This is a genomic window from Loktanella sp. IMCC34160 (assembly GCF_004145845.1).
GTDB lineage: Bacteria > Pseudomonadota > Alphaproteobacteria > Rhodobacterales > Rhodobacteraceae > SELP01.
The window spans coordinates 57,672-115,342 of the sequence record NZ_SELP01000006.1 but is presented as its reverse complement, the minus strand read 5'-3'; the positions used below and the strand labels follow the sequence as shown (position 1 = coordinate 115,342).

At 58.5% G+C, this 57,671-nt stretch carries 54 protein-coding genes and 4 pseudogenes (2 of these 58 cut by a window edge); 28 read left to right on the top strand and 30 right to left on the bottom strand.

The genetic code is table 11. The features are described 5' to 3' along the window. On the bottom strand, positions 1-64 hold the beginning of the coding sequence (locus EU803_RS15330; protein WP_129684415.1) for a helix-turn-helix domain-containing protein. It extends 353 nt beyond the left edge of the window; only the first 64 of its 417 coding nucleotides appear in the window; its start codon is at positions 62-64; its stop codon lies off the left edge, out of view. 72 nt (positions 65-136) lie between these two features. On the opposite strand from EU803_RS15330, the gene EU803_RS15325 reads away from it, so the two are divergent. The 5 genes from EU803_RS15325 (at position 137) to EU803_RS15305 (ending at position 6,641) form a co-directional block, all read left to right on the top strand. Further along, positions 137-772 (top strand): cation diffusion facilitator family transporter, encoded by a 636-nt coding sequence (locus tag EU803_RS15325; RefSeq protein WP_129684413.1) that lies wholly within the window; start codon positions 137-139, stop codon positions 770-772. A 113-nt stretch (positions 773-885) separates the two neighbouring features. After that, positions 886-1,320 carry a PEMT/PEM2 methyltransferase family protein gene (locus EU803_RS15320; protein WP_165352865.1) on the top strand — a complete coding sequence of 145 codons (435 nt, stop codon included), beginning with the start codon at positions 886-888 and terminating at the stop codon, positions 1,318-1,320. Positions 1,321-1,829: 509 nt separating this feature from the next. Next, entirely contained in the window at positions 1,830-3,515 is a 1,686-nt protein-coding gene (locus EU803_RS15315) for an SIR2 family protein (RefSeq protein WP_129684409.1), read from the top strand. Positions 3,516-3,618: 103 nt separating this feature from the next. Beyond that, the gene (locus EU803_RS15310; protein ID WP_129684407.1) at positions 3,619-4,200 is read left to right on the top strand and encodes a hypothetical protein; all 582 of its coding nucleotides are present in this window, start codon (positions 3,619-3,621) and stop codon (positions 4,198-4,200) included. 2 nt (positions 4,201-4,202) lie between these two features. Further along, entirely contained in the window at positions 4,203-6,641 is a 2,439-nt protein-coding gene (locus tag EU803_RS15305) for an AAA family ATPase (protein WP_129684405.1), read from the top strand. Positions 6,642-7,100: 459 nt separating this feature from the next. On the opposite strand, the gene EU803_RS18640 is transcribed toward EU803_RS15305, so the two are convergent. From EU803_RS18640 to EU803_RS15255, 13 genes and pseudogenes are all read right to left on the bottom strand, one after another. Beyond that, positions 7,101-7,247, bottom strand: coding sequence for a hypothetical protein (locus EU803_RS18640; RefSeq protein WP_165352864.1), 147 nt, complete (start codon positions 7,245-7,247; stop codon positions 7,101-7,103). A gap of 18 nt (positions 7,248-7,265) precedes the next feature. Then, positions 7,266-7,526, bottom strand: a complete 261-nt coding sequence (locus EU803_RS15300; protein ID WP_129684403.1) for a DUF429 domain-containing protein — start codon at positions 7,524-7,526, stop codon at positions 7,266-7,268. Positions 7,527-7,977: 451 nt separating this feature from the next. Then, positions 7,978-8,121, bottom strand: a pseudogene (locus EU803_RS18740) (ATP-binding protein); the annotation flags it as partial. 252 nt (positions 8,122-8,373) lie between these two features. Further along, positions 8,374-8,547 (bottom strand): annotated as a pseudogene (locus tag EU803_RS18820) (DUF6522 family protein); the annotation flags it as partial. Then, positions 8,534-8,776 (bottom strand): hexameric tyrosine-coordinated heme protein, encoded by a 243-nt coding sequence (locus EU803_RS15290; protein ID WP_129684401.1) that lies wholly within the window; start codon positions 8,774-8,776, stop codon positions 8,534-8,536. The pseudogene EU803_RS18820 and the gene EU803_RS15290, both read right to left, overlap by 14 nt. Further along, positions 8,769-8,939, bottom strand: coding sequence for a cbb3-type cytochrome oxidase assembly protein CcoS (gene ccoS / locus EU803_RS15285; protein WP_129684399.1), 171 nt, complete (start codon positions 8,937-8,939; stop codon positions 8,769-8,771). Before ccoS ends, EU803_RS15290 begins: the two co-directional genes overlap by 8 nt. Beyond that, positions 8,936-9,682, bottom strand: a complete 747-nt coding sequence (locus EU803_RS15280; protein WP_129684397.1) for a DUF2189 domain-containing protein — start codon at positions 9,680-9,682, stop codon at positions 8,936-8,938. Before EU803_RS15280 ends, ccoS begins: the two co-directional genes overlap by 4 nt. 62 nt (positions 9,683-9,744) lie before the next feature. Continuing rightward, positions 9,745-9,906: a hypothetical protein gene (locus tag EU803_RS18635; protein ID WP_165352863.1), complete on the bottom strand. Its 162-nt coding sequence runs from the start codon at positions 9,904-9,906 to the stop codon at positions 9,745-9,747. Then, positions 9,903-10,811, bottom strand: coding sequence for a cytochrome-c oxidase, cbb3-type subunit III (ccoP, locus tag EU803_RS15275; RefSeq protein ID WP_129684395.1), 909 nt, complete (start codon positions 10,809-10,811; stop codon positions 9,903-9,905). Before ccoP ends, EU803_RS18635 begins: the two co-directional genes overlap by 4 nt. Continuing rightward, entirely contained in the window at positions 10,808-10,975 is a 168-nt protein-coding gene (locus EU803_RS15270; protein WP_129684393.1) for a CcoQ/FixQ family Cbb3-type cytochrome c oxidase assembly chaperone, read from the bottom strand. The genes ccoP and EU803_RS15270 overlap by 4 nt, the downstream gene beginning before the upstream one ends. Further along, entirely contained in the window at positions 10,972-11,700 is a 729-nt protein-coding gene (gene ccoO / locus EU803_RS15265; protein ID WP_129684391.1) for a cytochrome-c oxidase, cbb3-type subunit II, read from the bottom strand. The genes EU803_RS15270 and ccoO overlap by 4 nt, the downstream gene beginning before the upstream one ends. A 4-nt stretch (positions 11,701-11,704) precedes the next feature. Continuing rightward, a complete protein-coding gene (gene ccoN / locus EU803_RS15260; protein ID WP_242494389.1) occupies positions 11,705-13,198 on the bottom strand; it encodes a cytochrome-c oxidase, cbb3-type subunit I in 1,494 nt (497 codons plus the stop codon). 133 nt (positions 13,199-13,331) lie between these two features. After that, complete coding sequence (locus EU803_RS15255; protein WP_129684387.1) at positions 13,332-13,778, bottom strand: Rrf2 family transcriptional regulator; 447 nt, start codon at positions 13,776-13,778, stop codon at positions 13,332-13,334. 88 nt (positions 13,779-13,866) lie between these two features. On the opposite strand from EU803_RS15255, the gene EU803_RS15250 reads away from it, so the two are divergent. Together EU803_RS15250 and EU803_RS18885 are read left to right on the top strand one after the other, a co-directional pair. Then, positions 13,867-14,322, top strand: coding sequence for a group III truncated hemoglobin (locus EU803_RS15250; protein ID WP_165352862.1), 456 nt, complete (start codon positions 13,867-13,869; stop codon positions 14,320-14,322). A gap of 15 nt (positions 14,323-14,337) precedes the next feature. Further along, entirely contained in the window at positions 14,338-14,469 is a 132-nt protein-coding gene (locus tag EU803_RS18885) for a hypothetical protein (protein WP_277985711.1), read from the top strand. A gap of 118 nt (positions 14,470-14,587) precedes the next feature. On the opposite strand, the gene EU803_RS15245 is transcribed toward EU803_RS18885, so the two are convergent. Beyond that, positions 14,588-15,160 (bottom strand): ATP-binding protein, encoded by a 573-nt coding sequence (locus EU803_RS15245; RefSeq protein WP_207209225.1) that lies wholly within the window; start codon positions 15,158-15,160, stop codon positions 14,588-14,590. 156 nt (positions 15,161-15,316) lie between these two features. After that, entirely contained in the window at positions 15,317-15,475 is a 159-nt protein-coding gene (locus EU803_RS18630) for a hypothetical protein (protein ID WP_165352861.1), read from the bottom strand. Between EU803_RS18630 and EU803_RS18625 the strand changes: the two genes are divergently transcribed. The 4 genes from EU803_RS18625 to EU803_RS15225 all read left to right on the top strand — a co-directional run bounded on the left by EU803_RS18625 (position 15,464) and on the right by EU803_RS15225 (position 23,619). Further along, on the top strand, positions 15,464-15,793 hold the full coding sequence (locus tag EU803_RS18625) for a hypothetical protein (RefSeq protein WP_165352860.1): 330 nt from the start codon (positions 15,464-15,466) through the stop codon (positions 15,791-15,793). The genes EU803_RS18630 and EU803_RS18625 overlap by 12 nt on opposite strands. A 1,355-nt stretch (positions 15,794-17,148) precedes the next feature. Then, complete coding sequence (locus EU803_RS15235; protein ID WP_165352859.1) at positions 17,149-18,966, top strand: alpha/beta hydrolase; 1,818 nt, start codon at positions 17,149-17,151, stop codon at positions 18,964-18,966. Positions 18,967-19,586: 620 nt separating this feature from the next. Next, positions 19,587-22,709: a Hint domain-containing protein gene (locus EU803_RS15230; RefSeq protein ID WP_129684379.1), complete on the top strand. Its 3,123-nt coding sequence runs from the start codon at positions 19,587-19,589 to the stop codon at positions 22,707-22,709. Between the two features lie 718 nt (positions 22,710-23,427). After that, entirely contained in the window at positions 23,428-23,619 is a 192-nt protein-coding gene (locus tag EU803_RS15225) for a hypothetical protein (RefSeq protein WP_129684377.1), read from the top strand. Between the two features lie 966 nt (positions 23,620-24,585). Here the strand turns inward: EU803_RS15225 and EU803_RS15220 are convergent. From EU803_RS15220 to EU803_RS15180, 9 genes are all read right to left on the bottom strand, one after another. After that, positions 24,586-26,124, bottom strand: coding sequence for a Hint domain-containing protein (locus EU803_RS15220; protein ID WP_129684375.1), 1,539 nt, complete (start codon positions 26,122-26,124; stop codon positions 24,586-24,588). A 324-nt stretch (positions 26,125-26,448) separates the two neighbouring features. After that, positions 26,449-27,930, bottom strand: coding sequence for an alpha/beta hydrolase (locus EU803_RS15215; protein ID WP_129684373.1), 1,482 nt, complete (start codon positions 27,928-27,930; stop codon positions 26,449-26,451). Between the two features lie 58 nt (positions 27,931-27,988). Next, entirely contained in the window at positions 27,989-28,240 is a 252-nt protein-coding gene (locus EU803_RS15210; RefSeq protein ID WP_129684371.1) for a hypothetical protein, read from the bottom strand. Between the two features lie 125 nt (positions 28,241-28,365). Beyond that, positions 28,366-28,890: an SMC-Scp complex subunit ScpB gene (locus EU803_RS15205; RefSeq protein ID WP_129684630.1), complete on the bottom strand. Its 525-nt coding sequence runs from the start codon at positions 28,888-28,890 to the stop codon at positions 28,366-28,368. A 56-nt stretch (positions 28,891-28,946) separates the two neighbouring features. Then, positions 28,947-29,243, bottom strand: coding sequence for a CcdB family protein (locus tag EU803_RS15200; protein WP_129684369.1), 297 nt, complete (start codon positions 29,241-29,243; stop codon positions 28,947-28,949). Beyond that, a complete protein-coding gene (locus tag EU803_RS15195; RefSeq protein WP_129684368.1) occupies positions 29,243-29,476 on the bottom strand; it encodes a type II toxin-antitoxin system CcdA family antitoxin in 234 nt (77 codons plus the stop codon). Before EU803_RS15195 ends, EU803_RS15200 begins: the two co-directional genes overlap by 1 nt. Positions 29,477-29,544: 68 nt before the next feature. Further along, the gene (locus EU803_RS15190) at positions 29,545-30,429 is read right to left on the bottom strand and encodes a DUF1403 family protein (RefSeq protein ID WP_129684366.1); all 885 of its coding nucleotides are present in this window, start codon (positions 30,427-30,429) and stop codon (positions 29,545-29,547) included. A gap of 254 nt (positions 30,430-30,683) precedes the next feature. Further along, complete coding sequence (locus EU803_RS15185; RefSeq protein ID WP_129684364.1) at positions 30,684-30,977, bottom strand: CcdB family protein; 294 nt, start codon at positions 30,975-30,977, stop codon at positions 30,684-30,686. Positions 30,978-30,989: 12 nt separating this feature from the next. Further along, complete coding sequence (locus EU803_RS15180) at positions 30,990-31,211, bottom strand: type II toxin-antitoxin system CcdA family antitoxin (protein ID WP_129684362.1); 222 nt, start codon at positions 31,209-31,211, stop codon at positions 30,990-30,992. A 22-nt stretch (positions 31,212-31,233) separates the two neighbouring features. Here EU803_RS15180 and EU803_RS15175 point away from each other — a divergent pair, with 22 nt between their 5' ends. After that, positions 31,234-32,292, top strand: coding sequence for a tyrosine-type recombinase/integrase (locus tag EU803_RS15175; protein ID WP_242494388.1), 1,059 nt, complete (start codon positions 31,234-31,236; stop codon positions 32,290-32,292). 73 nt (positions 32,293-32,365) lie between these two features. Here EU803_RS15175 and repC read toward each other — a convergent pair whose 3' ends face one another. The 3 genes from repC to repA all read right to left on the bottom strand — a co-directional run bounded on the left by repC (position 32,366) and on the right by repA (position 35,972). Next, entirely contained in the window at positions 32,366-33,595 is a 1,230-nt protein-coding gene (gene repC, locus EU803_RS15170; RefSeq protein WP_129684358.1) for a plasmid replication protein RepC, read from the bottom strand. A gap of 176 nt (positions 33,596-33,771) precedes the next feature. Further along, entirely contained in the window at positions 33,772-34,788 is a 1,017-nt protein-coding gene (repB, locus tag EU803_RS15165) for a plasmid partitioning protein RepB (protein ID WP_129684356.1), read from the bottom strand. After that, the gene (gene repA / locus EU803_RS15160; RefSeq protein ID WP_129684354.1) at positions 34,785-35,972 is read right to left on the bottom strand and encodes a plasmid partitioning protein RepA; all 1,188 of its coding nucleotides are present in this window, start codon (positions 35,970-35,972) and stop codon (positions 34,785-34,787) included. The genes repB and repA overlap by 4 nt, the downstream gene beginning before the upstream one ends. A 652-nt stretch (positions 35,973-36,624) precedes the next feature. On the opposite strand from repA, the pseudogene EU803_RS15155 reads away from it, so the two are divergent. The 7 genes and pseudogenes from EU803_RS15155 to EU803_RS15125 all read left to right on the top strand — a co-directional run bounded on the left by EU803_RS15155 (position 36,625) and on the right by EU803_RS15125 (position 45,324). Continuing rightward, positions 36,625-37,825: pseudogene (locus tag EU803_RS15155) on the top strand (IS3 family transposase). Between the two features lie 20 nt (positions 37,826-37,845). Next, positions 37,846-38,781 carry an IS5 family transposase gene (locus EU803_RS15150; RefSeq protein WP_129684352.1) on the top strand — a complete coding sequence of 312 codons (936 nt, stop codon included), beginning with the start codon at positions 37,846-37,848 and terminating at the stop codon, positions 38,779-38,781. Positions 38,782-39,017: 236 nt separating this feature from the next. After that, positions 39,018-40,178: an ABC transporter substrate-binding protein gene (locus EU803_RS15145; RefSeq protein WP_129684350.1), complete on the top strand. Its 1,161-nt coding sequence runs from the start codon at positions 39,018-39,020 to the stop codon at positions 40,176-40,178. Positions 40,179-40,254: 76 nt separating this feature from the next. Beyond that, positions 40,255-41,829, top strand: coding sequence for a sugar ABC transporter ATP-binding protein (locus EU803_RS15140; RefSeq protein ID WP_129684349.1), 1,575 nt, complete (start codon positions 40,255-40,257; stop codon positions 41,827-41,829). Next, positions 41,826-42,791: an ABC transporter permease gene (locus EU803_RS15135; protein WP_129684347.1), complete on the top strand. Its 966-nt coding sequence runs from the start codon at positions 41,826-41,828 to the stop codon at positions 42,789-42,791. The genes EU803_RS15140 and EU803_RS15135 overlap by 4 nt, the downstream gene beginning before the upstream one ends. Before the next feature lie 48 nt (positions 42,792-42,839). Continuing rightward, positions 42,840-43,841, top strand: a complete 1,002-nt coding sequence (locus EU803_RS15130; RefSeq protein WP_207209215.1) for an ABC transporter permease — start codon at positions 42,840-42,842, stop codon at positions 43,839-43,841. Positions 43,842-43,866: 25 nt separating this feature from the next. Beyond that, a complete protein-coding gene (locus EU803_RS15125) occupies positions 43,867-45,324 on the top strand; it encodes an aldehyde dehydrogenase family protein (RefSeq protein ID WP_129684343.1) in 1,458 nt (485 codons plus the stop codon). A 165-nt stretch (positions 45,325-45,489) separates the two neighbouring features. On the opposite strand, the gene EU803_RS15120 is transcribed toward EU803_RS15125, so the two are convergent. Continuing rightward, positions 45,490-46,629 (bottom strand): CaiB/BaiF CoA-transferase family protein, encoded by a 1,140-nt coding sequence (locus EU803_RS15120; RefSeq protein ID WP_129684341.1) that lies wholly within the window; start codon positions 46,627-46,629, stop codon positions 45,490-45,492. A gap of 128 nt (positions 46,630-46,757) precedes the next feature. Here EU803_RS15120 and EU803_RS15115 point away from each other — a divergent pair, with 128 nt between their 5' ends. Continuing rightward, on the top strand, positions 46,758-47,690 hold the full coding sequence (locus EU803_RS15115; protein WP_129684339.1) for a LysR family transcriptional regulator: 933 nt from the start codon (positions 46,758-46,760) through the stop codon (positions 47,688-47,690). 222 nt (positions 47,691-47,912) lie between these two features. Continuing rightward, entirely contained in the window at positions 47,913-48,101 is a 189-nt protein-coding gene (locus tag EU803_RS15110; RefSeq protein ID WP_129684337.1) for a hypothetical protein, read from the top strand. 306 nt (positions 48,102-48,407) lie between these two features. On the opposite strand, the gene EU803_RS18815 is transcribed toward EU803_RS15110, so the two are convergent. Next, positions 48,408-48,884: a hypothetical protein gene (locus EU803_RS18815; protein ID WP_242494387.1), complete on the bottom strand. Its 477-nt coding sequence runs from the start codon at positions 48,882-48,884 to the stop codon at positions 48,408-48,410. Positions 48,885-49,107: 223 nt separating this feature from the next. Here EU803_RS18815 and EU803_RS15095 point away from each other — a divergent pair, with 223 nt between their 5' ends. The 7 genes and pseudogenes from EU803_RS15095 to EU803_RS15065 all read left to right on the top strand — a co-directional run. Continuing rightward, positions 49,108-50,559 (top strand): aldehyde dehydrogenase family protein, encoded by a 1,452-nt coding sequence (locus EU803_RS15095; RefSeq protein WP_129684335.1) that lies wholly within the window; start codon positions 49,108-49,110, stop codon positions 50,557-50,559. A gap of 542 nt (positions 50,560-51,101) precedes the next feature. Beyond that, positions 51,102-51,425, top strand: a pseudogene (locus EU803_RS15090) (acyl-CoA dehydrogenase family protein); the annotation flags it as partial. Positions 51,426-52,136: 711 nt separating this feature from the next. After that, positions 52,137-52,886, top strand: coding sequence for an SDR family oxidoreductase (locus tag EU803_RS15085; RefSeq protein WP_129684333.1), 750 nt, complete (start codon positions 52,137-52,139; stop codon positions 52,884-52,886). 193 nt (positions 52,887-53,079) lie between these two features. Beyond that, the gene (locus EU803_RS15080; protein ID WP_129684331.1) at positions 53,080-54,726 is read left to right on the top strand and encodes a GMC family oxidoreductase N-terminal domain-containing protein; all 1,647 of its coding nucleotides are present in this window, start codon (positions 53,080-53,082) and stop codon (positions 54,724-54,726) included. A gap of 63 nt (positions 54,727-54,789) precedes the next feature. Continuing rightward, positions 54,790-55,221, top strand: coding sequence for a cytochrome C (locus EU803_RS15075; RefSeq protein ID WP_129684329.1), 432 nt, complete (start codon positions 54,790-54,792; stop codon positions 55,219-55,221). 66 nt (positions 55,222-55,287) lie between these two features. Continuing rightward, positions 55,288-56,823, top strand: coding sequence for an AMP-binding protein (locus EU803_RS15070; protein ID WP_129684327.1), 1,536 nt, complete (start codon positions 55,288-55,290; stop codon positions 56,821-56,823). Between the two features lie 64 nt (positions 56,824-56,887). Continuing rightward, positions 56,888-57,671 carry the 5' portion of an NAD(P)-dependent alcohol dehydrogenase gene (locus EU803_RS15065; protein WP_207209214.1) on the top strand. The gene runs 320 nt beyond the window's last position, so only the first 784 of its 1,104 coding nucleotides appear in the window; the start codon lies at positions 56,888-56,890; its stop codon lies off the right edge, out of view.

Sequence of the window (57,671 nt, the reverse complement as noted above, 5' to 3'; positions counted from 1 at the left end):
CATAGTACCGGATTGTCGGGACCTTGACCTTTGTACGCTTTGAAAGCTCGCCGATAGAAAGCATGAAGAAACCTCTTGTACCTCTAGTCACTAGAGACATTACACTATGAGCAAGCAAAGATGAAAGAGGATTCCCATGGCTGGTTGCTGCGGACATGATGGCAAGTTTGACGGCGTTTCAGATGATTACCAAAGGCGGCTGTGGATCGTCATTGCGCTCAACGCGACGATGTTCTTTGTCGAGATGACGGCAGGCCATCTGGCCAAGTCCCAAGCGCTGCAAGCCGACTCCCTCGATTTTGCGGGTGATGCGTTGACCTACGGCATTTCGCTTGCAGTTATCGGGGCCTCACTCCGTGCGCGAACGAATGCGGCACTGTTCAAAGGCGTCAGCCTCCTTCTGATGGGCCTTTGGGTGTTCGGGTCAACGGTCTATCGCGTCTTCTTTGCTGGCGTCCCTACGGCTGAGATCATGGGCGTTGTCGGCTTTCTTGCACTGCTCACCAATCTGGCAAGCGTATTGCTGTTGGTTCGTTACAAGGACGGTGATGCCAATGTCCGGTCGGTCTGGATGTGTTCGCGCAATGACGCGATTGGGAACGTGGCCGTGATGTTTGCAGCACTTGGTGTGTGGGGTACGGCGACCGGCTGGCCTGACCTGATCGTGGCAACCATCATGGCGGGATTGTTCCTGTCATCGGCCTTCCAGATCGCGCGCCAAGCCTTGGCGGAGCGGCGGGGAATCACCGACCATGAGCATGTGGGAGTATGATGCAGACGGTCTTGATCATCGTCGGCCTTGTAATCGCGTCAGCTACGTTTGCCGCGATGCTTTGGTCCATCGCATATCCTGAACGCCGCCTTTGGCCGCCAAGGCGCTATACCATGACCACTCCTATCCTGGTTTGGGTTCCGACATTCACCTTCTTTGGGATACGGATCGCCCTCGGATTGATTGAACGGGGAAGCCTGCCAATCCCGACTTGGCTGCGGTTTGGCGTGGGCTTGCCCCTGATTGTTGCCGGGAACGTAGTTGTCTGGTCAGAAGCCGCAAGGTTTGGTTTTGCCCAGACTGGCGGTGCAAAAGGATCGCTTCGCACAAGCGGTATGTACCGCTATTCCCGGAATCCACAGTACGTGGCGGATATCGCAATGATTGTCGGATGGACCGTGCTTTGTGCGTCGCCCGGAGCAGCTCTGATCGGTTTTGCCGGAATAGCCGTTCTAATCGCCGCGCCTTTTGCCGAGGAACCATGGCTCGAAAAACAATACGGTTCCGCATTCGAGGACTACAGTGCAACGGTTCGACGGTTCCTGTAAGCAAACGACCAAGTGCTAAAGCAGACCTTCGCTATGTTGCGGTATCTTGGTAGCTCTGGGCTCAAAATCGCCATCCGATGCATCGCAGCTCAAGGTTCCACGACCGCCCTTGGACTTCGTCTACCCTCTGGCCATCGCCAGCCCAAACAAGACATTAGTTCGCCAACTAAAACGGATGGAACCGCATGCGGGCCGGGCGGGAACCGGAAATTCGCTGCTGGTGCAAGGACACTCCGTCCGCCCTCAAGAAGCAGACGTTCAGTAGGGAAGCCGTCACCTGCCTAGACGGAACAAATAGCGGAAAGCTGTCTGTCCGCGGTCCGCCCCGGATCCTGCAGCACTACCCGGACGCACAAATTCTTGCGCAACTCATCAAAAGCTCTGCTCTCAAGTCGTTGGAGCGCCATTAGCGAGTTGCTTGGTGCAAAGAAAAATCGCGAGCTTCCCAACCTTAGAATACACTTTTAAATTGCAGATCTTCCCATTAGGCATTGCCGTAGGAGGGCGCATTGCCGACAGCTGAATTTATTTCCGTAGACGAGACAATCGAACTGCTCGACGGTCCACTGAGCTGCTTTTCCGAAGGCTTCTCTGCTGGGCTCTACGCGCTATGGTTGGGATCCGGCATTTCGCGAGAGCGCGTAGTTGGCTTGGACGGAGTGCTGGCCAAGCTGCTCGAGAATTTACGCCTCCGCATCACGGGTACTGATTGCGCGCACCATCGCGCCTTCAAGGATATAGTTGGTCTTGCCAACCTATCTGACGAGGAGATGGCCCACATCGACCTCAATCAGCCGGTTTCGTCCTGGCCAATCCACGACGTGCTTATTGACCGGCTCTGGAATAAATACTCGAAGGTTCTGGGCATCGAGGTTCAGGGCCAGTCTTTCGACTACCTTCTCTGGGACGTACTTGATTTCCCTACGACGTTTTCTGTGCAGAAAGCGGATGCCGAGCATCTTGCGATCGCAATGCTGGTTCTCGAAGGAATAGTGTCGGATCTCGCGACTGCTAATTGGGACGGCCTACTGGAGGCGGCAATGGTAGAGCTCGGTCGGCCGAACGAAACATTTCGCGTCGCGGTTACAGGGGGCGACCTGCACGGACCACCAGGGATTGGGACATTGTACAAGTTCCATGGTTGCGCGAAGCGAGCAATCGAGAATGAGGTCGAGTACCGGCCATTGCTCGTGGCGAGGGAGGCAGCTATTACGCATTGGGCGCAGAACCAGCGCTTCACGCAGATGCGGGAACAGCTCAGGGCACTCATTGCTCGTTCACGAACACTTATGATCGGGCTGTCTGGGCAGGACACGAACATCCAGCAGCTATTCGGGGCCAATGGATGGGTGTGGAATTCCGTCCCAGTGCCGCTCGTATTTGCGGCTCAGGATCTCTCCGACGGTCAAAAGTCTATCCTCGAGGGTGCATATCAAGGCGATTATGAGGCAAACCGAGAGAAGATACGGGCGGATGCCACCTTGCCCGCCTTTGGAAAGCAACTGCTACTAGCACTTCTTCTGACCATATTGTTCGGTAAACTTGCCGCGCTCGCGGGCCTCCTGACGTCGCCAGCCGTTGGTGTTGCGGGCAAGCAGAGCCTCGTTGAGGGGCTGAAGTCGCTTCAGCGTGCCGCGGCGCAAGCCGGAAACGCCAACCGATATGAGTGCGCCCAGATTATTGCCGGGTTAATTGGCAGGGTCTCCGAGCAATTTCTTGGAGGCCCGGGCAGCGCTGGCCGCCGCCCCTATATACCGCTGAGTTCGCAGCCAGCGCATTTGATGCAGCAAGATCCGGCGATCGGTTTCTCCGGTCGAGCAGAAGCCGCTGCCGCACTCGGGCTGATCGGACTGGGCCTTGCCGCCAACAGATGGTCCGTCGCGGTCGACGATCCAGAGCAGCCGACGAGCGGGGCGCTTCGACTGGTCGCCTCCGCGGCCGAAGCCCGAGTGTTCCTCGCCGCCGATGACGAAAATATCAACCTGCTCGTGGCCTCTGGGGCATTCGATGAGGAAGATGCCGATGTTGTCGTGATGTGCTCGCGTAAGGTAACGCCCAGGCAGCAACGAAGCCCCTCTGCTTCATGGCGGACAGGCAAGGCGACTGCGCGCTATATTAGTATACGCGAATTGGTCGACGACTCAGCGACATTCGACGAGGTTCAGATTAGGTTTAACAATGAGGTCGGGTTATGACGAAAGCGGAAACACTCGATCTCTATGGTGGTGTGGGCGACCGGCGTGAGGGCTCAGCGCCGTTCGACGAAGTCCAGATTAGGTTCAATTCTAAGGTCAGATTATGACGACAGCCGAAACCGTCTGCAAAATTCTGACGCAGGAGGGTGACTATCGCCCCCTCGAAAAGCCGATCAAGATTGGTTCCCAAGAGTTCGAATTCACTTATGGGCTGGTGGCCGGAGAACGGGCCAACGACCTTGTCATCGTGATCGAACTCACGGGTGCGTCAGACAGTGTACAAATAACGCGCTCGGTCCTAGCCTTTACCCGTGCGCTGGATGTGCTGGGCTCGAGGCGATCGGTAACCGCAGTTCTCACATCGGGTCAGGCGAACACCGACCTTGTTAACTCAATCAGTCGTGTTTGCCGAGTGCTGCCGGTCGGCTCGCCGAGCGGGCCGCTGGCCGAAGAATTGGTGCGGGACTGGCTGGCCGTTTTGCTGCCGCTGAAGAGTCCTCCGCCGGTCGAACATCTGGCGGACTGGAAGACCAGCCTCGAGAAGCGATTTGAGGATACCAATTACATGCACTCTGTAGGCCGTATCATCCAACTCGCCGAGGAGGGCAGGGAGTCGGTTGAAGCGGCACTTGCCGTCGAGATATCGACGCTTGCTGACGAGGCGCTCGAGGACGGGGCTGCATAGTGATGAGCCCGCGCCTAAAGTCGCTCTCGATCCAAAATTTCCGCTCCCTGCGTGGATCGGTGGTCATTCCCCTCGACGCGCAAGTGGTACTCGTTCACGGGACCAACGGAATGGGCAAAACCAGCTTGATGTCGGCCATCGAGCTCGGCCTTACCGGCTCCATCGCCCACCTCGATGACCAATCAAAGTACCATGACTTCCTCACCCATATTGAAACGGCGGGTGGTTCGATTCAGCTGGCCATCGAAGGGATGAATAGGCGTTCGACCGAGTCCGGAGAGGTCAGATTCGGTCCGGGTTCCTTCGACGCGAGGCCGGCACTCAATGCCGCTGACGCTACCTTCTTTTCAGAGCGGTGCTACCTGCCTCAGGCCCTGCTGGGTCGCCTGCTGGACATCTACGATCAAAAGAAAACCACGAATTCGCGGCTGACTGAGTTCGTGAAGGAATTGCTGCGGCTTGAGGCGCTCGACGCTTTAGCGGACGGCCTCGACCATGCGTTCAACGTTACCCGCATCCGTAAGCTTGTCCCGGTCTACAAGCAGCTCGAAGAGGCTGGCGGGCTTCTCAAGAAACAGCTTGAGCGCGAACGGGAAAGCGTAAAGGCCGCCGAGCAGGCGATAACTCAGCGCCTCTCCCGCCTCAACGACTTGCTCGCCGTATTGGACCCTGCCGCTGTACCAGTCGAAATTGATTTCGACGTCGCCGCGCTTCGGGCAACGGTCGGAGACCGGAACACAGACCAGGCCGAACTTATCAGTGTCACTGAGCAACGCTCGGAAGTGAACTCGTTACTTAGCCGTCTGGAAAAGACCTCGGCAGGAAGTCCCGACGCAGAGATAGCGGCGCTGGAGCGCGATGCCGCCGACATTAGATCGCAGTACGAGAAGTGGCTGAACGGTCAGGGAGAGCAGATCACTCAGGCGCTCAATGCCCTCAGAGAGTTCCATTCGGAGTTGTCGCCACTCGATAGCGGCAACATCGAGGATCAGATCCGCGATGCGCTTCGCTGGTGCATCGATGAGACCGATCGCTGCAACCGTTTGCTGGACCAGCACGGCACCGCTAGCCAGCAACTGACTGCAGCGAAAACGGCAATCCAGAGGGCAACGACCCGCATTAGTGAGATCAACCAAGCGCTCGAAGCAGGCGCTAGGGATGCGCGAAACTTGGCCGCTGCACTTGCGGGCATTACGCCGTATGTCGACGGGGATATGTGCCCGGTCTGCAACCGCGACTACGCGGAGGTTGAAAGCGGCTCCCTGACAGCGCAAATCGCGGCCACGATAGCGAAACTCACGTCGGAGGCAGGACGCCTGCAGGCACTCTCGACAGAGCGCGCGTCTGAGAGCGAGCGGTTGACGACGGCCCGGCGGGACGAGGCGACTGCAGAGCGGCTGGTACTGCAGCCCGACGAGCTCGTTGAGCTGCGTCGACGCCAGTCCGCCATAGTGTCGATCAGGTCTAGGCTTGAAACGCTACAGGGAGACGCCGCTTACGGGCAGAGCCTCTTCGTTCGCCTAAACAATGCTCGGCGGAGCTTTGAGGCCACGAGGCGAGCAAGGCTGCAATCGGAGTCCTTGCTTCCGGAAATCAATGCCGCAGTGGAACGGGCAACGGGGCAGCCGACGACGAACTTCTCGGGCCTGCGCGAGGCACTTGAGGCGGCTATCGGAGCGATCTCGGACCGTCTCGGAATCGTCCAAACGGCTCTTTCATCGCGCGTCGCCGTCGAGTCCGAACTCGAACAGTATTCCCGCGAGGCCCAGTTGCTCTCGGACCGCGTGGCTCGAACTACCGAACTCGAAGTGCGCCTTGCGACAATGGAGGGGGCCTTTTCGTCTATTGGTGAGGTCCGGAAGCGGGCGAAGACCATCGCGACCGCGGCATCCCTGATCCGTTCCGAGATCGTACGCGACGTCTTCAGCGGGTCACTGAACAAGGTCTGGCGCGACCTGTTCGTACGGCTGGCTCCGAACGAACAGTTTGTTCCGCAGTTCCGGCTCCCCGATCAGGGGGATGGAAAGGTAGAGGCAGTGCTCGAAACCTTTCATCGGTCGGGGCAGGCCGCTGGTCCACCGGGAGCCATGCTCAGCCAAGGTAACCTGAACACCGCTGCCTTGACCCTGTTCCTCGCGCTGAACCTGTCGGTGCCGTCGCAGTTACCCTGGCTGGTGCTCGATGACCCCGTGCAGTCGATGGATGACGTTCATATCGCCCAGTTCGCCGCCTTGTTGCGGACTTTCTCTAAGGGCCTTGGCAAGCAGGTTGTGGTCGCGGTGCATGAACGTGCGCTGTTTGACTACCTAACGCTTGAACTGAGCCCGGCCTTTCCTGGTGACAGCCTGCTCACCGTGGAGATCAGTCGAAATTTTGCTGGTGACGCGGTGGCGGATCCCCAATTTTATGTGTTCGAGGACGATAAGGTAGTAGCTGCCTGAAACCAAAAGCATCAGGTCATGGCAGCCTTGCCAGAGCGATTGTACATTACGCCGTTACCAGTGTTATTAAGCGGAATTTCATCATTGCGTTACATGCAGTCACGGGGTTGCGCGGCAGCGCCGTATGGTTCGGCGAGCTTGTCCGTAGTGAATCGGAGCTTTTGTCCCAACCTCAGCCCCTAACCGGCGAATTTCTGCGCTAGGATTGAACGACTGCTTCCGGGAACGCTGGGAGGCGGCATCGGCATCCCGAAGAGTGACGGCTTTGGGCCGGACGCGTCAATCTTGTGTCGTGACTACTGATGCAATGGTGGCTTCGTATCAGACCTTCTCAAACCACGGGTAGCGAGCTTCTGGCACCACTAGTTCTAAATCGTCTTCAATGTCCTCGTTGAGATCAACTGCCCATGTTCGATGATGCCCCATGGCCGCGCACCAAGCTGCAACGATCGCGTCCCCCTAATGATCTGCGTCTGTGGTGGTCACCGCGCCTTCGTAGACCTCGCGGATCGCATTCTCGCCGGATACGCGGAGCAACAGCTTGGGGAGGCTTTCGTAGACGGGCATTCCAAGCCGCCTGGCCACAATCGCACCTTTCAGGGTCATGGAGCTGTATAAGGAGTTCTAAGCAGCAACAGAATTGCCGTCATATTTTCGTCGTAGCGCATCATCACAGTCCCGTCCTCCCTTTGGTGCCCAAGCCAAGAAGGTATCTATGCCAAGTGCAACCGCTGTCTTTGCATAGACCTCAAGCCAAGACAGCGCCTCAGCAGCATCGCGAACAGTAGCTTTGGCCACGACCTCAGGTGCGTCAGAAATTTCTCGAATGGCCGCTACGCCGTTCCTTCCCTTTCCACCGGGGTCGTAACCAAGGAACAGCGTCATGCCTTAGCCTTATCATATCTTTTTTTGAAATGTTCCCATCATCCGCCACCTTCCCGCGAGCGAAGTTGCTGCACAAGGGGATCAACGGCAAGTTCCATCCGCTGCGCCGCAGTTTATTTCTTGTCATGGGAAGGCAGCGATGAGTCGCCATAGGAGTTCATGTGAGAGCAGGCCAGACTGCCAAGGCCTAAGCGAGCCCTCCTAAGTCGACAGCGCTTCCTAGCACCCCCCCAAGCACAGATACTGCGTTCTGGTAACACTCAGGATTTTCCTGCGCCGTAGGTAATTTGCAACGTGCGTACTGACATACTTGCGGAATTCTTCTGGATGCGCAGGACAATTTGCAGCAGATTCACGTGCTAAGTTGTCAATGAGCGATTAAGACTGACCCGGTTTGAGCGTTCAAATTTGACCCACCCATTGTGGCGCAAAGCCCCTAGGCGGGCCGCCTTCATATAGCGAGTCTGTCTGGCGGCTTTGCTTGCGGGGCGTTGCGTTTACTTTGGGTGAAGCGGTAGGTCGTGTTGCCTGTTTCGATAATGGCACAATGATGGGTGACGCGATCCAGAAGCGCGGTTGTCATCTTGGCATCGCCGACTTCCAGGGGCTTGTCGACGATGATCACGATCGGAGCCCAGACGAGCTGACGGTCACTGTAGGCGGCGCTCAGGCGTTCGACCATTGGACGGATCTCTCCAATGCACTCCGCGATGCGTCGCGTCCTCTGGCTCGTTTCCATCGGCTCGTCGCAAAACCAGAAGGTGTGTGCCATCATGTCGAAGGGCGGGACATCGGCACGTTTCAACACCTCGCCATGCTCATCAATAATGAACCGGACGGCCCGGTCCTGATAGAGAAACGCCAACCTCCAGCGGCCCTCGCCCACGCGGGTCTCGGACTGGGATGCGATCCTGTTCGCTCGCATGCCCTGCCGAACTGCGGCTTCGCTCAGACCGAAGTTACTCGCCAGCAAGTCGGCAGATACGACGAAGTCGCTTCCGTTCCGTTCAATCGTCGTCACCTGGCGCCTTCCAGTAGTCGTTGGCCGCCGCGACCGTAGCAAAATGCGTGGCCACGACCTGGCTCGATGAGATCAGGGCATTGGCGTCCTCGGCATAGATCGGGCGTAGCTTGTCGCGCACATCGGCATCGGGCTGCGTCATCTTCACTGCGACGCGCGCCATTTTGACCGCAAGGTCATAGCCTTCCTGAGGGGTTGCTGTCTTCAGAGTGGGGAGCCAGTCAGTCATCGCGTTTTCCTTTCTCATCTTCGGTTTCCGTTTGGCCAATGACCCGCCATGCGTTGCCTTCGAGATCGTCGAACTGTTGGTGACGCATGGCCCAGATGAATGCTCCAAGGCCAGTCAATCCCATGCCGATGGAAACGGGTATCAGCACCAGCAGGGCCGTCATGCCGGCCCTCCGCCGATCGCGCGCCAAGCGTGCCACGTTCCATGGCCGAGCACGGGGAAGACGAGGACGAGGGCCAGCAGTCCCGTAGCGGCCGCCAGCGCCATACCTGCAGTGATGATCGCACCCCACGCAAGACAGGGCGCGAGGTTGCGCGTGGTCATCGCGAGACTAAGACCCATGGCCGTCAGGGCATCGCGGCGTTCGATCATCAGCATCGGAACCGAGAACAGGCTGAGCGCAAAGGCGAAGGAAGCGAACAGCCCGCCGACCAAGCTGCCAACGACGAGAAGCCCCCAGCCAGGGGCTGTCGTTAGAACATTTGCGAGCGCCTCGCCGGCGAGCGGACGGGGCGCAAGGCCGAAGTACAACGCGTAGAGCAGAGCTGCCGTGCGCAGCCAGAAAAGGACGAGAAGCCCCAGCAGCAGGCCTGCATAGGCCAGCTGCGCACCGGCCGCCGGGCGCGCCAACAGCGTCTGCAACAGCGTCGCGCGGCCGCCCTCTTCTCGCTGCCGGCTCTGTTCGTAGATGCCGATGGCCAGGAAAGGCCCGACGATCAGGAACCCCGAGGCCGCGGGCAGCGCCAAGTACAGCAGTCCGGTGCTCCAGAGCACTCCCAGCACGCCGTAGGAGATCATGACGAGGAGCGCGCCGTAGACCAACCCCGGCGCCGGTGCTGCGCGCAGGTCTCGCCATCCGGCGGCCAGCCAGTCGAGGGCCGCGCGGGCCGGCAGGCCTCGTGTCATAGTAGAAGCGGGAGGCTGCGGCGGACGGAGTGTTGGAAGCGGTTCGAGCACTGGCGGACCTCCTAGCAGACGCGTTTCGCGGGTGTGGCGGCGCGATCAACCGCGACGCAGGCCGGCTGCGAGCGAAAGGCGACCGATAGCAGTTGGCCGTTGGCGCCGACGACGATCGTCACGGCCAACAGGGCGGCGAGCACGGCAAGCCGTTTTTGCGCGGTCGCGGTCATGGATCGCCTTCCTCCGCGTCGATGCCAAACCCTGACACATAGACTGCCAGAAGGTTGATCTGGGCGTCGGTCAGTCGATCGGACCAGTGTGGCATGACGCCCTGGCGCCCGTTCCGAAGCGTGTCCATCACGCTTGCTTCGCTCTGGCCGTAGATCACCGCATTGTCGGTCAGAGAAGGTGCACCGCTCATCAACCCGCCGCCACCGCCATCTCCATGGCATACGACGCAATTTTCATCGAAAAGGACGGCGGCCGGACTCTCGTGGTCGGCCTGCCCACTTGGGAGCTCCGCGACATACTCGGCCAGCGCGCGGCGATCGGATCGCGCCATCCAGTCGAAGGCTGGCATCTGGGCCCACCTTGTGTCCGGATGGGTGGCATTGATGCCGACCTGAAGCGTCTCGACGGTCGTTTCGGGGTCTCCGCCCCAGAGCCAGTGATCGTCCGCCAAAACCGGAAAGCCGGGACCGCCCAGGCCCGCGGCACCATGGCAGGCCGCGCAATTGTCCTGGAAGAGCCGGTCGGCGGCGGGACGTACGCGCGCCATCAGGACCTCGTCCGCCGTGATCTGGCCGAAGTCCGGATCTTCGAATTGTGCAAGCCACTCGCCTCGGCGGGAATCGATCAGGTCTAGGCGCTCCACCGCCATCTCGCCCTGATCGAGCCCGAGGAGCCCGCGCGTGTAGCCGCGCCCGAGCGGCCAGGCGGGCAGCAGCACCCAGGCGATAACCGAATAGGCGACCGTAATCGCGAGAGCGATCAATGCCACTTTCGGGAAGGGTGTATTCAATTCCCGTATCCCGCTCCAGTCGTGGCCGGTCGTGTCGTAGCCGGTAACCGGATCAACCTCGCGGCTGCCGGTATGCGGATCGACGCCCGGCAAAGCCTTCGGATCTATCGTCATCGCCGCTCCTCCGCGCTATCGAAGGTCAGAATCGACCGAGCGATGCGCTGTTGTTCCGCTCGCCGCCGGGGATTGTAGGCGCGGATGAACACGATCAGGAGGAACCCGCCCATCCAGATCGGCCCGAATATCTTGGCAAAGAGCACCAGGGATTCGTGGATCATTGCGCGTCCTCTGCGAGCAGGTCGGCGACGGCATCGGTCAGCGTGCCGAGCGACTGCAGATAGGCGACGAGCGCATCCATTTCAGTCAGGCGCGAGGGATCCCCGTCGAAGGACCGCACGGCGATGTCCTCGCCGTACCGCTCCTGCAGGCCGCCGACCCCGACTCCGTCTGGCCGGGCCTGCGCCCGTGTATCGGCGAGGGCATTCTCGATCATCGCCTCGTCGTAGGGCACACCGAGGCGGGCCAGTGTCGCGAGATTCCCTTCGAGAAGATCGGTGTCAAGCGGCCGCATCAGCCAGGGATAGGCGGGCATGATCGATACCGGGACCACGCTGCGCGGGTCGATCAGATGCGCGACATGCCAGGCGTCGGAATATTTCTCGCCGAGGCGGGCCAGGTCCGGCCCGGTGCGCTTAGACCCCCAGAGCATCGGGTGTTCGTACGCGCTATCCGCCGCAAGCGAATAGGGGCCGTATCGGTCGATCTCGTCGGCGAGGCTGCGCACCATCTGGCTGTGGCAGGCGTAGCAGCCTTCGCGGATATAGATCTCGCGCCCGGCAAGCTCCAGCGGCGTGTGCGGGCGCAGGTCGTCGGGGATGTCCACCGTCTGTTCGATGGTAAAGAGTGGCACGATCTCAACGATGCCGCCGACTGAAGCTACGGCGATGATCGCGCCGACGAGGCCCAAGGAGATCTTTTCGAGGTTGTAGTGCAGCTTCAGCATGTGATCACTCCGCCGGTTGGGCCAAGAGTGGCCGGTCAGTGGCGTCCACCGTGTTCCCGGCCGCCCGCATGGTGGCCCGGCAATTGAGCGCGCAGAGAATGGCGCCGGCGAGAAACAGTGCCCCGCCTAGAGTGCGCGCGGCGTAATAGGGGAGCATCGCCTCGACGGATTCGATGAAGCTGTAGGACAGCGCACCATTCTCGTCGTAAGCTCGCCACATCAGGCCTTGCGTTATCCCCGCGTTCCAGAGCGCAACGACGTAAACGAGCGTCCCTACGACGGCGAGCCAGAAGTGCCACTCCACCGCGGCGGGCCAAGCCATGTGTTCGCGGTTGGACAGTTTCGGTACCAGCGTATAGATCGCGCCGAAGACGATCATCGCCACCCAGCCCAGTGTGCCGGAATGGACGTGTCCGACCGTCCAGTCCGTGTAGTGCGACAGCGAATTGACCGGCCGGATGGCGAGGAACGAGCCCTCGAACGTGGACAGGCCGTAGAACACGGCGGCCACGAACATGAAACGCAGTGTGGCGTCGTCGCGCACCTTATGCCAGGCGCCGTTCAGCGTGGCGATCGCGTTACCCGCCGAGGCCCAGCTTGGCACCAGCAGCATGACCGAGAAGGTCATCCCCAGCGTCTGCACCCAATGGGGCAGCGCGGTATAGTGCAGGTGGTGCGAGCCCGCCCACATGTAGAAGAACACGATGCCCCAGAAGCTGAGAATGGACAGCCGGTAGGACCAGATCGGCCGCCCCGCGCGTACCGGCAGGAAATAGTAGAGCATTCCGAGGAACCCGGCCGTCAGGAAGAACGCCACGGCGTTGTGGCCATACCACCACTGGATCATCGCGTCCTGCACGCCGGCCCAAACCGGGAAACTCTCGGCCGCGGTCCAGCTGACCGGCAAGGCGAGATTGTTGACGATGTGCAGCATCGCGACAACCAGGATGAAGGCCATGTAGTACCAATTTGCGACGTAGATATGTGGCTCAGCCCGACGCGCGAGGGTCCGATTGTAGAGCAGGAAATACGTCACCCAGACGATCGTCAGCCAAATGTCGGCGTACCATTCGGGCTCGGCATATTCCTTGGATTGCGTGGACCCCATCAGATAGCCGCTCGCGGCCCAGAGACAGAACAGGTTGTATCCGATCAGCACGAACCACGGGCTGACCGCATCAGCGAGACGCGCCCGCGAGGTACGTTGCAGGACCCAGAACGAGGTCGCGATCAGGGCGTTTCCGCCAAAACCAAAGATCACACCGGAAGTGTGCACCGGACGCAGCCGGCCGAAACTTGTCGTGGGCCAGGGCGGCGTCGCATCGGGCCAATACATCAGCGCAGCCAGCCAGACGCCGACGCCCATGCCGATCACAGCCCAGATCAGCGTCATAACGATCCCGAAACGGGTCGGCGCGTCGTAGTATCGGGTCAGCCGCCCCTCTCCCTGTTCGGGGTGATCGTAAAGCGCCCCGCCGATGGCGAAGACGAGCAACAAGCCCAGGATCAGTGCCATGGCGCCATGCACGGCCATTGGACCCGATCTGGCGGCCGCCGCCATCGCCAGGCCGAGCATGGCCAGCGCTACCGACAGGCAGAGCCCGATGCGTCTTTCTCGGAGTGTGAGGGTTTCAATCATGTCTGTCTCTCGTCTCGTAGGTCCAGGCCGCGCGGGCGGGATTCAGGGCGATGGCGGCAAGCGTGGATCCGTCGAGATCCGCGAGAAACGCAGCTTCGGCGGAGCGAAGCCGTGCCTTCAGGCGGCACTGTCCATCAATCGAACAATCGCCTCCGTCGGCCGCGAAGCACTCGACGAGCGGCTGACCCTCCTCCAGCAACCGAACGATTGCTCCGAGGCGGAGCTCGCTCGCCGGCTTTGCGAGCACGGCGCCACCGCCGCCACCGCGCCGCGTCTCGATCAATCCGCCCCGGGACAGCCGCTGCATGATTTTCGCGAGGTGATTGCGCGACAGGCCAAACTCATCGGCCAGTTCGGCGGAGGAATAGGCGCGCTCGGGCTCGCCGGCCATGCGCATCAGCATGCGCAGACCGTAGTCGGTGAAGGAGGTGAGGCGCATCTGCGTTGATCTCCACTTTGAATAGGTATTTACAATACCGATTACCAGACGTAGAATGTTTTGCAAGTGCGAAATACCGGAGCAATCGATGACACCCCAAAACGATCGGCCACAAGTCGCATCGGCCAGACCCGAACTGACCGCGGCGATCACGGCCGAAACAGGCCTCGACGAGCAGGTGCTGCGCTCACTCGTAGAGCGCTTCTACGACAAGGTGCGCCGGGACGCGGACCTCGGCCCGATCTTCGAGGCCCGAATCTCCGACTGGACGCCGCACCTGGACCGCATGGTGGCCTTCTGGTCATCCGTCGCGCTGATGACGGGGCGCTATCACGGTCGGCCAGTGCCGGCTCATGCCCGGCTGCCGGTCGATGCGGCGCATTTCGAGCGCTGGCTTGGTCTGTTTCGCGCGGCGGCGCGGGAAACCTGCACGCCTTCGGGTGCTTCGCACGTGATCGAGCGTGCCGAACGCATCGCCCGCTCGCTGCATATGGCGGTTGAGGATGCGAAAGCCGCCCCGGACGATGTTCCCAACCTGTGCTGAAGGGAGAAGAGTACGATGACCGAAGCAGCCCCCATTCACGACACCGCCGCGCTGACCCGCTACATTGAAGTGCGCTATCACGCCCGACATCGCTCGCACCTGCCAGCCTTGGTCAAATTGGCCGAAATGGTCGAAGACTGTCCATGAGCGATTAAGACTGACCCGGTTTCAGCGTTTGAATTTGACTCACCCTTTGTGGCGCAAAGCCCCCAGGCGGGCCGCCCTCATATAGCGAGTCCGTCTGGAGGCTTTGCTTGCGGGGCGTTTACTTTTTACTGCGCTGTTTACTTTGGGTGAAGCGGTAGGACGTGTTGCCTGAATCGATTATGGCACATTGATGGGTGCCGCGATCCAGAAGAGCGGTTGTCATCTTGGCATCGCCGAAGACCGAGACCCACTCTCCAAACTCCAGATTGGTGGTGATTATGACACTGGTCTTCTCATAGTGTTTGCTGATCAGATGAAGCAGCAATGCGCCGCCGGACTTGGGGAACGGGATGTAGCCCAGTTCGTCGATGGTGACGCAGTCCAGGGCTGAGAGATGCCGGATGTTTTTCCCGGCATTGCCTTCGGCCCGTTCCTTGATCAGGGCGTTGATCAGATCGACGGCATTGAAGAAGTGCGCCTTCTTGCCGGTGTTGATCAGCGTGGTTCCGAGAGCGATGGCGATGTGGGTTTTGCCGGTTCCTGTTCCGCCCACCAGGATGAGATTGTGTGCCTCCTCGGTGAACTGGCACGTGCAGAACGGTTCGATCTGGGTCCGGGTGAAGGTGGCCGCGCCGTAATCGAAGGTGGCAAAGTCCTTGTGGTGGGGGGCACTTCGCGATGCACATTTGATACTGGATGGAGCGCACCCGGCGTTCTACGGTCTCGGCGTCGATCAGTTGCTTTATCTCTGTGGTCAGATTTGGTGGCTTGTGTGTGGACAGCAAATCATGGGCGCAAGCTGCCACTCCATGCAGGCGAAGGGCGGTCAGTTGGTCGATGAGGGAGTTCATTCGGCGGCCTCCTCAGCCGAGCAAAGCGCCTCATAGCGTTTGCAACTGGCTTCGGGCGGCAGGATCAGTTGCGGATAAGCGTAGGTTTCGCTGAGCGGTGTGATGAACGGTTCTACCAACTGATTGATCAGGTTGAAGATGCCATGAAGGCGCATGGAGTTTTGCGCCACGGCCAGCTCGCACGCCGTTTGAACCACCTAGATCCCGTGACCCTAGGCGAGCAGAAGCAGGTCGGCGAACTCCCGGTTTCCACCTTTGCGAGCCATGCAATGTTCTCCGATCCGGTGCATGGCATCGGGCAATTACCAGCCTATGAAGTGCGCTCCGTCACGCAGGGCACCCGACTTGCGGTCCAGCAGGGGAAAGTAGTGCCAGGGTTCAAATTAGCTGATGTTGCGGGTGAAGCGGCGCTTATGCTCGGCGATGACCCCTTTAGCAGATACCAGCACGATCCGACCAGCATAGGCACGTAGCGACACATGTTGCCCCGCAAACCGGCACGTCACACTGCAACGATTGCTGGCATATTGAACCAGGCAAGTGGAGCGGACACGAACGGTCTTCTCCACGTAGCCGTCAAAGGCGCGGCCCAAGATGCGTAGCTCGGCGCGTTCGTCTTCGAACACTTCGGAAATCGTGCGATCTGATTGCTCAGGATGGGAACGCTCTGCCAGATCTTCACAGCGCAGGCGCAACCAATCGTTCAGCGCATCGAGATCATCGACGATAGAGTCTCAAGAATGACATGAGTACGACAGGCGGATTTGACACTGCATCTCAAGGCAGTTCCGGAGATCGGGAGTCTGGGGGCACTTGCTGCGGTCGGTGTAGGCGTGATTCTCCCATATTGGGTGCTGCCATCATTCTACTTGGAAACGAACGGAAGGTCCTTGAGTTGCGCCGCGCCTTTGCTCAACATCTTCGGGTGATTGAACGGGTCCGCGGGTTGACGCGGGACCTCGATAAGTGGCTTACGGGACGGAGGGAAACAGTGCATCCGGCTGGGAAGAAGACGCGTCGAACGAGCCGCGCAAGTGCATCCGAGTGCGCTTTGCAAGCAGTTCGTCAGGACATATTCGAGCTTGGCGCCTGTGGAAATATTGAAACTTAGGGTGCAAAAATGCTCCAAAATGCCAGATTCCGGAGATTCTGATTTATTGGGCAACAGTGACAACAACCCTGCGCCACCGTGATGAACAAAAGTATCAGACTCGGAAACGAACAGCTTGATCAGAGGATCGCCGCACAAAAGCAGGCACTTCCAATTGGGTGGGGTTTGGTGCTGATATTGCAGACATGAAATGGGCGGATCGTTGCAACCAAACGATCCGCCCCAAGGCACAGCCGGTTGGTATGGGGACACGGCTGTTGAGTCTGCCTGTTCCTCTTCTAGAGGCATAAACCGGCGGCAATTATCCTCAAATGTGGGGTATTTGCGAAACTGAGAAGCAATATTTGGCCGGCCAGAGCGGCGGTATCAGCCGATCCTATGCTTTTGTTTCCTTGAAACCCACCGATGAATCAGCAATCGATGGGATCGACCTTTAACCTGCAAGGAAGGTGAACTCTCTTCACAATTTCATAACTTTAACCACTCAAGATAGCAACGCCGCTTTACCCCCGATTGGGGGGTTGCGATCAGATATCCACTTGTTACCTGCTAAGGCATAGGTTGGGGAAATCTTAAATCCGGAAGTGCGCTGCCCTATCGGGGTAGTCAAGTGGTGTATTAGCACTCCGGTAATCCTGTGTTCCCTATCCAGTATCCCAATATCGACGTTCAAATGCTGTCTTTCGGACACGCATCGTCCAACAAATGACTGCTCAAATGCTACAAAAAGAAAAACCAGAACTCGTTAAACAACCCGACGACATTTCCGGCCTGATTTATGGCACATCAGTAAATGCAGATTCGTGGCATCAGTTGATGGAGGCCATCGGTCAGGCGGTCTTGTTGAGCTCAGAGGAAGATCTGGAGTACGCAAGTTCCGAAGAAGCATCGAAGATCGAAAATATCCTGCGCCATTTCAATCAGGCATGTGCTATTGCCGACAAGATGCTTGCATATCAGGAAACGAACCAGTTTCTGGAGCAAAGCTTGGCCCATCTTGCCTTTGGCCTCGCCTTTTTTGACGACGAGGGAGAGCTGATCTGGGCGAATACCGAGATGTTGCGTTTGGCATCCGTAGGGGCCGCGGGCGGGGCAGTGACCGGAATGGAACTGGTATCTCTAACCGAAGTTGAGACCCGTTCGGCCAAGTCTTGGGTGCGTGGATCAAAAAACCTGGAAGTCCCAATTCACTTGAGGCTTGATCGGTCGGACACGCGCTCTGAGCTTCTGTTGCTCCCACGCCAGCAAATCGAAAAATACGGTTTCTCTGTCAGAGCAGCAGCTGCCCTGATCAACGTAGATGTCTCCAGATCTGATGCGGTCGCGCTATTCGCGCAAAAGTACGGCCTCACTCGGCGCGAGAAAGATCTCGTCTCGGAAATGCTGAGCGGCCATGACATGCGCATGGTTGCCTCCAATATGGGGGTTACGTATGAAACCGCACGGAGCTACGCGAAGAAGGTATTCGAAAAAACCGGCTGCACCAGTCAGGCGCAATTGAACTCCCGCATCATCGATGGTCCGGCGTCGATCTTGCGTGCCCGAACAGGCCAGAACAATAATACCGACCTTCGGCGGATGTTTACGATGCCATCCGGGAGGCAAGTTGAATGTTTTGTTCTCGGGCCGAAAAACGGGAGTCCTGTTCTCGTTCTGCAATCGAATTTTGATCTATTTTTTAACGTTCTGGACAATACTGACGAGATTGCAGGGTATCTTGAGACTCAAAACATCAGGGTTTTTCTACCTCAGTGGCCCGGGACCTATCGTTCGGACTATGCCACCGACTCCTTTGCCTGCTGGGACTATTGCCTGGATATAGTGGAAATTGCGTCACAACTCGGGTTTAAGTCCTTTGCGGTCTACGCCAAGGCCTACTCCACCAACTGTGCGCTGTCTTTGGCCTATCGGTTTCCAGAGCGGATCGACAAGTTGGTCTTGGCCTCCGCCTATAACTCCAACATGGGGGCCGAGAACTTAAGGAACACAGAGTTCTTTTTCAGATTGACGAACCTATTGGCAACGAAGTGGCCGGCGATGGGGCGGTCAGTTCTTAAACTTATGTGGCGTCAGGCAGCGCAGGACCCATCCAAACTGGCACGCATTCTGGCGCGATCTGCGACCTGTCAGGCCGACCGGGAAATACTGTTAGATCCAAACGTTGTCAGAACGGAACATTCGCTGATTCAACGTCGTCAGGCCCAAGGGTTCAAGGGCCAAATCCAGCGATCGATGAACCGCTTCACCCTACGGGCTTTTCCTTTGGGTGGCATCAAAACTCCGGTAGAAATCTACAACTGCGATACCGAAATGGTAACCCCTTTGGTCGGAGCGCAGATGCTGGCGGAAGAGTTGCCCAATTGCAATCTGCATGTTCTGCACAATGAAGGGCACTATCACTACTATCGAAACTGGCCTTGGATGCTGGCGCGCGCAGCGGGCAGAGACATGCCCATACGTGGGCTCTTGGCGAAGGGCAGCACTCTCTTGTTGGAGAAAGAATCAACCAAAGGCCGGCGGTCGAACCGTCAGTAGCCTAGAGCGGCGCCGGGACGGGAAGCTCATTTCTTGATGGGTCTGACCCAAGATGGCGCAATCATTGGTTGTTAAAAGTCCGATAACAAACAGGAATACCTGCCTCACCCCCCCCAGTTGTGGGTTTTCGCCAGGATGGCGGCAGCATATTCCAAACGATGTGGGGGCTTCAATTTTCGACAAATTGTCGATGTTTGGAGTCAATGTTTGTTGCAAATTCTGTTTTCGATTGCTGATGGAGCCGCCGCGCTTCGTCGCCGACCATATGGTTCAAGGAGTTCGCTGCGAACTCTAGCTGCCTGTCTGTGGGATCTGTTGTGCCATTTTCCGCCCGAGCCTTTCAAAGGTTTTCGGAAAGCTGGATTTTTGCGCCTTGAACACCGCTTGGGCTACGCCAACGGTTGGTTCTGTCGTCGGAGCATTGCAGCACGCATTTTCTCACCGTTCGAAACTGGGGTGCTGTAAATGTCGTTTATGTCCGAACAGGACGCTTTGGTCGGATTGGGTGCTCCAATCCACGGCGAAGCTCCATGGCCCTTGCGCCGGCGGAAGCTGGCTAAAGTGCCCGACTCTTTCTTCCCTTCCAAACCCATCCAATGTGATCTGAAAGGATTCCAGAAATGACCACTTATACTGGGACAAGCGGCAACGACGTGATCATTGATGGCGCAACCGGAAACCATGTCGCGTATGGCGGCGCTGGCAACGACACAATTCAGTTCTACGGTGGCAATCACTCGATCTTTGGCGGGGACGGAAATGACACCCTTACTGGGGGGAGTGGAAATGACTATATAGTCGGTGGAAACAATATCGACTACATTTATGGTGGCGCCGGCGACGACACCATCTATGGCGGTAGTGGCGACGATATCTATGCCGGTGACGGCAACGACATCATGATCGCCGATGCATATTCGCTCCAGCCGGATACGACGCGGACAACAGGCGTCCGCTTCATTGGTGGCGATACTGGCAACGGTGACTATGACACACTCGATCTGCGTTCATATGTTGCCTATCGGCCCTTCGGATCAGTCACTGCCTCGGTCGATGCGGATGGCAATTCGACATCGAGCGTTATCGAGGTGCTCGACCAGAATGGAAACTGGATCCGGTTGACCTATGTGGAAATCGAAAACCTGCTTCTGCCCCCCCTCTATGTGGCACCTGACGGCACTGTGGAAGGCACCTCGGGTGCGGACCTTATTGATATTAACTATACCGGTGACCCTGAAGGCGATGTCGTCGACGGCGCAGATGGTCTGAACGACCGTATATACGCATATGGCGGCAACGACCGCGTCTATGCAGGGTCAGGCAGCGACTACGTAGATGGTGGCGCAGGTAACGACACGCTGGACGGCGGAATTGGCAGCGACACGATTTATGGCGGGACAGGGAACGATACGATCTATGGCGGGTCCGGCACCTATAGCGATAAATTGTACGGCGGCGCTGGCAACGACCTGATTTATGGCGGCGCCGGTCATGACACGATCACAGGGAGCAACGGCAACGACACCCTGTATGGGGATGCCGGGAATGATCTGATTTATGGCGGGTCCGGCGATGTCATCTATGGCGGCGACGATTCAGACACAATCGATATCAGCGCGAATACCCCTGACGGATTTGGGTCACTCACCAGCACAATCACCGTCGATGGTGGAACCGCTGGCACGACCGACAATGATACCCTGGACCTAACCGCCTTCATTTCGTACAGAAATCTGGTGCAAACCACTGATGCGGACGGGGATTCAACATCCGGCTCTGTCCAAGTCCAGAGCTCGAGTGGCTGGACCACTATCAATTTCACCGAGATCGAAAACCTGCTTTTGCCGCCGCCCTATTCGACCCTGAACGGAACCGTTTCGGGCACGACAGGCAACGACTTTATCAATACGTCCTATACAGGCGACCCCCAGGGCGACAAAGTCGACAACAACGACGCAATTCTTTCCGGGCACAGCGGCAATGACGACTTGATCGACGCAGGCGCAGGGAACGACACGATCAGCGCCGGCGCGGGCAATGATACCGTCTATGGTGGTACTGGCAACGATACGCTGATGGCTTCGGCCGGAAATGACACCTTCTATGGCGGCAATGATTCGGACCGTCTGGTTCTTGTCGACGGCATGTTCAACGGAGAGGTATTCTTTGGCGGTGAGGGCGGCAACGATCTTGACATTATCGACACCCCCTATTCGTCTACCACAGATAAGACCGTGGTCCTGTCTGGCAGCGGTCAGGGCACCATCTCGGATTCGACCGGAACCGCTACTTTTTATCAGGTCGAAGCGATCTACACGAGCTTTGGAAGCGACTACATTGATGCCTCCGCTGACCTGACGGGGATGGACCTGAGTGCTGGCGGCGGAAATGACACCGTCATTGGCGGTTCTGGAAATGACTGGCTCATTGGGGATATGGGCAACGACACCCTTTACGGCGGGGCGGGTGACGACGGGATTGAAGGCGGTGCGGGTAACGATTCTATTTATGCTGGAACGGGGAACGACACTGTCTATGGCGGCGATCTCAACGACCTGATCTATGGCGGCGATGGCGATGACCGCATTTTCGGGGGCGCTGACTCGGACATCATCTACGGTGGCGCTGGGAACGACACGATCTATACCTACACCCTCTCTGGTGCGGATCAATCGGCCGATAGCGTCGATGGTGGTGCAGGCAATGACACCATCATTGGCAATTTCGGGGACGATACCATCGCTGGTGGCGATGGAAACGACGAAATTTTTGGCGGTGATGGCAACGATGACCTCTCGGGCGGTTTAGGCACGGACACAATAAGCGGCGATACCGGCAATGACACCTTGCATTTCGCCCAAGGCGACACTGCTGATGGTGGGGATGGTGACGACCTCTTCACACTCGAAAATCTCGGGGAAACCGGGAATGGCACCATCACGGTAACCGGCGGTAATCTTGGCGAAACCGCAGGTGGCGGCGATACGTTGCAATTGGGGGATCTTGCTGATCTTTCGACTCTTAATATCACCGACACAACCGTGAATGGAAGCGGCAACACCAGCTATACCGGCACAGTTACACTGGATGACGGAACCACACTCAACTTCTCGCAAATCGAGAATATCGTCTGTTTTGCACGTGGTACCTATATTAAGACAATCGAAGGCGAGGTTCGGATCGAGGATCTTCGACCCGGTATGCGGGTCCTGACTGTCGATCGTGGTTTCCAGACCCTGCGTTGGGTCGGCTCATCTACGGTACTGGCTGTCGGAAAACTCGCCCCGATCCGCTTCGAAACCGGTGTTTTGGGCAACGATCGGCCGATCTTCGTTTCACCCCAACATCGCATGTTCATGTGTGGTTGGGCTGCTGAATTGATCGCCGGTGAAGCCGAAGTGTTGGTCCCTGCAGTTCATCTCGTGAACGGCACCACGATCACTAGACAAGAAGGAGGAGAGATCGAATATTTTCACATGTTGTTCGATCAGCACGAGCTGGTCTTCTCCAATGGATGCATTTCGGAAAGCTTCCACCCAGGTGAACAGGGCTGGTCGGCCCTGTGTGAAGCAGCACGTGCAGAAATCCTGACGCTCTTTCCGGATTTGGAGCAAACGGTTTTTGCATCTTATGGCAGCTCGGCACGCTACTCAGTGTGCAAGACCGAGGCATATTGCCTTTCCCAATCACTGGCCGCCGATGAACAGCAAAAGAAAACAAGCGCACCATCTTACGCGGCCTAGTCTGAGGTTCCCTTAGATTTGTAGACGCCTTCCCTCTAATTTTGAAGCAAGGGGGCCGACATGCGGAAAAGCAATTATGGCAACGAGTTCAAGCGAGATGCGGTGCATCAGATCACAGTTCAGGGGTATCCGGTTCGGGAGGCTTCTCGGCGGTTGGGCAAAGGCACGCATTCTCTGTAAAAGTGGAAGAAGCGGTTCGGCGGTCCTGTGCCGAAGTAGCCCGGCATTGACCACGAGGCCAAGAACCGGTGCCTCAAGCTCAAGCTGGTCAGGGTGACGGAGGAGCGCGACATTACTAAGAAACCGTTCCGGGCCGCCGCCCTCCTGTGCGCGGTATAGACAGCCTGTGCTACACTGGCGCGGAAGGGCGGTTGCCGATGGCTTATTAGTGGGCTGGACCCGGCTAAAGAACGTGGCACATGGGCTGATGCGCACTTGAGAGTGGTGACGTCGCAGGTGTGGCGATCCCGGTCGAGGCAAGATGACGAACTTGCATGACCTACGCCCTTCGTTCTGAGTGGAGGAGATATCCTGCCCAAACCCACACCCGGAGAGCTACTCCCAGAAAATCGGACACTGACGTAAGCTACGTTCTGGGCTACACGATGGCTCCTGAAGTAAAGGCGGCCTATCCCTGTTTGAACCCCAACGGCTGCTATCCAGTTTTGGTTGAAGAAGAGCGCATACCGCTTGGGAGACTGATGCCATCATCTGCCGTTTGTCGATGCTCACAGGGTCCGACTCTTGGCGGCACGGCGAGGATCAACCCGAGATGATCGGCTGGATCAGCTGGGCCACCCACCATTTGAACAAGGCCACGGATCCCGCTTACTTCAGCCGGGTCATCATGCCGATGTTCGACGAAAATCGGCGACCCGAGGCCGAGATTGAACATGGTCTGGAAGACTGATCAGAGCATTTGCCGATCGTAGATAGACATTTGGAAAGCCGGGAATAGCTTTTGGGCGATGGGATCAGCTAAGCTGATTTCCGTGTGGCAAAAGCCTTGCCATTTGCCGCGGCGGCCGGGCTTCCGCTGGGCGTTACCCCGAATGTGCGCCGCAGGAATGCGCAGTTGAACGAAATCGATTTCTGGCACAATCCCTTCGACGGGCTCTAATCCAAGATCCCGCGCAAACCATCAGCCAGAATGTGCAAAACTGGCTTTCTGCGGGGGGTTTAGTGCATGGTTTCATGGCCGTCAGCCGGATCGACTGCGCGCCGAGTGCTTAGATCATGCGAAGCCTGCGTCATCCTTGGCCCGGCATTCGAAAACAAGTTCGCAGGTCCGGTATCGTTAGTTTGCTAACAAGAACGCTCCATCGGGCATGCAGACAAATGGGCGGTCGGCTCACCTTCTCAGGGGTTTGCTCCGTTCCTTAGGTGCCCTGTGTCCGGCCGTCTGGTCGAGCCATCACAGTTTGAGGCAAGGTGCGGTATCGGCGATGGAATGGATTTGACCAACCCGGTTCTTCTGCCGGGACCGACTGACCACAAGACACGATTCTGCTGTGGGAAGGGATGGATTGAAGTGGTGCGTCAACCCATCCCTATAGGCACCTCTGCGCCAGAGAGTGGGGGGCGCAAAGGCGGTGTCTGCCTGTGGTCTTCATAAAGGAAAGCGTAATTCGGGATGCTCCCATTTGGGGACATCACCTTAATTTTTCTACTTTTTTGAGATTCCAATAAGACGCCGGATGCGACCGGTTCGGCTTGCGACCCACCCAGACCCGTCGCCTTCCCCGCTCCATATGAGGCCATTGGTTGCCACGTGGTTAAACAGCTCTCCCTGTGCACTCAGGACCAGCAAGCCGTTGTGCAGGAGGGTGGTTTGGGTCGTCATGTCGCGTGATCACCTGGTCCCGGGGTTTTGGCTTCAGGCGACATATGCCCGCGCATCTTCGCCCGATTCCGCCGCCAAGGTGTCAAGATCCTCGGCCAGGCAGTGCGCCTCGTTCCGTTTCACCGAATAGCGGGCCGCGTCGCCGAAGGCGTTGAAGCCAGAGCTGATCGGGTCCGGAAACAGGTCGAAGGTTTCCTGCCGGGCCTCTTCGCAGAGCGCTGACCAGCTCTGTTCTCCGGGGTGAAAGCTTTCCGAGACGCAACCGTTGCTGAACACCAGTTCGTGCTGGTCGAACAGCATGTGGAAATAGTCCACCTCTCCGCCGATCAGCCGGGTGATCGTGCTGTCGTTCACCAGGTGGAGCGCCGGGACCAGAACCTCGGTCTTGCCGGTATAGAGTTCGGCCCGCCAGCCGCTGAGCAGCATCCTGATCTGCGGCGACACGAGGAGGGGTCGGTCATTGCCCAGCACCCCACGGGCGAAACGGATCGGGGCAAACTTTCCAAACGCGGCAACACGGGTCGATCCGATCCAGCGCAGCGGCTGGTAGCCCCGGTCGTAGGTCAGAACCCAGTCCCCCGGCCTCAGGTCCTGAATCAGGCGCTCACCGTCGATGGTCTTGATCAGAGTGCCGCGGGTGAAACAGACAATGCTCTCGATCTCGCTGAAGTTGAGCGTCGTGCCGTCATCCAGCGTGACCGACCCGGAATATGAGGTGTTGCCGCTGGCGTTGGTCGTAGTGCTGGTGATGTTCAGCGTCGACAGATCCGCCAGGTCACCCAACTGCAGCGTGTCGCCCCCGCCCAGGGTCTCTGCATCATTCCCGCCCGTGACGGTGATCGTGCCGTTGGCCGGTTCGCCCAGATTCTCGAGGAGGAAGGTATCGTCGCCCCCATCGCCCAGAACCACGTCACCTTCGGCAAAGGTGATCGTGTCGTTGCCCAGGCCGCCATAGACGATATCGTTTCCGGTGCCGACCCAGACGCTGTCATTGCCCGCGTCGCCGAAAACCGTGTTGGTGCCGCCGGAGCTCCCAAGGGAGTTTTCCTCGTTGCCGGCGCCACCATAAACGACGTCATCACCGTCACCCGATCTGAGATTGTCATTCCCAGCGCCGCCATAGACCGTGTCATGGCCAGCGTCACTGTCTATGACGTCATCGCCGCCATCCACGTACACGATGTCATCGCCAAAGCCACCGTCGATGGCGTCCCGTCCCTCACCACCAAACAGGGTGTCGTCACCGCCGCGCCCATTGATCAGATCGTCGCCCGTCGTACCGACGAGTTTGTCCGCTCCGAAGGTGCCGACGATATCATAGGGACCATAATAAGCGGTAGCAGTGCCGCTCGTTGGGAAATCGGCATCCGGGATGACGTAGGTACTGCCGTCCGACCCGAGGTGGTAACTACCATAGCGCAGATAAGTCGACCCGGTCCCGGCGGTGCCGGTCCAAAGCCAGGCACCCGTTCCCAACAGCGAGTCTTCGGTAAACGTCACCTGTACCGTGGAGATGCTGTCTCCCCGGTCGACCTCACAGTTAGTCCCAAGATCAACAAGATAACCGATCATCGCTGCCACCCTCTTCCTTCAACAAGTGGAGCAGTCATTGAGTGGTCGGTCAGGCAAATGGCCACGATTTGGGCGCGGTCTAACCGCCCCACCTCACGCCAAAGCATACGACAAACGCTGTGACCACGAAGGGCAGGGCGCAGCCGAGCTCTGCCCCTGCCCTTCCCGGAAATACGTCAGTTTTCCAACCGTTCGCATCGCAGACTTTTGCTCCGGAAGCCGGCTGATCACCGACCTGTGAAGCCCCCGGATGCTGGGTATTTGCCCTGCTCCTGATTCACAGTCCCCAAATGGGAGTGAAATCCACGATTGTGCTAAAAATAGCTATAGACTGACTGAAGTTATGCAATCGCTTCGGGTGCCGGGTTGCGGGGAAGGCCTTCGGTGCAGTGACGGGGCGCCCGGCCGCCCGGGCAAGTAGCAGGGCCAATTTTGATGGATATGATGATGGCCGGCGCCATGCAGAACGTGCAACCTGCCGTGCGGAAGTGCGTCGGCAAGCAGTCGCGCACCTGAGAGCGGGGTGACGCGTTCCTTGTCGCATTGATAGATCTCGACGTCCTGTTGAATATGCTCCAGTGGAACCGTAACCGGCTGGATCCGATCCAACGCTTGGTGTACCTGACCTTCGTAACCTTGGGCAAAGCGGCGAGTGATCAGGGATCTTTCCGCCTCGAACAACCTGGGATCCTCCAGAAGCTTTCTGTCGGCTTCACAAGTTGCAGAGCGAGCCAGGACGGAAGCGATCTTGGCTGGGTCCTGCGCCACCTGCCGCCACATCAAACCGTTGGCTGCACGCCCGACACGCGGCGGCTTGCGAACAAGGTGGTTGGACAGTCGATCGAAGGTGCTGGTCTCTTCACAATAGTAGGCATGGGCGGTGTTGGAATTATATGCAGACGCCAGAACCACCTTTGTCACCCGATCCGGAAAGTCATAGGCAAACCGAAGGGCGCTGTCGGTGGCGAACCCCTTTGCGACTGTCGCAAACCTGCAGACCGATAGTTGATTCGCAATCTCGACGACATCCCGCACAAAGTCCGGGCAACGATAGCTGTCGGGCACAGCTTCGGATCGGTCGGTCCCTGCCCACTGAGGGATGATCAGGTGGATATGCATCCGGTCAGGTACCGCCTCAATGTCCTTCGTGTCGTCCACAACATTAAGCGAGGCCTCGACATTGCCCTGGAAGAACACCACTGGACTGCCACTCTTGGGGCCAAGAACAATGGCCTCCATCTTCCGGCGATCGGACAAGATGAACATCCGCCTCACATCCCGATGGGAACCCGCTTCACGTCTGTCGCGCAGCAGAGCGAACGGCGTACTCAAGATGCGGGAATTGAACTCAGCCTGATTGGCGCATCCTGTCTTTTCATAAATGCGTTTCAAGTAGGTGCGCCCCGTTTCATAGGTGACGCCGATCTCCACCGCAGCTTGCCGCACATCCCGCCGCTGCAACATGTGGCGGAGCAGGTCGGTCTCGCGGGGGCTGAGGGAGTAGATGGTCGAAAAACTGTTCAGGGCATCGGATTTGGTGGGATCAATAAACATGAGCGCGGCAACCGCCCGAACTGGCGACCCGTAGCGCTCCGCGACCTGCCGCGGGAAAAGGAGCAGCTGAATTAGATTGTCACTGTTGACCAGCCTCAGATGCTGGGTCTTGGTCGCGGTTTTGCAGCGCTTCACCCAAGATTTGGTTGTTGCCGTTTCCCCGGTTTCCCAATCCACCAACTCCAGTTGACTTGGGCAGTCAGAATCCCCGAGGTCAGCGCAGAGCCGCGACATCTCAGAGCTCGACCACATGATCTCGCCCTCGTCACTGAATTAGGCCAGTCCAAAGGCAAAATGGGAAAGGCTTTGTTCAAGAAACTGGCCTGCCTCCTTGTAGGTCAGCATTTTGTCGATGAACTTTTGTTGCCTGTTCGATATGCCCCAATACAGTATCTATATTGGCCGCCCCATCGATCATTCCAGCGATGGGGTTCGTCTCGTTCTCGGCGAGAAGTTCGGTCAAATGGGACACCGGACGAAGTAGATCTTCCCATACATCCGCATCGACGGTGGTCCCATAAATCAGCCTGGGAAGGGTGTCAGTCGTATTTCCAGTCGTCATACAACGTCTTCTAGTTCTCAAAAGGAACGCTAACTCGTATCAAAGTTGGGACAACACTGAACCTACGGCACTCATACTAAGTCCAGCCTAATGGATGAATTTCCATGACTTCAAAGGGGCCATACCTAATCATGCCTCCCTTTCGCCAAACCCGCATCCTCGATCTGTTCCCGGTCGGGCAGGTCAAGGAGGCTCTCCAGGCCGAAAGCCACGAGGAATTCATCGGTGGTGACGAACGTATAGGGCGCCCCGCGCCGGGGGGATCGCGGGCCGGTTCCGATCAACCCAAGTCCGTGCAGCCGGCCAATCAGGTCACGGCTGATTTCCTTGCCGAAGATGTCCTTGAGACCGTCCCGCGTGATGGGTTGATGATAGGCAATGGCCGCCAGAACGGCGACATCGAAGGGGTTCAAATCCAGCGCCTGCGCGCCGACGTCGGCCGCGGCCCTGATCGCGGGTGCATAGGCCTTGCGGGTCCGCAACATCCACCCATCCGCCACCTTCGCAACTTCAAAGGCGCGCCCCTCCAGATCGGCGGAAAGATCCTCGACCAGCAGATCGACCGAGGCCCCCTGCCCCACCACCTTGGCAAGGTCGGACCCCGCAACCGGACTGGACGACGCGAACAGAACCGCCTCGATCCGCCGCATCCATTCGCGCCAGCGCAGCTCTGGCGGCAGGTCCGCAAGCTCCCGGTCCAGCTCTGTCAAAACCCGGAAAACACCATATCGAGCGCCCCTCGAATGGCGTAGTCCTCCGATGTCAGATCAGCGACCGGGTCGGCGCTTAGCAGCGCGCTGGGAATGGCCGCCATCTCGGCGGTATGCAGGGCCACCCGCTCGCCCCCGATGTCGAACTCCGGCTCTAGCCGGGTCAAGGGCTTCAACACTGCAGTGACAGGCAGCAGCGGTGCGACGACCCGGCTTCCAGTGTCGATCAGGTCGGTCTGCAAATCCAGAACCAACTGTCCGTCCGGCAAACGATAGACGTGGAATTGTGCCATTACGCCCCCGGTGACCAGACTTGCCACCGCGCCAGTGGCAGACCCTGCTCGGCGATCCACTTCCGCCGTTGGTCAAGAGCCTCGGCATTCTCGGCCGTCCAGGCGCGCGCCCGGGCCTCGGACACGGACTCGATCAGCGCCGCCTCGGCGATTGCCGAAACATTCAACCCAAAGGTCCGCGCCTCGCCCAGAACGCCCCGGTCGACCGAAATATTCGTGCGTTGCTTTCCCATCGGCTTCCTCCCGTCGAGCAGTGTTCTGGGTATCAAATATACACATCCCTTATGTGGAAGTCGATTGCTCACAACCCATAGAGTCGAAACGTGTCCCTGCCGGTCAACTCCCGCACCGCGCCCAGTTCGACCAACCGATCGCACAAACGCCGCGCCGCGCGGTCCGACAGGGGCAACGCTGCGGCGGCAACAGCATCCCGGTTCAGGAACAGCTGCACCGCCTCCCCTGCCCGCTTCGCCCGCAGCCGAGGCGCAACCGCAAGCAAACGATCCGCCCGGCGCGCCAGATCCGACGCAATCCGCGACGCCGCGATCGTCGACTTCAGGATCGCGCGATGACAGGCCAATTGCAGATCCGCCCCCCGCTTGCGCAGGTCAGCCCGCGTCACCCCCCCGGCAAGGAGCGGCACAAGATGATCCCAACCAAGCGCCTGCGCCAGGGCTGCTTCGGCAAGGATCAGGGCAGGCACCTCTCCCCGTGGATCATCCGCAAGAACGGTTTCCAGAACGGCGGCGGCTCTCCGGACGGCACCCCCCTGCCCTGCATCCAGCCAGACTGCGATCCTCTCGGCACTCATGCCGGTCAACGCCCGATCAAGCGCCCTGACCGACACGGGCCGTTCCACTGCACGGAGCCACGCCAGACAGGTCTCGCCCGCCGGCCCCGGCAGGTCGCCAGGACGCAGAAGATGCACCGCATCGCGCAGGTCCATTTCCCGCTCTGGTCGTCCCGAAACCGCCACGCAAGCCTCCGCAGCGCGCAACGCCAACCGCGCCCTTAACAAGGCTTGGGGCACTTCCATGCGTGCCAACACAAGATGCAGATGGCTGAGCGCGGCACCCGACAAAAATGCAACGTCTTCAGGGCTTTCAATGCGTGTCGCGGTGACCCAGGCAGGCATCCGGGGTATTCTGTCTAGGTCGTCGGTGGGAACTTGCAAGGCGTCTGGCATGCTCAAGGCCTATAACATGACGGCGCTTTTCGCCAGCAATTATCACTAAAAGCGCCTCACCTTGCGTCGCGTCATTATGTCCAATAAGTTTACATTATCGGACATAACGAAGCATCCTCAGCGCCATGTCAGAAAACAACGAGAAATCGAGATCAAAGCCGCCAATCGAGCCTTCGATCGATGAGAACGTTGAGGCGCGCATTCGGGCTCGAGGTCTCTCTTCCCGACAGGGGGCACTCGGTCGTCACCTCAGGTCATACGCCGTCGATCAGGATGTCCAACGCGCGCTTAGGGTCGTCTCGATGGCTGGCCAGAGACCCAATCCGATCTCTCAATTCAACGCCAGGTACCGCTGCCAATTCCTGTACCCGAACGATCCACGTCGTCCCATCGTGTTCGATAGCGGGAGTAAGGGCCGGAAACGCTGGATATCGCCCTGCCTCGCGCAAAAGGGCGACGAAGCGCGATGCGTTGATTCTGATCAGATCGGTGTGAAGGTCCACGACAAGTTGCCCATTCTCGAGGCGATGAAGATCAAATTGCGCCATCTCGTCCCCGCATCAGAAGCTGCGATAGCCAGCAAGGGGCAAGCCTTCATTTGCGACCTCCTGTGCATAGGCGACAATTGCCGATTGGTTCGCCTCGCGCCACAGTCGGTTTCGCTCAACTTTGCCTGCCTCGATGATCGCCGCTTCGGCAAGGCGCGACATGTTAAGACCAAGCGACCGCGCGGTTTCGGCGCCATCAGCATCCAGCATCAGGTTAACTTCAACGCGGCCCATATCGACCTCCCGGAGAATGCGTATGACTAAAGAGCATAAATCAGGCGCTTTGCCGGAACAGGACCGAAGCGACACGATCGCCCTGCCCTCACGTGTTGCCGGGTCCAGCTCCCTAGATCGTCTCGTAGACACTGCCCGTGACTACGCACGCGCCGCGGCCTCCGAGAACACTCTGACGGCCTATGCCAAAGACTGGGCGCATTTCGCGCGCTGGTGCCGTGTGAAGGGCGCGGAGCCTCTGCCTCCATCCTCGGAGATGATCGGGCTTTATCTCGCGGATCTGGCGTCCGGTGCTGGCGGCTCCCCTGCCCTCTCCGTCTCGACGATCGAGCGGCGCCTTTCTGGTCTCGCTTGGAACTACGCACAACGGAGCTTCACCCTCGATCGCAAGAACCGGCATATCACCACGGTTCTGGCCGGTATCAGGCGGAAACACGCCCGACCACCGGTGCAGAAAGAAGCGATACTCGCCGCAGACATTCTCGCGATGGTCGCCACCCTACCCTACGATCTGCGCGGACTTAGAGATCGGGCGATCCTGCTTCTGGGTTATGCCGGAGGCTTGCGCAGATCGGAGATCGTCAGCCTCGACGTCCACAAGGATGATACACCAGACAGTGGCGGCTGGATCGAGATCGAGAAGCAAGGCGTCCTGTTGACCTTGAACGCCAAGACCGGATGGCGAGAGGTCGAGATCGGACGCGGAACTTCCGACCAGACCTGCCCCGTCCATGCGCTGGAACAATGGCTGCACTTCGCAAGAATCGACTTCGGACCTATGTTCGTCGGCACCTCGCGAAACGGGAAACGGGCCTTGGGAACACGGCTGAACGACAAGCATGTCGCGCGGTTGATCAAACGAACGGTCATTGATGCTGGTATTCGGGCCGAATTGCCGGAGAAGGAACGGCTTGCGCTTTTCTCCGGTCACTCGCTGCGCGCCGGTCTTGCCAGTTCGGCGGAGGTCGATGATCGGTACGTACAGAAGCACCTCGGACATGCCTCTGCTGAAATGACCCGTCGCTACCAGCGTCGTCGCGACCGCTTCCGGGTGAACCTGACCAAGGCCGCCGGGCTCTAGACGCGACAGTTCACAGCTGTGAACTTTTTTGCCAGAACCACCGACAAGCTGCGAGTTCACAGCTGTGAACATCCTAGGCGGCATCCCGTCGCATGAGCGCCATGATCATCGGGCCACATGAGAATTCCCCCAGGGTCGCCTTCGCCGTCAATGCCCGCAAATAACCTCCGGGCGATTTGATCTCTTCAAATCGTTCCAGCATCGCCACAATCACAACCGACGCCTCCTCGGGCCCCATGAACCGCTTCGCCTCGTCCCAGGCGGACGGGGAAATGCCCATCATCGGTCTTACGATATCTGCAATTCTTACCAGCTCGTGCCAGTGCCGAACGGGTCGGTCGGAATATGTCTTGAATTCGCGGCAGGACGAGAGAACCAAACCAAGCGGAATGTTTGGCAAGTTCCGATTATCCCGCGGGACGGGTCTGTCAAGTTCCGCCTCCATGTCTTCAGATTGCTCAAGGTCCGGGTCCGGATCACAACGATTGCCCCTCGCGCTTTCTGAGCGTGGTTCAAATACATAAAAGTCTTTATTTGAATTCTGATAGTGATGCTCATTTATAGCGTCATTGGTGCTCATATCTTCTGCATCATCTTCACCAAGAAGCCTGCGTGCATGGTTCAACCCGTCAAGAAGTGCGGCCTCGATCCGCTTTAGATCGGCCATATCGAGTTTCCTGCGGAGATCGCGGGCCACAAGCGCTGCCAGATCCGCGAATTGGTCCCAGAGGCCAAGGTCCGGGCGCAGAGACCGGCCATATTCAGCGAGCCCCGCCAGATCGCGCCGCATGAGGCTCACAGCGGAGCGGAGCCTCTGGAAGCGTTCCTCGGCCGCACGCACGACCTCTGCGGCCTCGCAGACCTCCTGGAAGCGCCGGACGAGGGGGGACAGATCAAACCCAAATGTCACTTTCTCGTCGCCGTAGCGCCGCGCATAGCGTTTTCCGTTGGGACTGTCGCGACGAAGAATGAAACCGGTCTGCACAAGGTTCGACAAATGACGCCGCATCGTGGAACAGGGCATCCCGTTCAGTCGCTCGCAGATCGACCGGTTCGACGGGTGGACAATAGGATCGCCTTCGTTCCCGCCCAGAATGGTCGCTTGGTGAAAGCTGACCAAGGCCTGAAGCACGGTCAGATCACGATCGGAGAGACCAAAGGCGACCCGCGCGGCGGCGAGTTCCCTCAGGACTTCCCACTTGTTTGCCCCGGTGGGTGGCAGCTCTTCCTGTGCGGCCATCCGATGTTTCAGAATGGCAGCATCAACCGTTCGCCGAAACGGCGTTACCGGCGTGTAATCCATATAATCATCACGAAGACAAAGAATTCCCGGCCCGCGAATCACTTTGGACTTGCGGAAAATGGCGCCTGAGACTAGCTTGAAGATGCTAAAAACAAGTCAGGGTCTCGTGGGGCGGTCGCTTTGCGGGACCTTTTCTTTTGTCTTTTCGTGCCTCCTTTGTTGGTTTTCGCTCTTCCTCAGTCTTCCGAGCGCTGCTTCCAGCGTTCGTGAAGGTCTTGAATGATTTCATGGGCTTGGGATTCGATCCAATCCGCGAAATCACCCTTGTTCAACTCGATCGAGATGCCCTTGGCCGTGCGCCTGAGCGTGCCGCCAAGATGGCCATCAATCGCCAAGGCGATGCTGGGCGATGGGGCAGGGGAGGGGGCCTTTGCCGGCTTCAGCGACTTCTCGACCGTCTTCGCGACCGCGTTGAACGCCAGGACGGAGGGGTCGTCGACGGGTGCCCCTTCGTCCACAACCATGGCAACGGCGGCGCGGTCGTGCTCGGCATGGGCCACGCCAACCAGAGCGTCCCGATCCAGATCGTTGTCGGAAATCGCGCGCCCAAGCGCCTCCCAGCGGGGGCGCCCGATGCCATGGGCGGCGCCGATGGCCCGGATCAGATCCGTTCCAATCATGTCGGCAATTGCAATCGCCATGGAAATTGCGGACTTCGTGACCGTCAGAACCTCTGCAACCTGTGATTGATTTCCAAAGCCAGAGGCGACCAGTTCCCGCGCGAAAAGCGCTTTCTCGATGAAGGACAGATCACGCCGGGCCATGTTCTCGGAAATCTGGGCGCGCATAGCGCTGTCGTCATCGAGATTGGCAACAAGCGCCCGGACTTTCGTCACCTTGTCCGATTGCTTGATCGCCTCCAGACGGCGGCGACCATAGACCAGAAGGTAGCGATCCGTTTCCCCCGGGGCACGCCGCACGAGGATCGGCACGGTTTGACCATTGGCCTCGATCGCATCGCGAAGGTCGAGCACATCCGCCGGGTCGAGCCGGTCGGCCATGCGGTCGTCGACAATAGTGAATGGGTCCAGTTCCCAGACGTTATGCGCGTCGACCGCGTCGCGCGCGGAGCGTAGGGCACGGTTCGTGGCCATCATCGGCGCGACAGAACCGGGCTGCGGGGCAGGGGAGGGGCCCCCGGACGCCGCAAGGCTGTCGAGGATGGACATCCGTTTCTTCTTGCCGCTTGTCATGTGCGCCCCCAGGTTCTCTGGATTAGATCGGCGATCTCGTCGTTCAGCGTGTTCAGGCTCTCTATCGCGCGGTCATAGGTGCTGCGGGTAAAGGCGCTGCGCTCGACCTCGTAGAGGGTCTGCTTGGTCAGGCCGGCATCCGAGATAGCTGTCGATTTCAGCATCGGCGCGTTGAGAACGGCATCGCCATACATGGTCCGCAGGAAGGCAACGATCCGATTCTGCGGCGCGTCCTGTGGTTCGTAGCGGGTCAGGACGTAACGCATCCAGTCGTGCGACATGTCGGCCCCGGATTCCGCGATCACGTCCATCAGGTCGGCCGTCATCCGCAGGAATTGCGACATTGACATTACATCGAGCATTTCCGGGTGGATTGTCACCAGAACGCCCGTCGCAGCGGACAGAGCAGACATGGTCAGAAAGCCGAGCTGCGGCGGGCAATCGATGACAACGACATCATAGTCGGTATCGACCTGTGCCAGGGCCTCTTTCACACGGAAGAAGAAGAGACCTGCATTGCCCTGCGCCAGCGCGCGCGGTGTTTCGTGCTCGAATTCCATCAATTCGAGGTTGCCCGGGATCAGATCGAGGTTGGGAATGTAGGTTTTCCGGATCACGTCGCGCACCGGCACCGGATCCTCATAGCGGATCGCGTCGTAGAGTGTGCCGCCGTCGTTAAGGTCCAGCTCAGGCTGCACCCCGTGCAGCGCAGTGAAAGAGGCCTGCGGGTCAAGGTCGATGCCCAGAACGCGGTACCCACGCAGGGCGAGCCGCTGGGCAAGGTGGGCCGAGGTGGTCGTCTTGCCTGACCCGCCCTTGAAGTTCATCACACCGATGATCTGAAGATGGTCGCCATCGCGGCGGCCGGGGATGTAATCACCCGGCTTGCGGGCCGTCTTTTCCAGGAGCACGCGCAAGGCCTGGATGTCTTCGGCGGAATAGAGGCGCCGGTTTCCCGGGGTCAGCTCGGGGGAGGGGCCCTTGCCATCCAGGTTCAGCTTGCGAAGATAGGAATCGTTCACACCCAGCAGCGCTGCGGCCTCTCCTGAGGTGAACTTACGCATTGACTTCTGGGCATCGGGCGGAAACAGGCTTTCGCGCTGCGAATGCAACTGGTTGGCCAGCCATTCAGAGTGCTGGCGGATTACCGCATTCAGGTCTTCGTGGATGAAAGTCTTGTTCATCTGCCCTCACGTTCCGCGCTGCGCATCTTTGGCGTGTTCACGGTAATTGACGTTTTTTGCCTCTTTTTCGTGACTATTGTCCCAAACCTGCGATTCTTTCAAGCGATTTCCACATATCGTGCCCAATCCCGACAGGACCACAAGCCACGGCACTCGATACTTAAGGGTGTCACCTTGCCCGAACCACCGCGGTAGCGAGTTTATGGCCCTTGTCGATCAGCCTGATTTTCCAAAACCCTCCAGAACCGCGAGCGAGAAACTTTATCCGGGCTCGCAACCGCAACGGCGGACTACGGCCTGGGTACGCGATCCCGAAGAGGCGGTGGACTGGCTCTAAGAGAGCAATTCCGAAGATAGGTCAAAGTGGCAACCGGCCAACCCGTAAAACACAGCCGAACCGATAACTCGGACGACGGGCCGAGGCTCCACCAATCTTTACTTGAGCTGGAAACGGACTGTCTTGGAATGTCAGCCCGACTAGTGTCAGGACCCTTTTAATGGCTTGCAGGCTTTGTTGCACAAATCGTGGTCAGGGATTCACTGTGTGAATCCAGCATGGTAGCCGGAAGGCATGAGCAGTTGGGCCTGGAGTAGCCCCCTGAAAGTGGTCCACCAACTGGGATAGATTGTCCCAAAAATTGGAGGATCAGCGATGGCTGGAAAGCGAGAAAAGCCCGAAGAGATCGTATCGAAGCTTCGGCAGGTTGAAGTGCTGCAGGGTCAAGGAATGACGGTCGCGGAGGCGGTGCGCCAGATCGGCGTGACGCAGCAGACGTTCTACAGGTGGCGTAAGCTCTATGGCGGGATGGGCAGATCTCAGCTCGCACGCCTGAAGGAGCTTGAGAAAGAGAACCAGCGGCTGCGGCGGGCGGTGTCCGATCTGACTCTGGACAAACTCATTCTGACTGAGGCTGCACGGGGAAACTTCTGAGCCCTTCACGTCGCCGTAAATGCATCGACCATGTGCGGCAGGAACTGGGCGTGTCTGAGCGCCGCGCCTGCCGTACGTTGGGCCAGCACCGATCAACGCAGCGCAAAGTGCCCCAGGGCCGGGCCGATGAAGGGCGTCTGACCGATGACATCATCGAGTTGGCTGATCAATTCGGGCGCTATGGCTACCGCATGGTCACGGGCCTGCTGAACAACGCGGGCTGGCATGTGAACCATAAGCGGGTCGAACGCATCTGGCGGCGTGAAGGGCTGAAGGTCCCGCAGAAACAGAAGAGTGAGCCTGTGAACGCCACGGGTTCGAGAGAACAGGCGAACAGGACGGCTCTGGCTGAACGATGGATCATGCGTTCGTCTCAGGCCAGAGCGGCCGAACCACGTCTGGTCCTATGACTTCGTGCAAGATCGCACCGCAGATGGGCGCGCTTACCGGACACTGAACAACGAGACCTTGTCCGCCATTGGTCCGAGGACAATGGTCGAGTGACGAATACACAAGGGAGGCGCTGATGATCCGCGTCGATCGCAAGCTCAACTCGACCGACGTGCTGGATGCGCTGACGGACCTGTTCATCCTGCGCGGCCCGCCGGAATACATCAGATCCGACAATGGCCCCGAGTTCATTGCTCAGAAGGTGCGGAACTGGATCGCGGCGGTCGGGGCGAAGACCGCCTACATCGAACCGGGATCACCATGGGAGAACGGATACTGCGAAAGCTTCAACGCCCGGTTCCGCGACGAGCTGCTCAACGGCGAAATCTTCTACAGCCTGCGTGAGGCCCAAATCCTGATCGAGCAATGGCGTATCCACTACAACACCGTCAGGCCACACAGCGCTCTGGGATACCGCCCACCCGCTCCGGAAAGCATCGTTCCGATAGACCACAGGCCCACGATGCACTAACAATCAAACCGGACCACCCGATGGGGGCACGCCAGGCCCCTACGAAGTACAAGACCACGAACTGGTCGTCCTACAATAACGCACTGAAGCAAGGCGGAGCACTGTCGATCTGGCTTGACCCGGAGATGGTCTGGGTGCCACCGCCGCGCGGCAAGCGTGGTCGCCAGTGTCAATTCAGCGATGCGGCGATCCAGACCTGCCTGACGCTGAAGGTTCTGTTCGGAATGCCATTGCGGCAAACTAAGGGCTTCGTCGAAAGCCTATTGCGATTGGCCGGACTGGACTGGTCGGTGCCCGACTACAGCACCCTTTGCCGCCACCAGAGAACGCTGAATGTGGCCCTTCCGTATCACGGTGGAACCGGCCCGCTGAACCTCTTCATCGACAGCATCGGCATCAAGGCCGAGGGTGAAGGTGAGTGGAATGCCCGCAAGCATGGCGGCCCGAAACGCCGGATATGGCGCAAGATACACATAGGGATCGACCAGGAAACACTGGCGGTCCGAGCTGTTGAGGTCACCACCAGCAATGTTGGCGATGCCCCCATGCTGCCCGAGTTAATGAACCAAATCCCGCCTGATCAGAACATCGGTTCAGTCACAGCCGATGGTGCCTATGATACCCGCAAATGCCACGATGCGATTGCCGCCCGTGGCGCTCACGCTGTCATCCCACCCCGCAAAAATGCCAAGCCGTGGAAACCCACGAGCGCCGGGGCCGTCGCCAGAAACGAAGCGATCAATGCTTCGCGATACCTGGGCCGTGCCCAGTGGCGACAATGGAGCGGATACCACCGTAGAAGCCGTGTCGAAACGAAGATGCATTGCGTGAAACTAATGGGCCAAAGCCTCATGGCGAGGGACTTCGACCGGCTGGTCGCGGAAATCCAGGTCCGCATTGCCGTGCTCAATCGTTACACCGCGCTCGGCATTCCCGTCACAGAGGCTGTAGGATAAGTCCGTCCCGGGAAAGGGAAACCCCGCCAATCAGTGGATTTGTGCAACAAAGCCGTCGCCGCTGCAGATATTGAGCACGCGTTTCCGCGAAATCTCACGCCGGCTATAGTTTGTAACTATTGCCATCATATCGTCGGATTGGCTTCTCTGACTAGCACTTATGCGCAAGCTTCGCTCCACTGCTGCTACACACTTTGTGCGGCAGAAATCTTCAGGGAGGAAGTACATTGAAAAACATGAAAACCCTTCTGGCGGCTCTGCCTTTTGCTGTTGCTGGTTTTGCCGCAACAGCTCAGGCGCAGAGTGCGGTCAGTGAACTGCCGGCGGATACGGCGGCAGCGTATGAAGGCGTGGACGATGGGCAACCCATTGGGCAATCGGCATATCGTGATTGGACCCCACGGTCCGGCCCGCCGTGGACCATCGGCTACGCAAGCTCCTATGCAGGCAACACCTGGCGTGCCGAAGGTCTCAAGCGTCTGACCGAGGAAATGCTTCCGGTTTACAGGGAAGCCGGCCTGATTGACGAGGTCATCGTCACGCAGTCCGACCTCAATGACTCGCGCCAGATCCAGCAGATGCGGCAACTCGTCGATCAAGGCGTGGACGCAATCATCGTCTGCTGTTCCAACCCCGTCGCTCTGAACAAGGCTGTAGAATATGCCTATGACAACGGCGTTGTCGTGTTCTCATACTCCGGGTACCTGACCTCGGAAAAGGCGCTGAACGCATCCTCGAACTACACTCTCGGCGGCTACGAAATCGCCAAGGCGCTGATCGAGGAAGCGGGCGGTGAGGGCAACTTCCTGCTCGTGTCCGGCATCGCCGGTGCGGCGTCGTCGGAAAGCTTCGACACCGGTGCCATGCGCGCGCTGGAAGAATTCCCCGACGCCAAGCTGGTTGGTCAGGTCTGGGGCAACTGGACGGACCAAGTCGCTCAGACAGAGGTACAGAAGTTCCTTGCAACCAACCCCACCCAGATCGACGGCATCATCGCGCAGGGTTCGCAGGAAACTGGTGTTCTGAAAGCTGTCCTTCAGTCGGGGCGTGAGGTGATGCCGATCTCCCTCGCAGGGTCCGCTGGTGCGGCCTGCTATTTGAAAAACCACCCCGAATGGATGAGCCACGCGTTCCAGATCTGGCCCCCGGGCGACGAGATGGAACTGGGCATGAACGCGGTCATTCGGACACTGCAGAACCAGGGACCGATCATCCAGTCAATCCTCCGTGGCGTTTATCGCGTGCCCGCAGAAGAGTACGTGGCTGGGCTGGCCGATGACTGTTCGATTGACTCGACCGACTACATCCAGCCGGGAATTGACGTGTGGTTCCCGAACGAGGTCGCCTCGACCTACTTCCTGCGCCCTGTCGATCCCCTTGAGTGGAAAGCCGAATAAGGCACGCCCCTGGACGCCCGCCCCTGCGTGGGCGTCCAGACCACTTCCGCACCAAATTAATGAAACGGCGCACCAGATGACCGCGATTTCTGTCAACAATGTCAGCAAGAATTTTGGCGAGACCCGCGCGCTGCGAGCCGCTTCGCTCGAAGCGAACTTTGGCGAAATCCATGCCATCGTCGGCGAAAATGGCAGCGGGAAAAGCACGCTTGCCAAGATCATCTCGGGGGTTGTCCCGGCCGATGGCGGCAGTGTCGACGTGTTGGGCCACAGCCCGAGCTCGCCGACGGAAGCCATCGCGATCGGTGTGTCGACCATCTTTCAGGAAATGATGCTCGCCGAGAGCTTATCGATCTGGGAAAACGTCTTTGCCGGCAGCGACTCCTTCTGGAAACGCTCATCCTCGGTGGCGGACAAGAAACGCCGCACCAAGGAAATCCTGGAACGGCTCGCGGATTGCCCGATCGACCCGGACTGGCCGGTCTCCTCCGTTCCGCTCAGCGTGAAGCAATGGATCGTGATTTCCCGCGCGCTTCTGCAGAAACCGAAGGTACTGGTGTTCGACGAAAGCTCTGCCGCGCTCGATCTTGAGGCGACCAGCCGCCTTCATCACGAAATGCTGGCGCTCAAAGCAGATGGCACGGCCGTGATCATCGTCACGCACCGCATTGCTGAACTGGTCAAATTCGCCGATCAGGCAACCGTTCTGCGCGACGGTGAAACCGTAGGGCAAATCGGACGCGCGGATATGACCGAAGAAAATCTGCTGCGGTTGATGTCGGCGAAGACGGACCATTCGGCCAAATCAGATGCGAAAGATCGCGTGGCCTTTGGCGGTGGAACACCCGCGCTGCGCGCGTCGAATATCGCTTTGTCCACGAACGGGCAAAGTTTCAATTTCCAGCTTTTCCCGGGCCAGATCGTAGGCATCGCGGGTCTGGACGGTGCCGGGCAGGCCGAGTTCGTCCGGATCCTTGCAGGCATCGACAAGGCGCCGCAGGGAACTGTCACAGTATGGGATGACAAAGGGGATGAGCATCTGGTGGCCGACCTTGCATCCGCTGAGACTAACCGGATCGCCTATGTTTCGGGGGATCGTAAGAAAGAGGGCATCTTTGCCAATCTGTCGATCCTCGAGAATTTCGGGCTGGCCCTGTACGGTCGCTACGCCAATAAAGCCGGGTTCATCGACCGCAAGGCGCTCAGTGAAGTGTTCAAAAAGGAGAAAGAGCGTCTTTCGATTAAGTTCGGGCGCCGCTCGGACAAGATCACCACACTGTCCGGCGGCAACCAGCAAAAGGTCCTGATTGCCCGCGCATTTGCGCTGAACCCGAGGATCATCATCCTGAATGATCCGGCGCGCGGTGTGGATATCGGCACGAAGCAGGATCTGTACACGCACCTTCGTGCCTTTGCTGCGGAAGGCGGCGCGGTGATCTACCTCTCGACCGAAATCGAGGAGTTTTTCAATTTCGCCGACCGGGCCGACGTTTTCTTCGAAGGCGGTCTGTTTGCCAGCTTCGATGAAGACCAGATCGGCGAGGAAACGATACTCGGGGCCATGTTCGGCCAGTCCGAGCCCGTGGAAATGAGTGAGGTTCTGGAACAGGAACTGCCCTCTGAGACGCAACTACAGGCGGCAGCGCAATGAACAGAAAAATCCTGAACCAGTTCAATCATCTCGCCGTTCCGCTCGGGCTTGTCGTGATCCTTGGCGTCCTTGCCGCTATGCGTGCGCCGCAGACGTTCACTTATGTGGGCCTGGCTGGGGCCGTGCTGATCGCAGCTCCGCTGATTCTCGCGGCCATGGCCATCACGCCCATCGCAATAGCGGGTCGTGGCGGCGTGGATCTGTCCATTGGCCCGATGATCGGCTTCGTGAACGTCACCATCGTCGTCTGGCTCGGTGCTCTGGAAATCACAAACCCCTTTGCAGTTTTTGCGTTTGCCATCGGACTGGCCTGTCTTTGGCAATTCTTGCTCGCGATGATCATCATCTACGTGCGTATTTCGCCGATTATCGCTTCGCTGGCCGGGTACATGATTTTACAGGGGGTCAATCTGGTGATCCTTCCTCGGCCGGGTGGCTTCGCGCCGGATTGGCTGGGTGACTGGGGTTGGGGCACCGAGCTGCTTGGACCGGTTCTTTATATTCTGATTGCAGCCTGTGCTTTCTGGTTTGTCTTCCAGAGAACACCGATGTTTCAGCACATCCGTTTGATGGGCGCCGATGAGCGCACCGCCTACACCAGCGGTGTCAACATCGTTGCCGCCCGGATCGCCGCACATCTGGTGGCGGGCGTTTTCGCAGGCCTCGCGGCGCTGTGTCTGACCGGCATGATCGGTTCCGGAGATCCTTCGCAAGGCAATACGTTGACGCTTCAGGCGATCACCGCTCTGGTGCTGGGTGGTACATCGTTGTCTGGAGGCAAGGGGGGCGTGACCGGGTCGATCCTGGGGGCCGTAGCCATGTATTTGGTTTTTGTGGTGCTCTCATCTTTCAACTTTGGTGCGATCTCCGGTTACATGACGCAACTCAGCTATGGGTTGATGCTCGTACTGTCCCTGCTGATCAGCCTCCTCACAACTCAATCCAGACCACGCACAGCGTGAGGTCCCAAGATGGAATGGCCAATACCGCTGGAAAACCCGGAGACGACAATGGCATCACAAGCCTCGCTTAGAAAAAATCTTCTTAGCTCAGACCGGAAGAGCTTGATCATCGGAATCGTGCTGTTGGCTGTCCTGATCGGCGTTGCGTCGATGTCAGTGGATGGTTTTGCGTCTACCAACAATGCACGCTCGATCCTGCTACTCGCATCGTTTCTGGGGCTGGCCGCTTTAGGGCAAACGCTGGTTGCTACAGTGGGCGGGCTGGACTTGTCGATTCCGTTCGTAATCGGAGCCTCGAACATTTTGCTTGCCTACCTGTTTGGCACTTCGATCCCGCCGGCACTAGGGATCTTTATCATTGCCGTCCTTGGCGCAGCGATTGGCGCACTGAACGGGGTACTTAGCTATAGGCTTCAAGGTCAGGCGTTGATCCTCACGCTGGGGATAGGGTTCTCATTGGTGGGTGCGGCCCAAATCTTTACCACGTTCGGCTCACAGTATTCGGGCACCGTTTTCAGCCAGGTTCCGGCTTGGTTCTCCAACATTTCGGCGATTAACGGCAAGACCCTTGGCATGCCGTTTCCGCCCGTCGTTCTGATCTGGGCTGTCGTATCCGCTATCCTCATCTTCTGGATTCACCATAACCGTGCCGGGCGTGCCTTGTATGCCGTTGGCAACAACCGAACAGCTGCCTCGGTGTTGTCCATTTCCGAATTCAAGGTCTGGGTCAGCACCTACACGGTTTCGGGACTGACAGCCTCGATTACCGGCATGCTTTTGCTGGGCTTCTCTGGAGGCGGCTTTGTAGGGGTAGGGGATCCCTATCTCTTCACGACCGTCGCTGCAGTCGTCGTTGGCGGGACTTCGCTCTTGGGGGGCTCCGGCGGGTATGGGGCCACCATCGTCGGCGTGCTGGTGCTTCAAGTGTTGACCTCCTTCCTGGTGGGTTTGGGGCTCAACTATGCCGCTCAACAGACCGTTTTCGGGCTGCTGATCTTGCCGATGGTCGCGCTTTATGCCCGCGCTCCGCATATCCGTTACCAAATCTGAAACCATTACTCTTGGGAGGACTACCATGAATGTAAAAGCCAACATCAGTTCTGACACCAAGGTCGACTACAACGGCCCTTATGTCATGAGCATTGGTGGGCGCTTGGTCGGCGCAAACCAAACCTTCGACGTCTATAACCCGGCCACCGGCGAAGTGATCGCCAACGCGCCCGAAGCCACCCGCGAGCAGGTCGATGAGGCCATCGCTGCTGCGAAAGACGCGCAGCCTGGTTGGGCGGCGCTGAGCTGGGAAGAGCGTTCGGCCTACCTGACCGCCTATGCAGATGCGCTTGATGCCCATAAGGAAGAGATCATCACGCTCTTGACCACCGAACAAGGCAAGCCGCGCCATTCGATGGCGACGGTCGAGGTCGAATATGCCATCTACTGGGTGCGCGAAGTCGCCAAGCGCAAGCTTGAGGACGAAGTGATCGAGGACACGCCCGAACACATCGTTAAAGTTGCCCATACGCCGCTTGGCGTGGTTGGCGCGATCACCCCGTGGAACTTCCCCATCTTGCTCGGACTTTGGAAGGTTGCCCCTTGCCTGATCACCGGTAATACCATGGTCATGAAGCCCTCGCCCTACACGCCCCTCGGGACGCTCAAGTTTGGCGAAATCGCGCAAAAAGTACTTCCAGCCGGTGTGCTGAACGTCATTTCTGGCGGCAACGCTCAAGGTGCGTGGATCACCGAGCACAAAGACGTCAATAAGATTTCCTTCACCGGCTCCACAGCGACCGGTAAGAAAGTCATGGCCTCGTCGAGCGGCACCCTCAAACGCGTGACCCTAGAGCTGGGCGGTAACGATCCGGCAATCCTAATGCCTGACACCGACTACAAGCCCTTGATCCCTTCCTTGTTTGACGCAGCCTTTGGCAACTCGGGCCAGTGGTGTATCGCCATCAAGCGGCTCTACGTTCATGACAGCATCTACGATGATTTCCTGAAGGACTTCGTGGCATATGCATCCGACAAGGTCGTGGGCAACGGAATGGATCCGAACACCGACCTCGGACCAATCCAGAACAAGATGCAGTATGGCAAACTGCTGGACATGTTCGCAGACGTCAAAGCGAACGGCTACAAGATCGCCCTGGGTGGCGAGATCGATGAATCACTGTCCGGCAATTTCGTTCCGATCACGATCGTCGACAACCCGCCGCGCGACAGCCGGATCGTCCGGGAAGAGCCCTTTGGCCCGATCCTGCCGTTGGTGCGCTGGACGGATTTGGAAGACGTCATTGCTGATGCCAACAACACTGATTTCGGTCTTGCCGCGTCCGTCTGGGGTCCCGATCGGGACAAGGCGATCGAGGTCGCAAACCGTATCGAGGCGGGCACTGTCTGGGTGAACGAAATCCACATCCACGGCATCGACATCCCGTTCGGCGGACACAAACAGTCTGGTATGGGCGTGGAAAACGGCAAGGAAGGCCTGCAGGAATTCACCAATACGAAAACCTACATGTTCAAGAAATAAGGTCTGAACATTGTCAGAATGGATGGAGGCAGCGTGGATACGCTGCCTCTTTTCATTTATCGGTCCTTGGTTTCACGTGCCGGTCACGGATGAGCTCTTCACATGCAGAAAACCGAGGCTCATCAAGCCTCGGTTTTCTGCTTCATATGTCATGTAGAAGTGTTTTCAGACCGCGTCAGTCGTCTCAACCGCGAACTCGCTTCTGAGGCGTTCACTGTCCCGTCCAACCGAGGGAACAGAGGAAACAACCCAAGGCTGGCCCTTCATCAGCGCGCCAGGGGCAAGCACTTCGATCTCACTATCGCCAACGCGCACGCCGACAAATCGGTGCTGCGGGTGGGAGATCAGGTCATCCATGTCCGAAAGCCTGCCATAGGCAATACCTGCCAGCTTGGCTTTTTCAATAGCCTCATCGCGGGTCATCTCGATCAACACGCTTGCAACCTTGGCATCAACTTCCGCTCTGTTTGCGATGCGCTCGGAATTGGACCGCCACCCTTTGACAGTTGGCAAGGTTTCGTCCTGCAACACCACTTTGCAGAAATTCTGCCATTCTCGCTCGTTCTGGATCGAAATGAGTATCTCCTTGCCATCTGAACAGGCAAAGGCCCCATAAGGCGCGATCGTCGGGTGATTAAGCCCCATACGCTTTGGCTCATGGTGGCCGTACTTGTATTGCAGATAAGGCACGTTCATCCAGTCCGCCATAGCGTGGAACAAGGACACCTCGATGTCACGGCCCACTCCAGTCTTTTCGCGCCCGATCAAAGCCTGCAAAATCGCCGAGAAGGCCGTCATGCCGGCCGCGATATCGCATACGGATACGCCGACCCGTGCGGGCCCCTCTGGCAAACCGTTTATCGCCGAAAGGCCCGTTTCGGCCTGGATCAGCAAATCATAGGCTTTTTGATCCTTGGCAGGTCCTTCCGACCCATACCCGGAAATCGAGCAAAAAACCAACTTCGGATTCTGCTTTCGGATTTCTCCAATGTCGATGCCAAGCCGCTCGATCACGCCGGGTCCAAGGTTTTGCAGGAACACATCCGCCTCAACGATCATCCTCCGGAGTAAACAGCGATCAGATTCCGTCTTAAGATCAAGACAGATCGATTCCTTGCCACGGTTAATCCAGACGAAGTAGGCGCTTTCACCGTGTACCAGGTGGTCATAGTTTCTGGCAAAATCACCTTCCGGTCGCTCGACCTTTATGACCCGGGCGCCGGCGTCGGCCAGTTTGCACGAAGCGTATGGAGCGGCAACCGCGTGTTCCAGCGAAACGACGAGGAGGTTCTGCAGATCCGACATGGCTTTTCCGTTCGTGAATGAAAGTACCGTTCATCTCACAATAGAAAGGTTCGCGGTAACAGGCATGTCGGCACTTGATAGGGTATAGTTCGTTTCTATAATGATCGTGCCGAGGGAGGACGGCAACGATGGAACTGAAACAGATCAAGTATTTTTTGGCGATCGCCGAACACGGTTCACTGGCTGCGGCCGCAGAGGCTGTGGGGATCGCGCAACCATCGATCTCAGTTCAATTGAAGAACCTTGAAAGTCGGCTGGGAACGCAATTGTTCATCCGTTCACCGCGAGGCGTTACGCTGACTGACGCGGGTTCGGTGTTCGTGGAGCGCGCTCACGAAATCCTAGATGCTGTTGACCGTGCCAAGCGCGACGTGCGGCAAGCCGGTGAAACGCCGTCAGGAAAGGTGGTCTTCGGATTTCCGTCCTCTGTATCCATGGTTTTGTCAGTGCCGTTGGCCGAAACGATCCGACTGAATCTACCGGAAGTCCGCTTGCGTGCCGTAGATGCGATGAGCGGTTTCATCAAGGAGTGGCTTGATGAAGAATCTGTCGACCTCGCAATCCTTTACGAAACAACAGGCTTGAAGAACGCAGAGATCACGACGCTTCTTGAGGAAGACTTGCATTTCTATGCCCCTCCGGATCTTTGGCCCTTCAAGTCGCCGCCAGGCGAGCCAATTCGGTTGGAGGACCTGCGCGAACTTGAGCTCGTTCTCCCCTCCAAGTCACATGGACTTCGCATGCTCATTGATCGCGTATGCCGTGCTGCCGGACAGCATCTGAATGTTGTCGTCGAGATGGACTCCCTCTCTCAAATCAAGTCATTGGTTGCGCGGGGAAGCGCGTTCACCATCCTGGCACCGGCAGCGGCGGGGGACTTTGAAGAGCGCGGCGAGCTGGCGAGTTCTGTCATTATCAATCCGAAGTTCAGCCGACCGGTTCACTTGGTCCGGAATCCCAAACACGTCAGAACGCGGGCCGCACTTGAGGTTGAACGAACGACGATTGCTGTTGTCCAGGAATTGGTGACACGCGGCATATGGCGAGGTCGGCTCGCCTGACGCCCACATTATTGGCATAGATCAAAACTATATGCGTGCTCCAACTCTCGAAATCGCTTGGGGTTGAGACTGTTTCTAGCTGTCCATCGTCAGAGATTTTGGGGCAGTTGACGGTCTGAACCAATAGAGGTTACGGGCAATCTGTATTGGCTGATTATCCGGCGGTCGCGCGGTGAAGCAAGCGTCGCGTTTCAATGGTCTTCCGTTTGATCTTGTTGCAAGATGGCCGTCGAACAGACACCGGAACCGGCCGATGCCATCAACAAGTGGGTCGAGAATTGGGCCCTGCGGGCGGATGCGGCCGCGCCGGCACTGGCGGCGCTTGTCGCGGGTAGCTTCGAAACCGCGGCGTCCTTTTGGAACGACGTGCCAATCGCTTCCGGTGTGTGCGCTGCAGGTCACGTCAACTGAAAGAGCAATCTATGAGCGGCTTGAATAAAGTGCTCGATATGGAGGACCTCTGGGAGGACGACATGACCGGCGTTGAAGTTGTCGGGGCCAAGGTTCTGCTGATCGACAACGTGGAGAGGTTCATACCTGTCTGGACCGGTGTCCGTATCAGGACTGGCCTCTCTCGTCCGGTGGCTTCGAGGACGGCATCCTCGTCTGTGCTAACCATCTGTGCGAATTCGACGTGTCGGCGGGCAAGGGGATCAACCCGGGCGAGTGCAAGTTCACGTCGATCCCGCGCAAGATTGAAGGCGAAGAGATTTTCGTTCAGGTCGGGGCATGACCACGCTGCAGACCATCGTGTTGATCGGGGGCGGCGTGGCCTCCTGAGCCGCCGCCGGCACCTTGCGGCGCAAGGGGTACGACGGTCGGTTTGTCCTTATTTTGGACGAGCCGCATCATCCTTACGAACGTCCGCCTCTGTCGAAAGAATTCGTCCTGCGGAAATCCTAGCCTGAGAATTTCCAGGTTCAGTTCGCCGAATGGTGGGCCGAGCAGAACATCGACCTTCGGCTTGGCATCCGTGTGATCGGGGTGGATACGGACCAGCGCCCGCTGACACTGGATGACGGGTCGCACCTTGGCTACGACAGGAAGCTTGTAGCGACGGGAGGACGGGTCCGCCGTCTGCCGGACCTTGGGGTTAACTTGGACCGGGTCTTCAATCTGCGCGGCCTCGACGATGCGACGCGGTTGCGGATCCGGCTGGACGAGTCCAAGGCGCAGCGCGGTGACGCGGCACATGTCGCGATCCTTGGCGGCGGGTTCATCGGCTGTGAACTGGCCTCGGCGGCGCGGATCATGGGGCTGAACGAATCCGCGGATCCGAGGGCTATGGCCGTGAACTATACGTCCAGCCTATTGCCCCTAGAAACCTTCGGAAATTGCCCGTCCCGAAAATTCCCGTCATTGCTGAAATTAACAGACATTCCGCCGGCTGATTTCCGGTGAACCAGGGAGAAAAGACATGACCGCATCTGAATCAGCGCAAGCTACGGGGACGATCCGGCTGAACCATTGGATCGGCGGCACGTCGGTCGCGCCCTCGGGGGGGGGCTACATCGAAATCGTGAGCCCTCTGTCGGGCAAGGCATCCATCGAAGTGGCGGACGGCAATGCTGCTGATGTCGATGCTGCGGTAAAAGTGGCTACGTCTGCGGCGGATGCTTGGCGGCATTTCAATTCGGCAGAACGCGGACGCCTCATGTTGGAACTGGCCCGCGCCATCCGCAAGAACAACAAAGAACTGGCCCAGCTTGAACATCAGGACGCCGGCAAGCCGATGGCACTTGCCCTCGCCGAGGTCGAAGGCAGTGCGGCGTATTTCGAATTCTACGGCAGCCTTGTCTATCTGCCGGTCGGCGACGTGCTGGATGTCGCGCCGGATCAACACGTCTACACCCGGAGAGAGCCGTACGGCGTCATCGGTATCATTACCCCGTGGAACCTACCGCTGAATCAGGCCGCCCGCGCAGTTGCCCCTGCGCTTGTCACCGGCAACGTCGTGGTGGTGAAGCCCTCTGAGATCACGTCGCAGTCCACGATCAAGCTGGCGCAGCTTGCCGAAGAGGTCGGTTTTCCGGTCGGCGTGATCAACGTCGTGCTCGGAACGGGTCTCGACGTCGGGGCCAAGATTGTCGCCCACGATGACGTGCGCAAGGTGGCGTTCACCGGATCTGTCGCAGTCGGTCAAGCGATTGGCCAGATCGCGGCCGAGCGGATCATTCCGCTGACCCTGGAACTGGGCGGCAAATCAGCCAACATCGTCTTCGAAGACGCCGATCTGGACGTGGCGGCTGTGGAAGCCGTGCGGGGCTTCACGATCAACGCAGGGCAGGTGTGCTCGGCCGGGACGCGTCTGCTGGTCCAACGGTCGATCTATGACGGTTTCCTCGAAAAGGTGGCAGAAGCGACCAATGCGATCGTGCCCGGAGAAAACCTCGGCCCGATCATCACCCCCTCCCAGTTCAAGCGCGTCCAGAGCTATTTCCAGGTCGCCAAAGACGATGGCGCCCGCACGCTGGTCGGTGGCGAAATCGCCGAAGTCGCCGGAAGCGAAGAGGGTTTCTACGTCAAGCCCACCATCTACGCCGACGTCGACAATTCCATGCGCATCGCGCAGGAAGAGATCTTCGGGCCGGTTCTGGTCGTGATCCCGTTCGACACAGAAGAGGACGCCACGCGCATCGCGAACGACTCCGCCTACGGTCTGATTTGCAGCGTCTGGAGCCGCGATATCTCACGCGCGATGCGAGTTGCGGATCGGGTCGAGGCGGGACAGATCTTCATCAACGTCTGGAACACTATGTCGGTGCAGACTCCCTTCGGCGGTCACAAGCATAGCGGCTATGGCCGGGAAAAGGGTATCGAGGCCATCCATCATTACTCCCACATCAAGACAGTGACCGTTAAGTACTAGGTGTTGTCGATCGAGCCTCCGTCAGCTTAGTCAATACCGCTCGTGATTTGAGGATCGTCAATGATCTTGAAAAGTTCGGACCGATCATGGTCCGGACTTGTTTCGTGTTGTAGCACTCGCCCGATAACGTATTTTGTTTAGAGGATGAGCAGCGCCGCACTGCTGAGTGACCCGCTCTGAACGATTTCGCGGAAGTACAATAGCTGGCGTGAATCCATAATCGTCACGCCCCCCATAGCTGGAACTTATCGAACGAACGGAAGCAGTATCTTCTTGGAAGAATTGTCGGGCCTAACACTGAGGAGGTTCTGGGGGTCAAGGGGGGCGAAGACCACAATGGCAGAAGTGCAGTGTGGTCATAGCTTGGGTCAATGAAAGTCATCTCAAACACGTATTTGTTCGATGCCTTGCCTCAAGTTTCGACCAAATGGATTTGGCTTGGATACGGGAGGCCTTGGCTTATGAATTTCCTCAGCGACGACTATCAAGACATTCGCGATGGAGAGAAGGGGCTCTGAGCGCAGTTCCCAGCTGAATACCACCGGAAAGCGGACGAAGACAAAGCCTACCCGGAGGAGTTTGTCCAAGCCCTGACGCGCGAGGGATGGATGGCCGCCTTGATCCCCGAAGAATTTGGCGGCGCCGGGCTTGGACTGGCAGAGGCATCCCTGATCATGGAAGAGATCAACAGGGCAGGGGGCAAATCCGGCGCCTGCCACGGCCAGATGTACAACATGAACACCATTGTGAGGCACAGCTCGGAAGATCAGCGGCAGACTTACCTTCCGAAGATCGCATCCGGAGAACTGCGCATCCAGTCCATGGGGGTAGAGCCGCAATCTTTGCGATGCGAAGCAGAAATATGAGGGCCGCCCAGCTGCCTTGGCCGTATACTCGTGTCAGACGCAATCGGTATGCGCCCTGACCTTTGGGATTGAAGGCGGTGACCAAGGTTCCCTTCATCAGCGCACCTGGCGCGAGCGCCTTGATCTCGTCATCTCCAATGCGCATTCCGACATATAGGTGCTGCGGATGTGCAACCAGTTTAGCTGTCGTGCAGGAGTTGGAGACGCGTGATTTATGGCGCGGTCGGCTCAGCTGACGCTGTTCGGGGTATAGTCAGAAGCTATATCTGTAATCCGACTCTCGAGATTGCTCCGAGTGGGGCGAATTCCTAGCATCGTGTCGAACATGTGCGGGACATCCGCACTGACCCGGAGGAACCTCAATGAATGTCGGCCAAGGAGTTGCCCGTTCATACCAGTGCGCAGCACATGGAATTCGCCCGGAAAACAGAGGCTCGTCAGCGGTCAAGGCCGGCAGTTGCCCCAGTGGTAGGCAAAAAGGCGGCACTGCCGCTTGGGTTCTCGCCGGAGTGTTCGGCGCCGGACCTTTCCGCAACGACACGGCATTGGCGAGGCGCATAGGGATCATGCACAAGCTACCGGCGACTATATCTAATATCATGTTGGCGCTGCTTAATTTGTCATTTGAGATACCGTGCCGTATGCCCCGGGCTGCCGCCGCGCCATTCAAGTTCAGTTAAGCAACAAAAGTCCTAAATTACAGGTGAACCTATGCGACTTAAGGGGAAGACTTCGATCATTACAGGTGCGGCGTCCGGCTTCGGCCGTGAAATGGCGCGCCGCTTCGTCAAGGAAGGTGCCAAGGTTGCGATCGTCGACCTGAACGAAGAGGGCGCGAAAGCAGTCGCCGCGGAATTGGGCGAAAACGCGATCGCGGCCAAATGCGACGTGTCCTCCGCCTCTGACGTTCAGGCCACTGTCGAATCGGTGAAAGATGCCTTCGGGCAGATTGACATCGTCATTAACAACGCGGGCTGGAGCCACAAGAACCAGCCACTGATGGACGTGGACTATGAGACCTTCCGCCGTGTCTACGCCATCAACGTCGACAGCATCTATCACATGACCCACGCAATGGTGCCGCACTGGCGCAAGATCGGTGGCGGTGTGATGATCAATGTCGGCTCGACCGCGGGCATTCGTCCGCGTCCCGGTCTGAGCTGGTACAACAGCTCCAAAGGCGCCGTGAACATGATGACCAAGACGCTGGCTGTTGAGCTTGCCACCGACAAAGTGCGTGTCTGCGGTCTGGCACCGGTCATGGGCGCGACGGCTCTGCTGGAGACCTTCATGGGCATGCCGGATACGCCGGAGAACCGCGCGAAATTCCTATCGACCATTCCTTTGGGCCGACTGTGCGAGCCCGAAGATATGGCAAACGCGGCGCTTTATCTCGCATCGGATGAGGCGAATTTCATCACGGGTGTGATCCTAGAGGTAGATGGCGGAAGAACCATCTGACGAGCACACCTTCAAAAGTGAACCCCCACCAAGTGGTCGCCAAACCCTTTGCCTGGTGGGGGCTCTTGTCGCCGGCGTAGCCGGCTAGAACGCGGGCACGCCCGCATCCATGGGAGGAAATTACATGGGATACTTCGGAAAAGCGAGGGACGGCGAGCTTGAAAAGGCCGTCGTGGAATACAATCGTGGTCATATGAGCCGGCGCGCCTTTATTCGCCGCGCAATGTCTCTGGGGATTTCGGCTGGCATGGCCGGTGCGCTAGCGACGTCCTGGACCGGCGAAGCGCTGGCGCAATCGTCCTTCACGGCCCCCAAACCCGAAGGCGAATATGACTACATCGTGGTCGGCACCGGGTCTGCTGGCGGCGCCCTCATCCATCAGCTTGCCAAGACCGGCGCGCGCATTCTGGTCCTAGAAGCGGGTCGCAACGACGATCTCGAAGAGGTCCATGACAGCCGCCTTTGGGGTGCCGCGCTCGGGACCGACGCGACCAAATGGTTCGAAACTACGCCGCAAAACTACACCGATGGCCGTACCCACCTGTGGCCCCGCGGCAACGTGCTCGGCGGCACGTCCTGCTTGAACGCGATGATCTTTGCCCGCGGTCACCGCTCGGACTTCGACAGCTGGGCCTATGACGGCTGCTATGGCTGGTCCTATGATGAAGTACTGCCTCACTTCATGGCGATGGAAACGTTCGAGCCGGGCGGCGAAGGCCGTGGCGACAACGGCCCGCTGTTCATCAGCCAGCCGCAGAACGAATTCAAGCACCCCGGCGCTCAGGCCTTCATGGATAGCTGCGCCGCCCTTGGATACAAGGAAACGCCGAGCATCAACTCGGACCGCATGTCCGGTCAGGCTTGGGTTGACTTCAACATCAAGGACCAGCGTCGCCAGTCCTCTGCCGTGGCCTTCATCTACCCGGTCCGCGACCAGGACAATGTTACTATCCTGACCGACGCCCCGGTAACCAAGCTAAACATGAACGGCACCAAATGCACGGGCGTGACATACCTGCACAACGACGAGCCGGTGACCGTAAACGCATCGCGCGAAGTCGTGCTCTGCGCTGGTGCGATCGACTCGCCTCGCCTGCTGATGCTGTCCGGCATTGGTATGGCGAATGATCTCGAGGCGGTCGGCATCGACACGGTTGTTGACCTGCCAGTGGGCATGGGTCTGCAGGATCACATTCTTGGTGGCGGCCCGAACTGGGAAACCAAGGAAGCGATCCCGGTTTCGCACTACAACCACTCCGAAGTCTACATGTGGGAACGTTCTGACAGCCGTCTTCCGGCGCCCGATACCACGGTGCTTTACGTGTCGGTGCCCTTCGCCTCGACCGGTCACAAGCTTGACTACCAGAACGGCTATTGCGTCCTGTCGGGTGTCAACCGTCCGCATTCGCGCGGATACGTCAAACTACAGTCGGCCGATCCGTTCGACGCGCCGGTGGTCGAAGCCAACTACCTCAAGGAAGAACAGGACTGGAAGGCCTACAAGTGGTCGACCGAGTTGGCCCGTGAAATCGGCAACTCGGAGTTCTACGCGGATGTGCGCAAGCGCGAGGCGCTGGTGCCCGAGTCCGGCAAGATGACCGACGCGGAGATGCGCGACTATCTGGCCAAATCGGTCAACACCTTCTTCCATCCGACCTCGACCTGCCGCATGGGCGTGGGTGACGAGGCGGTCGTCGATCCGGAACTGCGCGTGCATGGTGTCGAAGGTCTGCGCGTCGCGGACGCGTCGATCATGCCGTCGATCACCACGTCCAACACCAACGCTCCGTCCATGATGATCGGCTGGAAAGCGGGCGACATGATCGCCAAGAACGCTTGATCGTCTGATTTCTGACTGCCGCAACCCTTTGGTTGCGGCAGCACCACTCTCAGGGAAATAGATATGAAGACTGCAATCCTAATGACCTCGGTAGCTCTTGCGTGCGTCCTTTCGATCGGCGCAATGGCCCAAGATGCTGGCGACCCTGTCAATGGCGAAGACCTGTTTCGCAATTGCCTCGCCTGCCACGAGCTGAAATCCGACAGTGGTGAACGCATTCGCCGAGGTGGGCGCGCTGGTCCGAACCTGTATGGTGTGATTGGTCGCCCGGCCGGTGGGCTCGAAGGCTATCGGTACAGTGACGGGCTGAGTGCGCTCAACGCGTCAGGCTTGGTCTGGGACGAGGAAAATCTTGCACACTTCATGTCGAACCCCAACGGCTTCCTCGAGGAAGCACTGGGTGAAGGTCACATCAGCAAGATGCCGTTTGCCTTCCCGACTGGCGCTGCTGACATCGCGGCCTATCTCGCACAAGTCGGCCAGTCCGGTTCCTGAAGCAGGACGACAGTCAAGCCATTGGAGCGTCAATCCAATGACGATTAGACGGAGCTGGGCCGAGTGATGAAATGTCTGTCTGTATGTGACTTTGGACCTGCGCCTTCGGCTCCTGAGATTTTCAACCTCGCGGCCCATACACTCGCGTTCAGCACAGTAACACCCGAAAAGATCGCGTTGACCGTTGCTTCAGGCGAAGGTCAACCAGATCAACGGATGTCTTACGGACGCATCCGATCCGAGGTCCTGGAAACGGCGGGGGGCCTTGCGGCAAAAGGCATTTCACCAGGCGATTGCGTCATTCTTCGGATTGGGCATTCCACCGATTTTCCCATCAGCTTCCTTGCGGCATGTGCGATGGGTGCCGTGCCTGTGCCGACCTCGACCACGCTGAGCGCCGAAGAGGTCGCGTTCATTGTACAGGATACAGGGGCCAAGCTGGTAGTTTGCTCGCCCGGATTTGAGCTTCCGGGTTTGGGAGCTTCGGTCGCCAATCCTGCAGAGCTAAGTGCCCCTCCAATCGAAGACTTCGCCAAGACATACGCCAATGATCTGGCCTATATCGTCTACACCTCCGGCTCGTCTGGCCGGCCAAAGGGAGTGGCCCATGCGCATCGGGCGGCCTTTGCCCGCCGCATGATTTGGGAGGGGTGGTATGGTCTGCGCTCGTCAGATGTGATGCTTCACGCCGGGGCCTTCAACTGGACCTATACTCTTGGGGCCGGTCTGATGGACCCTTGGGCGGCGGGTGCACAATCTTTGATTTACGCCGGTCCGCGCGATCCAGGGGTTTGGCCCGATTTGGTTGAAACATACGGAGCGACACTCTTTGCGGCCACGCCGGGCGTTTACCGTCAACTGCTTAAATCGGGTCATCCGATGGGTGGCATGAAAACCCTACGGCACGGTTTGTCGGCCGGCGAGGCCATGCCCGAAACCGTTCGTGCACAATGGCAAAAGGAAACTGGAAAACCCATTTACGATGCTTTGGGCATGACAGAATGTTCGACATTCCTATCGTCGTCTCCCACGGTCGAGCGCCGCGAAAACCGGGCCGGGCGGCCACAACATGGGCGCAAGATCGCGGTGTTGCCGATCGAAGGGGACGAACAGCCATTGCCTATCGGGGAAACGGGCATCATCGCAATTGACCGAAATGACCCCGGTCTGATGCTCGGCTACTGGAACCTGCCGGACGAGACCGAATCCGCAATGCGCGGCCCCTGGTTCATGACCGGCGATCTGGGGATAATGGATGCCGACGGATACATTTCATACGAGGGGCGCAGCGACGACCAGATGAACGCGCTCGGTTACCGCGTCGCACCTCAGGAAGTCGAAGCGGCATTGATGCGCCATCCCCATGTCACCGGGGCTGCGGCCGTCGAACTGCCTGTACGGGCCGACCTGTCCGTGATCGCGGCGTTCATGACCGCCGAGTCACAGGACATCAGTGAAGACGAGTTGCGAGACCACTGCGCACAGCACCTTGCGGCCTATAAGATTCCCAAGATCTTCAGGGTGCTGCCAGAACTACCGAAAAACCCGAACGGGAAGATCTTGCGCAAAGAGCTCAGAAGGACGCATGGTTTTCAGGGATAGGGGATCCGGTACGATCTGCCCACCCTCGATGTTCGTGCGCCGAAAGAGTCAATAGGAGACACCGATGGCATCCATTACTTCGCGTGCGGCCGTGTTGACGCAGTTCAATCATCCGCTTGAACTGATGGAGCTTGACGTGGCTGCTCCCCGTTCGGACGAAATTCGGGTCAGGCTTGTTGCCACCGGAATTTGCCACACCGATATTGCGATGATTTCAGGCGAGTTGCCGGCGGGTTTGCCAGCGGTTCTGGGACACGAAGGGGCTGGCGTCGTCGAAGCCGTGGGGTCGGATGTCAGCACCCATGCAGCGGGCGATCACGTCGTCCTTTCCTATGCGCATTGCGGCCATTGCGAGAATTGTTCCGATGGATATCCCGGCTACTGCGACGAATTTTTGTCGCGAAACTTTGAGTGCTGCCGTCCTGATGGCTCATCGGCATATTGCGGGCCGACCCCCGTCAAAAGTCACTTTTTCGGCCAATCGTCCTTCGCAGGCCATGTCGTTTGCTCGCCGCGTAATGCGGTGAAGGTATCCAAGGACATCCCTCTTGATTTGGCATGCCCTTTGGGATGCGGCATCATGACGGGGGCAGGAACCGTCATGAACGCCCAAAAGGTGCGACCGGGCAGCAGTGTCGCTGTTTTCGGTGCAGGGGCGGTGGGCCTGAGTTCAGTGATGGCTGCTAAGGTTTGTGGCGCGACACAGATCACAGCCGTCGATTTGCACGCCCAACGTCTCGATCTGGCCAAGGAGCTTGGCGCGACGGATGTCCATCAAAGTACCGGCACCGACACGGATCGCGGTGCATTGAGCGCCATTGCGCCCCGTGGGTTTGACTATATCGTCG

Coding starts and splice junctions, on each gene's coding strand:
- EU803_RS18815 (WP_242494387.1), bottom strand. CDS start 48,884: ATGTGCCGCGTCACCGCGCTGCGCCTTGGACTCGTCCAGCCGGATCCG.
- EU803_RS15075 (WP_129684329.1), top strand. CDS start 54,790: ATGAAGACTGCAATCCTAATGACCTCGGTAGCTCTTGCGTGCGTCCTT.
- EU803_RS18625 (WP_165352860.1), top strand. CDS start 15,464: ATGAAGGCGCATGGAGTTTTGCGCCACGGCCAGCTCGCACGCCGTTTG.
- EU803_RS15200 (WP_129684369.1), bottom strand. CDS start 29,243: ATGGCACAATTCCACGTCTATCGTTTGCCGGACGGACAGTTGGTTCTG.
- EU803_RS15230 (WP_129684379.1), top strand. CDS start 19,587: ATGACCACTTATACTGGGACAAGCGGCAACGACGTGATCATTGATGGC.
- repB (WP_129684356.1), bottom strand. CDS start 34,788: ATGACAAGCGGCAAGAAGAAACGGATGTCCATCCTCGACAGCCTTGCG.
- EU803_RS15210 (WP_129684371.1), bottom strand. CDS start 28,240: ATGACGACTGGAAATACGACTGACACCCTTCCCAGGCTGATTTATGGG.
- EU803_RS15180 (WP_129684362.1), bottom strand. CDS start 31,211: ATGGGCCGCGTTGAAGTTAACCTGATGCTGGATGCTGATGGCGCCGAA.
- EU803_RS18635 (WP_165352863.1), bottom strand. CDS start 9,906: ATGACCGCGACCGCGCAAAAACGGCTTGCCGTGCTCGCCGCCCTGTTG.
- EU803_RS15125 (WP_129684343.1), top strand. CDS start 43,867: ATGAATGTAAAAGCCAACATCAGTTCTGACACCAAGGTCGACTACAAC.
- ccoS (WP_129684399.1), bottom strand. CDS start 8,939: ATGACGGCCCTGCTGGTGCTGATACCCGTTTCCATCGGCATGGGATTG.
- EU803_RS15250 (WP_165352862.1), top strand. CDS start 13,867: ATGACACCCCAAAACGATCGGCCACAAGTCGCATCGGCCAGACCCGAA.
- EU803_RS15110 (WP_129684337.1), top strand. CDS start 47,913: ATGGCCGTCGAACAGACACCGGAACCGGCCGATGCCATCAACAAGTGG.
- EU803_RS15115 (WP_129684339.1), top strand. CDS start 46,758: ATGGAACTGAAACAGATCAAGTATTTTTTGGCGATCGCCGAACACGGT.
- EU803_RS18640 (WP_165352864.1), bottom strand. CDS start 7,247: ATGACCCTGAAAGGTGCGATTGTGGCCAGGCGGCTTGGAATGCCCGTC.
- EU803_RS15320 (WP_165352865.1), top strand. CDS start 886: ATGACCACTCCTATCCTGGTTTGGGTTCCGACATTCACCTTCTTTGGG.
- repA (WP_129684354.1), bottom strand. CDS start 35,972: ATGAACAAGACTTTCATCCACGAAGACCTGAATGCGGTAATCCGCCAG.
- EU803_RS15235 (WP_165352859.1), top strand. CDS start 17,149: ATGCTACAAAAAGAAAAACCAGAACTCGTTAAACAACCCGACGACATT.
- EU803_RS15185 (WP_129684364.1), bottom strand. CDS start 30,977: ATGGCGCAATTTGATCTTCATCGCCTCGAGAATGGGCAACTTGTCGTG.
- EU803_RS15255 (WP_129684387.1), bottom strand. CDS start 13,778: ATGCGCCTCACCTCCTTCACCGACTACGGTCTGCGCATGCTGATGCGC.
- EU803_RS15325 (WP_129684413.1), top strand. CDS start 137: ATGGCTGGTTGCTGCGGACATGATGGCAAGTTTGACGGCGTTTCAGAT.
- ccoO (WP_129684391.1), bottom strand. CDS start 11,700: ATGCTGAAGCTGCACTACAACCTCGAAAAGATCTCCTTGGGCCTCGTC.
- EU803_RS18885 (WP_277985711.1), top strand. CDS start 14,338: ATGACCGAAGCAGCCCCCATTCACGACACCGCCGCGCTGACCCGCTAC.
- EU803_RS15310 (WP_129684407.1), top strand. CDS start 3,619: ATGACGACAGCCGAAACCGTCTGCAAAATTCTGACGCAGGAGGGTGAC.
- EU803_RS15070 (WP_129684327.1), top strand. CDS start 55,288: ATGAAATGTCTGTCTGTATGTGACTTTGGACCTGCGCCTTCGGCTCCT.
- EU803_RS15150 (WP_129684352.1), top strand. CDS start 37,846: ATGGGGGCACGCCAGGCCCCTACGAAGTACAAGACCACGAACTGGTCG.
- EU803_RS15130 (WP_207209215.1), top strand. CDS start 42,840: ATGGCATCACAAGCCTCGCTTAGAAAAAATCTTCTTAGCTCAGACCGG.
- EU803_RS15135 (WP_129684347.1), top strand. CDS start 41,826: ATGAACAGAAAAATCCTGAACCAGTTCAATCATCTCGCCGTTCCGCTC.
- EU803_RS15215 (WP_129684373.1), bottom strand. CDS start 27,930: ATGTGGTCGAGCTCTGAGATGTCGCGGCTCTGCGCTGACCTCGGGGAT.
- EU803_RS15175 (WP_242494388.1), top strand. CDS start 31,234: ATGACTAAAGAGCATAAATCAGGCGCTTTGCCGGAACAGGACCGAAGC.
- EU803_RS15300 (WP_129684403.1), bottom strand. CDS start 7,526: ATGACGCTGTTCCTTGGTTACGACCCCGGTGGAAAGGGAAGGAACGGC.
- repC (WP_129684358.1), bottom strand. CDS start 33,595: ATGGATTACACGCCGGTAACGCCGTTTCGGCGAACGGTTGATGCTGCC.
- EU803_RS15280 (WP_129684397.1), bottom strand. CDS start 9,682: ATGACACGAGGCCTGCCGGCCCGCGCGGCCCTCGACTGGCTGGCCGCC.
- EU803_RS15305 (WP_129684405.1), top strand. CDS start 4,203: ATGAGCCCGCGCCTAAAGTCGCTCTCGATCCAAAATTTCCGCTCCCTG.
- EU803_RS15120 (WP_129684341.1), bottom strand. CDS start 46,629: ATGTCGGATCTGCAGAACCTCCTCGTCGTTTCGCTGGAACACGCGGTT.
- EU803_RS15190 (WP_129684366.1), bottom strand. CDS start 30,429: ATGCCAGACGCCTTGCAAGTTCCCACCGACGACCTAGACAGAATACCC.
- EU803_RS15270 (WP_129684393.1), bottom strand. CDS start 10,975: ATGATCCACGAATCCCTGGTGCTCTTTGCCAAGATATTCGGGCCGATC.
- EU803_RS15140 (WP_129684349.1), top strand. CDS start 40,255: ATGACCGCGATTTCTGTCAACAATGTCAGCAAGAATTTTGGCGAGACC.
- EU803_RS15145 (WP_129684350.1), top strand. CDS start 39,018: ATGAAAACCCTTCTGGCGGCTCTGCCTTTTGCTGTTGCTGGTTTTGCC.
- EU803_RS15080 (WP_129684331.1), top strand. CDS start 53,080: ATGAGCCGGCGCGCCTTTATTCGCCGCGCAATGTCTCTGGGGATTTCG.
- EU803_RS15095 (WP_129684335.1), top strand. CDS start 49,108: ATGACCGCATCTGAATCAGCGCAAGCTACGGGGACGATCCGGCTGAAC.
- EU803_RS18630 (WP_165352861.1), bottom strand. CDS start 15,475: ATGCGCCTTCATGGCATCTTCAACCTGATCAATCAGTTGGTAGAACCG.
- ccoP (WP_129684395.1), bottom strand. CDS start 10,811: ATGACGATAGATCCGAAGGCTTTGCCGGGCGTCGATCCGCATACCGGC.
- EU803_RS15205 (WP_129684630.1), bottom strand. CDS start 28,890: ATGCGGCGGATCGAGGCGGTTCTGTTCGCGTCGTCCAGTCCGGTTGCG.
- EU803_RS15195 (WP_129684368.1), bottom strand. CDS start 29,476: ATGGGAAAGCAACGCACGAATATTTCGGTCGACCGGGGCGTTCTGGGC.
- EU803_RS15085 (WP_129684333.1), top strand. CDS start 52,137: ATGCGACTTAAGGGGAAGACTTCGATCATTACAGGTGCGGCGTCCGGC.
- EU803_RS15290 (WP_129684401.1), bottom strand. CDS start 8,776: ATGACTGACTGGCTCCCCACTCTGAAGACAGCAACCCCTCAGGAAGGC.
- EU803_RS15220 (WP_129684375.1), bottom strand. CDS start 26,124: ATGATCGGTTATCTTGTTGATCTTGGGACTAACTGTGAGGTCGACCGG.